Below are 56,224 nucleotides of genomic sequence, written 5' to 3'. Positions count from 1 at the left end.
CAGTTCTTCGCCAACGATCCGCGCATGCGGCTCAACGTCGGCATCCGTCGCCGCCTGGCGCCGCTGCTGGAGAACAGCCGCGACCGCATCGAACTGATGTCCTTCCTGCTGTTCACGCTGCCCGGCTCGCCCATCGTCTATTACGGCGACGAGCTGGGCATGGGGGACAACGTCTATCTGGGCGACCGCAATGGCGTGCGCACGCCGATGCAATGGACCTCAGACCGCAACGCCGGCTTTTCGCGCGCCGACCCGCAGCAGCTCTATCTGCCGCCCATCATGGACCCGGTCTATGGCTATCCCGCGATCAACGTCGAGGCGCAGGCGCGCAACCCGCATTCGCTGCTCAACTTCACCCGCCGGCTGATCGCGATGCGGCGCAGCCTGCGCGCTTTCGGCCGCGGTTCGCTGGTGTTCCTCGAACCGGGCAACCGCAAGGTGCTGGCCTATCTGCGCGAGTACGTCGATGACGACGGCAACGAACAGCGCGTGCTGTGCGTGGCCAACCTCGCGCGCACGCCGCAGGCGGTCGAACTCGATCTGGCGCGTCACGAGGGCAGGGTGCCGATGGAGATCAGCGGACGCGCGGCCTTTCCGCCGGTCGGCCGTCTGCCCTACCTGCTCACCTTGCCCGGTCACGGCTTCTACGCCTTCGAACTGTCGGCCCAGGCGCCGCCGCCCGAATGGCACGAGGACCGCATGCCGCAGCCCGATCTGCCCATCCTGGTGCTGACCCATGGCTGGGAAACCTTTGTCGGCGGCGACGGCGGCAGTCCGGTGCGCAGCGTCATCGCGCGGCGCAACCGCGAACGCCTGCTCGACGAAGCCATGCTGCCCTTCCTGCGCACGCGCCGCTGGTTCGCGGCAAAGTCCGCGACGCCGACACGGGTAAGTCTGGACGAGGTGCGCGAGTGGCGCGCCAATGGCGGCTCGTGGCTGTTGTCGGTACTGCGTGTCGAATTCGCGGACGGCGCGCCCCAGTACTACTTCCTGCCGCTGGCGACGGCGTGGGAGGACGAGGCTGATTACCCGGTGGACCGCGTCGGCGGCGCGGCGCTGGCCCGCGTGCGCGAGCAGGCGCGCATGGGTCTGCTGTACGACGCCTTCGCCGACGTGCTGTTCTGCCGGGCCTTCGCCGACGCGCTCGAACGCGCGGACACGCTGCCGCTGGCGGCTGGCAAGCTGGTTTTCAGTCGCCAGGCGGGCTGGGCCGAACTGCGGCCGGCGCCCGACGACGAGGTCCGGCCGGCGGCGGCTGACCAGACCAACACCGGCGTGTTCATGGGCCCGCGTCTTTACCTGAAGGCCTACCGGCTGTTGCAGCCCGGTCTGAATCCGGAGATCGAGATCGGCCGTTTCCTTGCCGCACGCGGTTTTCCAGGCACCCCGCAGCTGGCCGGTGCGGTTGAATACGAGGCCGCCGATTGCCGGCGCTGCGCGCTGGCAATCGCCCAGCAGCGCGTCGACAACCAGGGTACGGCGTGGGACTACGCGCTCGAACACTTCGCGCGCATGTTTTCCAGCGATGCATGGCCGGGCAGCGTCGAACCGATGGACGAGTACCCGGGGCTGAACCGGATATTCATGCTGCAGATGAGCGCGCTGGGCAAGGCTGTCGCCGATCTGCACGCCGCCCTGGCCGATGCCGGAAGCGATCCGGCCTTCGCGCCGCTGCCACTGGCCGCCGCCGAGGCGGAGACGATGCGCGAGCGCGTGCTGCTGGAGCTGGAGCGCAGCTTCGCGCAGCTGGAGGGCGCGCGCGACCGCCTCGATCGCCAGACCGCCGACGACATCGCGCTGCTGCTCGCCCAGCGCGAGGTGCTGCGCCAGCAGCTGATGGCACTGCCGCTCGACGCGAGCGCGATGCGCTGCATCCGCATCCATGGCGATCTGCATCTCGGGCAGGTGCTGCGCGCGCAGGAGGCATTCATCATCGTCGACTTCGAGGGCGAGCCCGCGCGCCCGGTGGACGCTCGCCGCGGCAAGCAGCTGGCATTGCGTGACGTCGCCTGCATGATCCGCTCGATCGATTACGCGATCAGGACGGCCGCGCAGCGGGTGCTGCACACCCAGCCCGAGCGCGCGGGCGAACTGGCGACGATGGCGAGCGCGGCCTGTGCCGACTCGGTCGCCGCCTTCCTGAGCGGCTACTCGGGTGGCGATTCGCTGCCGGCGGCGGCCGGCGACTTCCTTGAACTGTTCTCGCTCGAACGTCTGCTCTACGAACTGCGCTACGAACTGGACAACCGGCCTGACATGGTCGGTCTGCCGCTGGGCGCGCTGATCGAAGCGAGCGGAGCGGAAAAAACGTTTCCCGCGCTGTAATTCCTACCGGAGACGGCACGCCGTCTCCGCACCCGCTGCCGGCCGCGGCGGGAACACCCCTTGCAGGCATCCGGACAGGCAGCGCTTCGCCGCTGCATTCCGACATGTGTTTCGTCGCAAGAAGTGGAGACCCCAGATGAATCTTCTCGACCACAAGGGCGTGCCGCTCGACAAGCAGGGACTGACCTGGAAGGAGATGGCCGGCCAGCCCATCAGCAAGCTTGACGACGAGGCCTTCACGCGCGTCCGCATCATCCTGATGAACGGCATCGAACTGGATGCCCTGCGCCTGTCGCATATCGGGGCGCGGATGAACGCCGATCTGCGATTGCCGCTGGCGCGCGTGCGGCGCATCGAACAGCATCAGGCGACCGCGGTGAACTGGCTGATCGGCGCCGACCATTCGCCGCTCGAAACAACCATCGCCTACGAGCAGGTGGCCATCGAGGTGACGGCGGCGGTGGCGCAGCAGGAGCCCGATCCCTACCTTGCTCAGGTGTACCGCTTCGGCCTGCTGGAGGACTTCGATCACCTCTACCGCTATTCGGCGCTGCTCGACCGGATGGAGGGCAAGGACGCCAACAACATCCTGCAGGGCAATACCGACATCGTGCCCGGGCGTCCGACGGTGGATGAACACCGCGCGCCGGAGGACGACCTGCGTCACCCCTATGGCGCGAAAGCCGATCTGCTGTCGAAGCTGCACGCGACCATGATCACCGCGGCCGAGTACCAGACGCACGACTACTACATGACGATAGGCCCGACCTTCGCCGACCCGGTGGCGCGTCAGCTCTACGCCGAAATCGCGTCGATCGAGGAACAGCACGTGACCCAGTACGGTTCGCTGCTGAATCCGCGGCAGAGCTTCCTCGAGCTGTGGCTGCTGCACGAGGCGGCCGAGGTCTATGGCTACTACAGCTGCGCGCAGTCGGAGAGCAATCCGCGCCTGCGTGCGATGTGGGAGCGCTTCTGCGACTACGAACTGGGTCACCTCCACCTCGTCTGCGAGCTGATGAAGGAGCACGAGCGGCGCGATCCGGCCGAGGTGCTATCGCGCGAACTGCCGGCGCCCTTGCCCTTCCACAGCCAGCGCGAGTTCGTGCGCGAAGTGCTGGCGACCGAGGTGGACCTGCGCGCCAGCGGCCCGGACTTCGTACCGGTCGAGCAGGAGAATCCCGCGTCCATCGCCTATCGCGAGCGCATCAACGCCGACGGTTCGCCGTCGACCGAAGTGGCGGCCGCCTATCGCTGGACGGCCGGTACCGAGCTGAACCGTCCGCTCGCCCGCGCCGCGTGACCCCTCGCCGACAAGGAGTACGACAAATGGAGAACGTGACCCGCAGCGGTTTCAACCGCACCGGCGCGCAGACCTCGCTGCACACGGTGCAGAACATGCAGACCTTCGCCGACGAACAGTCCCCTTCCGGACCGGCGCACATCGACGGTGTGCTCGAAGGGCGTTCGATCGCGTCGGTGCGCGCCGAATTCGTCCACGAGGCCGAGCGTATCGGCTCGGTCCCGATACCGACCACGCTGACCGGCGTGCTGGCGACCGGGCTGTCCAAGCTGACCGGCCGCCGGCCCGAGGTGCTGGTCGACAAGCTGGGCGAGCGGCTGGCTTTCGAGCGCACCGGCGTGCGCCTCTACCAGGCCCTGATCGACAAGGCCGAGGCGGTGCAGGCAGACGTCGCGCTGCCGTTCGCGATCGGCGAACTGAAGCACATCCGCGACGAGGAGCTGGAGCACATGCACATCGTCACCTCGGCGCTCGAAGGACTGGGCGCCGACCCGACCGCGCAGACCCCGTGTGCCGACGTGGCCGGTGTCGCCAGCAGCGGCGCCATGCAGGTGCTCAGCGATCCGCGCACGACGATCGCCCAGTGCCTCGAAACCATCCTGTCGGTCGAGCTGACGGACGGTGCCGGCTGGGATCTGCTGATCCGCCTGTCCGGTTCCGCCGGGCAGGACGAGCTGATCAAGCCCTTCCGCGAGGCGCTCGCCCGCGAGCAGGAACACGCCCAGCAGGTGAAGGGCTGGCTGGAACACGCCGTCGTCGACGATCTGGATTGACGGCACCCGCGGCCTACGGGCCGCCTTTTCTCAGGAGGACGAACAGATGACCACATCGAGCACCAGTGCAACCGAAGCCAGGCCCCACGCCACCGACGAAGTGAAGGTCTATTCGGGCGACACCGGCCACCCCATTGTTGACGACTACGGTGGCGACGCCGGCGAGGAACTGATGGGCAGCGAGTCGACCCGGCTGCAGCGTTGCCGCGAACAGCTTTCACACATGAGCGAGCACTGCCGCGAACGGGTGCAGGCGCGTCCGTTCACCGCGCTCGCGCTGGCGTCCTTCGTCAGCGCAGCGGTCGGCGTCTGCCTCGGCATGAAGATGCACCGCAGCTCGCGCTGGCACTGGCACTGAAGCGCGGCAAGCGGAACCGGACGAGGAGAGACCCGTGATCAATGGCAACAACCTGGCAGGTGGTGTGCCCCCGCAGGAGCAGGACGTTCAGCCGGGGCAGGAACGGCCGATGCAGCCGCCGCCGCGCGACATGATGGAGGACTATCGCGGGGCGGCGAAGCTGCGTGACCGCGTGGCCATCGTCACCGGCGGCGACAGCGGCATCGGTCGAGCGGTATCGGTCGCGTTTGCGAAGGAGGGGGCGCACGTGGTGATCGCCTACCTGGACGAACACGAGGACGCACAGGCCACGCTGGCCGAGGTCGAGGAGCAGGGGGTGCGGGGTCTTCTTCGCGCCGGCGACATCGGCGACGAGGGCTTCTGCCGCAAGCTGGTGGACGACACGCTGGAGCACTTCGGCCGGCTGGACATCGTGGTGAACAACGCCGGCGAGCAGCACCCGCAGCCCAGCCTGACCGACATCACGACGGACCAGCTGGAGCGCACCTTCCGCACCAACATCTTCGGCATGTTCCATCTGACGCGTTTCGCGCTGCCCCATTTGAAGGAAGGCGCCTGCGTCATCAACACGACTTCGGTCACCGCCTACCGCGGCAGTCCGCACCTGATCGACTACGCGGCGACCAAGGGCGCCATCGTGTCGTTCACCCGCTCGCTGTCGGCCGCGCTGGCGAAGCAGGGCATACGCGTCAACGCGGTCGCACCGGGGCCGATCTGGACGCCGCTGATCCCGGCGACCTTCGACAAGGACGAAGTCGCGTCCTTCGGAACCGACGAGCCACTGGGCCGGCCCGGCCAGCCGGAGGAGGTGGCACCGAGCTACGTCTTCCTCGCCAGTGCCGACTCCAGCTACATGACCGGGCAGGTGCTGCATCCGAACGGCGGCGCCATCGTCAATGGCTGATCCGGAGCCGCGCACGCCGCGGCCGCGGGGAAACGGGCACTGCCGTTTTCGCATGTCGGCGCTGCGCCGGCGATCAACGTGAAGGGAAATCCATGGAAACGAATGACGCGACGGCATCGAGCGCAGGCGCGCCGCTGGCGACTGAAATGCAGCGCTGCATCGACACCTGCTACGAATGCGAGCGCATCTGCCTGCACATGGCGACCGGCCATTGCCTGGCGCTTGGCGGACGGCACGCCTTGCCCGAGCACCTGAGCACCATGCTCGTGTGTGCGCGGATGTGCGGGACGGCTGCCGAGGTGATGGCGATGAATTCCACCCTTCACCGGGAGGTGTGCGCCGTCTGCGCCGACCTGTGCGATGCCTGCATCACCAGTTGCCGCGACCTCGACGACATGGACGCCTGCATCGAGGTGTGCGAGCGCTGCAAGACCGAGTGCGAGGCGATGGTCGACGCCTGATCGGGCACAGGTCGGCGCCACCGCACCGCTTTTCGGTCGCGCGCGGAACGCCGATTGCATGAATGGACTGCCCCTTTCGGGGCATCCCATCCCAATCGCAAGGAGCGAGCCATGGAAACGAGAACCGTTGAATCGATTCAATTCGGAGCCGAGGCGATGCCGCCGCACAGCGGCATACACTGGAGCGCCGTCTTCGCCGGACTGGCGGTCGGTCTGTCGGCCCACCTGCTGATGATGCTGATCGGCATCGCCGCCGGTTTTGCCGTGTATGGCACCGGCGAGCGCCCGGACGGCGGCAGTATTTCGATGGTCGCCGCCAGCTGGAACACCTTCAACATGCTGGTTTCCGCCTTTGTCGGCGGCTATGTGGCGGCGCGCTGCTGTGCGCTCAAGCGCGGCTCGGACGGCCTGCTGCACGGCATCGTGTCGTGGGGGGCGACCATGCTGTTCTTCGCCATCCTGACCGGTTCGCTGACCGGCAACGCGGTCACCGGCGCCTTCGGTGTCGCCTCGGTCCGTTCGGCAGCGGTGGCCGAGGGGGCGGCACCGTCGTCGATCGGCCAGCTCATCGACCGCGTCAATGCCGGCGACCGTGAGGGCGCGGTGGCGCTGATGCGCGATCGCTTCGGCCTCACCGACGAACAGGCGCAACAGGCAGTGGATGAAGCGATGGCCATGCTCGGCCCGGACGGCACGCGTACCGCCGAGGGTCTGAACGACGCCGCGAAGACTGCGTCCATCGTCAGCACCTGGCTCAGTGTGGCGATCCTGCTGTCGCTGCTGTCTGCCGCAGCCGGTGGCGCGCTGGGTGCGCGCAGCACGCGCAAGCGTTCGCTTCCGCGCGTGCAGACGACGCGCGCTACCGTGTACAGCGACGGGCATCCGTCGCCGATGCGAGGCTGAGCATGGCGCAGCCCGGACCTCTGGAGGGTGGTCCCGCCGGACACGGGCCAGCGCAGCCGCTTGAGCCCGGCGAAACGACGTCGATCGGCAGCGACCCGCCCGGCGCAGCGGGTGATGCGCTGCCGGGCAGTGCGACGACCGTCGGTCGCGACGCCGGCGGCAGCGGAGAGCGCTCCGCGTCGGCGTCGTCCCCGGCGTCGTCACGTCTGCTCGATCTGACGGCGCTCGTCGGCGCCACCGTGCACGGACCGGCGGACGCGACGCTGGGCCACGTCAGCGCCGTGCTGGCCGACCCGCATTCGGGACGACTTGCCTACCTCGTGCTGACACCGCTGCCCGGCCTGATCGACGGGCCTCGTGCCATTCCGTGGTCGGTGGTCGTCGCCCATCTGGCCGACGGAGCGCTGCATCTGCCCTACACCGCAGACACACTGGGCATGGCGCCGGCCCTCGTCAACGGGCGCGTTCCGGACGACGATGGCGACTGGGTACAGCGGCTGCACGAGTTCTTCGGATGTCGCCCTTACTGGGTCGCCTGAACCTTGCAGCGGGGCGGCGGCCGGCGCCTCAGCTGCCGCCGTGTCTCGACAGCAGCGTATAGAAGCTGTACTCGCGCACGCGTCCCTGTTCGCCGCCGCGTTCGTCGCCATCGTCCCCGCAGGGCGCGTGCAGCGCACCGCGGCGGGGACCCGCTGCGGTCCGGCCGCTGCGCTGCTGGCGCAGCAGAACGCGTGCGGCATAGCGGTCGGAGGCGTGGGGCAGCATGAAGCTGCCGGTGGCCAGCAATCGCGCCGGCGCGCCGACGTAGATGTCGCGGCGCGGGTGCGCAGCCGCGTACAGCAGCGCTTCGGCGACCACGTCGGGTGAGTACACCGGCCCGGGCAGTTGCGGCTCGACGTCCATGAAGTTCGCCGCGTGACGCGGCAGCGGCGTATCGACCGACGCCGGCTTCACCAGGGTGAGCGACACCGGTGTGCCATCGGCTTCGAGTTCGGCGCGCAGCGAGTCGGTGTAGCCCCGCACCGCGTGCTTCGATGCCGCATAGGCCGCCTGCAGCGGCAGGCCGGCGTCACTCGCTTCGCTGCCGACATTGATCAGCGCACCGCCGCGGGTCTTCAGCGTTTCGAGCGCAACCACGCAGCCATGCACGGCACCCCAGAAGTTCGTTTCGAACAGGCGGCGCATGTCCGCCAGCGGGACGTCGGCGTAGGGGCCGAATATCGATACGCCGGCGTTGTTGATCCAGGTGTCGAAACCCCCATAGGCATCGATCGCCGCGCGCGCGATCCGGCGCACTTCGTCCAGATGTCCGACGTCGGCGATGACCGGTGTGACCGCGAGGCCGACGTCGCGGAACCTGCCCGCGATCGCGTCGAGCGCGGCGCCATCGCGCGCGGCGATCACCACCCGGGCGCCGCGCTGTGCAGCCATCCGCGCGGTCGCCAGGCCGATGCCGCTGGAGCCGCCGGTCACCACGATCACCTGCTCGGCGACCGGCTTCAGCACGAGGCGGCGCGTCATGTAGAGCCCGCCGCCGGCAGGTCGGCAGGCAGCGGCCGCAGGAAGAGCGGGCCGCGAGCGATGACGACGACACGCTCCGGTTCGGGCGTCGGCAGCGGTTCGCGTACCGGACTGTTGCCGGGTTCGGGATCGATTACCGGATTCGGGTCTGGCACCGGTTGTGGCGGTTGCGGCGGTTGCCCGGGCGGGGGGTCTCCCGGCACGGGGGGTGTCGGATCGGGCTGGTGTGCGTAGCGGCCGATGCCGACGTCGTGGGGCGCTGGCTTTCTCATGGTTGTGTCCTCCGTGGAATGGACCGACCTATGCGCAAGCGGCGTGCCCCGGTGGCACCGGGCATCGTGCTTGCAGGTCGGGGAGCGTGCAGGCGAGGAACTGCGTCAACCCATTCACTGAAGGAGACAGGACATGCAAGTGCGTGAAGCGATGACGAGCGACGTGAAGCTGGTGGATTCGCACCAGAGCATCCAGGACGCGGCGCGAATGATGTCGGAGTGCAATGTCGGCTCGCTTCCGGTCGGCGACAACGGACGGCTGGTCGGCATGATCACCGATCGCGACATCGCGATCCGGGCGGTGGCCGCCGGCAAGTCGGCGACCACCGAGGTCGGTCAGGTGATGAGCAAGGAGGTGAAGTACTGCTTCGAGGACGAGGACGTGTCGCACGTCGCGCAGAACATGGGCGACATCCAGCTGCACCGGCTGGTGGTCCTGAATCGCGACAAGCGGCTGGTCGGCATCGTCGCGCTGGCCGACATCGCGAACTGCGAAGGCGCGGGTACGGCCGGCGAAATGGTGTGCGGCATCTCGACGCCGGAACAGTCCGGCAGCCGTCGGGCGTCCTCCCATCACTGAGCCCGGGGCGCCGGTAAGGCTTACACCGGCGCGCAAATTTTTCACCGCGGTTCCGCCCCGGGTGACAGCGTTCGCCCGGACGCGGTCCGCGTGACAGGTATGCGGATTGCTCGGCGGAGGAACCGGGCGCGTGCCGACAGCGGAGCGGAGTGATCATGCTTTATTACGCAGCCATCTTTCTGGTTATTGCCATCGTCGCCGGCCTGTTCGGCTTCGGCGGCATTGCCTCAGGTGCGGCGGGGATCGCCCGTCTGCTGGTCTACATATTCCTGATCCTCTTCGTCGTTTCGCTGGTGTTCGGCGTCCTGCAGTAGAGGAGATTACGAATGAAGGTCCATTCCATTCTTGCCCCGGCTCTCGCGGCGCTGGTGTTTGCCGGCTGCGGCGAGCGACCGGATGCACCGCCGGCGGACAGCGCCACCGTGCTCGAACCTTCGCGGCCGTCCACCGCCGAGGCGGTGCCGGCGCCCGCCGACGGCGTGCTGAAGACGCGCGTCGTCGAGGCGCTGCGCCAGGACAGCAGCCTGAACACCGACTCGATGATCGTCGCCGTGCGCGAAGGTGAGGTGAAGCTCAATGGCGTCGTGCCGGCGGAACAGATCACGCGCGCCGACACCGTGGTGCGCAAGGTCGACGGCGTGCGCGTCGTGATCAACGCATTGCGGCCGACCACGCCGTCTTCATGACCTGGCAGTTTTCCCAACCTGAGGATTATCACGATGAAGAAGAACGGACAAACCTTGCTCGCCCTCGCTGCACTGCTGGTCGCCCTGGGTGGCTGCGCAGCTTCCGGAACCGGAAAGTCGACCGGTGAGTACATCGACGACGCGACCATCAGTACGCGGGTGAAGGCGCGACTGATCGAGGACGACCAGGTCAAGGCGCGGGAAGTGTCGGTCGAGACCTATCGCGGCGTGGTCCAGCTGAGCGGCTTCGTGTCGTCCGAGGCGGAAGCGGCGCGCGCAGTCGAACGTGCGCGCAGCGTGCCCGGCGTGACCGGCGTGAAGAATGACATCCGTATCAAGCCTGCTCCCTGACCGGACGCCGGATCGCTGATCGGCCGGCAACCGCGGTGGCCGGCTGACAAGGAGAAGGCGCGTGCTGCTGCTGAAGGCTGTCCATCTGGGTGCATTGATCTGCTGGACCGGCGTGCTGCTCTACCTCCCGGCACTGCTGCATGGACTGGCGGGGCGGGACGGTGCGCTGCTGCATCTGCGTTTTGCGCGCCTGGTGTTCGTCGCCGGCGCGACGCCGGCGGCGCTGCTCGCCATCATGAGCGGCACTGCGCTCTTCGTCGCCGATACGATCGTCGCACCGTGGCTGGTGCTCAAGCTGTGCCTGGTGGCGGGCGTCGTGCTCTGCCACCTGGTGTCCGGCCTGATGATCCTGCGCGCCGAGCAGGTATCCCCGCCTACCGGGCGGTATGCGTCTACGCTCGGCGTGCTCACCGGACTGCTGGTCGGCGCCACCTTCTGGCTGGCGCTCGCCAAGCCCGTCTGAGATCCGGAGATGACCGTTGCCGCTGCCGCTCTTTCAACCGTCCCCGGACTGCGCGATCGGGTGCACGACGCCGACCGCGTGCTCGTATACCAGTCGTCCACCGAGCCAGGCGGCAAGACCGGTTGCGACCGCGGTGCCCAGCGACAGCGCAAGTGCTGTCCCGGGCTGCCGCGCATGTTCGCCGGCGAAGCGCAGAAGCCAGTTGTAGGTGGCGAGCGACAGCAGCATGACCGCGGCAAGGGCATGCGCCCAGGCGCTGATCTTGTCGCGGATGCGCCGGACCGCCAGCAGGTCGAACAGCCCAACCGCACTGGCAATCCAGCCGCCGCCGGCGCCGACGCCGGCAAGCCAGACGCCGGCGCGCATCCAGAACGGATCGCGGGTGTACAGCCAGGCGAGGTCGGTGGCCACCAGGGCGAGCAGGGCGGCCACCGGGAGGTGGATGAGCATCGGATGCAGCGGGTGTTTGCCGAGGGCGGCGCGGCTGTGTATCGGCTCCTGCGATTCGGGCGGAAGGCGGTCCGGCGTGCCGTCCGGCAGTGTCGCGTCCGGCGCGTGGTGGCGCGTGTCTATCGGTGGTGCGGGTGGAAGCGGTCTGCTCATCCGGTCGTCCTCGTGCTGGGGCGGAAATCGCTGGTCTGCGCAGGCGCGCTGCCCGCGGTCGCCGCTGCGGTCGAGGGACCGCTGTCGGTCCTCGATCCGGCGGGGCCGGCGGCGCGCGAAGCGGCCCTGCTGTGGTGGTGGATGCTGCTCGTCGCGGTGCTGGTGTGGGCGCTGGTGTGCGGGCTGTGGCTCCGCGCCAGTCGCCGTCGGCCGACGGCCGCCCGCTCGGCACAGCAATCCTCGGGCCTGCGCTGGCTGCTGTTCGGTGGCGTGCTGCTGCCCGGTGCGAGCATCGCGGCGCTGCTTGCCTGGGGCATTCCCGCTGGCCAGCGCATGGCCTACGCCGACACTGACCCGCCGGCCCTGACGATAGAAGTGAGCGCGCGGCAATGGCAGTGGGACGTGCATTACCCCGACCGCGGCGTCCGCCTGGTCGACACGCTCTATCTCCCGGCGGGTGAGGTGGTCGACATCCGGCTCGGCAGTGCAGACGTGATCCACTCGTTCTGGATTCCCCGCCTCGGCGGCAAGATGGACGCAGTGCCCGGCCGCATCCACCGGCTGCGTCTGCGCGCCGACGAGCCGGGCGAGTACCACGGGCAGTGTGCCGAGTACTGCGGCATCGATCATGCGTTCATGAGGTTGCGCGTACAGGTGCTGTCGCCGCAGGCGTTCGCCGCATGGATGGAGGCCGCGGCGCGGTGAGCGGGGATTCGACCGAAAGCCTGCACGCGGAACTGCACGCCGCCTGGGCGAACGGACGCGGCTGGCGCGCGCCGGTGACGGTCAGCCACGGCGCGCTCGGCCTGCGTTTCATCTACACCGGAATGGGTTTCTTCCTGTTCGGCGGCCTGCTGGCCATGCTGATGCGCGCCCAGCTGGCGCTGCCCGGCCGCGTGTTCATGCCGCCCGACGTGTACGCGCAGATGTTCACGCTGCACGGCAGCGTCATGATGTTCCTGTTCGCCACGCCGGTGATGGAAGGGCTGGCGGTCTATCTGCTGCCCAAGATGCTGGGCGCGCGCGACCTCGTGTTTCCCCGCCTGTCCGCCTTCGGCTACTGGTGCTACCTGTTCGGCGGCCTGATCCTGATTTCCAGCCTGTTTCTCGGCGTCGCGCCCGACGGTGGCTGGTTCATGTACCCGCCGCTGACCGGGGCGCACTACAGTCCCGGGCCAAATACCGATGTGTGGCTGATCGGCATCACCTTCGTCGAGATATCGGCGGTATCGGCCGGCGTCGAGCTGGCGGTGTCCATCCTGTACGCCCGGGCGCCCGGCATGAGCCTCGACCGCATGCCGCTGTTCGCCTGGTACATCCTGGTCATGGCGCTGATGATCGTTGCCGGCTTTCCGCCGCTCATCCTCGGCTCGATACTGCTGGAGCTGGAGCGCGCAGTCGGCCTGCCATTCTTCGATCCGACGCGCGGCGGCGACCCGGTGCTGTGGCAGCACCTGTTCTGGCTGTTCGGCCACCCCGAGGTCTACATCATCTTCCTGCCTGCGGCCGGCATCGTATCGACGCTGGTGCCGGTGTTCGCACGCCATCCGCCGGTCGGCTACCGCGCCGTCGTGATCGCCGTCATCAGCACCGGCTTCATCAGTTTCGGGCTGTGGGTGCACCACATGTTCGCGGTCGGCATGCCGCTGCTGTCGCAGGCCTTCTTCTCGGCGTCCAGCATGCTGGTGGCGATCCCCACCGGCGTGCAGGTGTTTTCGTGGCTGGCCACGCTGTGGCGCGGGCGACCGGTCGCCCACGTGCCGATGCTGTGGCTGGGCGGCTTCCTGTTCATCTTCGTCGCCGGCGGCCTGACCGGCGTCATGCTGGCGCTGGTGCCCTTCGACCTGCAGGTGCACGACACCCATTTCGTGGTCGCCCACCTGCACTACGTGCTGGTCGGCGGCATGCTGTTCCCGCTGATCGCCGGCCTCTATTACTGGCTGCCTCACTTCTCCGGCCGCATGCCCTCGCTCGCGCTCGGCCGCTGGGGCTTCTGGCTGGTGTTCGTCGGCTTCAACCTCGGCTTCCTCTTGATGCACTGGACCGGCCTGCTGGGCATGCCCCGCCGCGTGCACACCTACGCGCCCGAACTGGGGTGGGACCTGCCCAACCTGCTGTCTTCCATCGGTGCTTTCGTGATGGCCGGCGGTGTGGCCTGCGTGCTCGCCGACCTGCTGCTGCACGCGCGCTACGGCGCGCCCGCGCCGCCTGATCCGTGGGGTGCGGATACGCTCGAATGGGCGATGCAGACGCCGGCGCCGGCGTACAACTTCGTCAGCCTGCCGACGGTGAGCAGCCGTCATCCCCTGTGGGACCAGCCGGATCTGGCGAGCCGCCTGCAGCGCGGCGACGGTCTGCTGGCAGGAGCGCCCGGGGGGCGGCGCGAAACGCTGGGGTGCGATCCGGTCAGCGGCGAGGCGCGCAGCGTCATCGTACTGCCCGGCAATACATGGTTGCCGTTCGCCGCTGCCGCGGTCATCGCCGTCGTCTGCATTGCGCTGCTGACGAAGGCCTACATCGCCGCCGCCATCGCCGCGGTGGCTGCGCTCTGCATACTGCTGTGCTGGTCCTGGCAGAACGGCGTGCACCCCTTGCCGGACGACAGCCTGGCGGCCGGGCTCCCCCTGCATCCGGTTGCCGCCGATGGACCCGGGCTGCGCGGCATGGGGCTGACGCTGGTCGCCGACGGCGCGCTCTACCTGTCGCTGCTGTTCGGCTGGTTCTACCTGTGGGTGGTGCCGCCGTCGGCGGTCGCGCTGCTGTGCCGCAGCAGCGGGTTATGGGCGAGCGGCTCCCCGGCATCGCTGCTGCTGCTCGTGGCCGCAGCGTGCGCGACCGGCGCTGCGCTGGCGTTGCGCTGGTTGGCGCGCCGCCTGTGCCGGGGCGAAGGCCGGCGCCTGTTTGCCGGCGTGCTGGCGGCGGCGTTGCTGAGCCTGCTGGCGGCGGGAGCACTGGCTGTCGGCTGGCGCCAGGCCGGACTGGCGCCGACCCTCGATGCGCGCGACGCGGCGGCGGCGGTTGTGCTCGGCTGCAATCTGGTCCACCTGCTGCTCGCGGCCATCGTGCTCGCGCTGCAGGTCGCACGGGTGCGCTGTGGACGGGTCGGCGTGCATGCGCCGTACGAGCCGCGCGTGGCCGGACTGCTGTGCGGCTACAACGCGCTGGCCCTGTGGGCGGCATGGGTGGCGCTGGTGCCGTTTCCGCAGGCCTGGGGCGGCACGTGATGGCGGGCCGCGTGGCGTATCAGGTGGCGCTCGGACCGTTGCTCTGGGGCGGCTGGTTCGTCGCGCTGTATGCCTTGCACGGTCTGCTGTGCGAGCACCAGGTCGACGAGGGCGACGTGCGCCTGAGCCTGTTCGGACTGACCGCATCCGCGGTGCTGGCGTCGGCCGTGCTGGCCGCGCTGTGCCGGCGGCATGCGCGCGACGCGGCGCTGGTGCCGGCGTTGCGCTTCACGGCGGCGCTGGCCGGCGGCCTGCATGCGGTGTCGGCCGTTACCATGCTGGTGATCGCCGCACCGCTGTTCGGGGTGGCGCCGTGTACCTGATGCGGGTGCTGCTCGTCGCGGCCTGGTCGCCAGCCGTACTGGCGCATGCCGAGGCCGCCCGCGGCGCAGAAGGTGGGGCGACCGAAGTCGTCGGTGCGCTGGTGCTGGCCGCCGTCTGGCTCGCCTATCTGGCCGGTGCGCGGCGCCGGCGTGCGCCGCGGCGCGCCGTCGCCTGTTTCCACGCGGGACAGCTCACCGTGCTGCTGACCGCCTTCGGGCCGCTCGATGTTCTCGCCGCTGACAGCGCAGCGCTGCACATGACGCAGCACATGTGCTTCATGCTGGTCGCGGCGCCGCTGTGGGTGCTGGCCAATCCTCTGCCGCAGTTCCGCGCGCTGGCGCGCGGCCGCCCCGCCGGCCTGTGGCGACTGCTCGCGCGCACCGGTCACGCGCCGGCGGTCTGGGCAGTGGTGCACGGCGCCACCCTCTGGTTCTGGCACGCGCCCGGGCCTTACCGGCTGGCGCTGGCCGATCCGTGGTGGCATCTGGTCGAGCACGCGAGCTTCCTCATCACCGCGGCGCTCTTCTGGGCGTCGTCCTTGCATGCCTATCCGCAGGCGCGCGGCGCCGCGGTCGTCGCGGTGGCGGCGACGCTGATGCACACCGGGCTGCTCGGCGCGCTGCTGACGCTGGCGCCCTTCCCGCTGTATGGACGCGGCAGCATCGAGGACCAGCAGCTGGCCGGACTGCTGATGTGGGGACCGGGCGGGCTGTTCTATCTTGCGGGCGGCGCCTGGATTGCACAGCGCTGGTTCGCCTTGCGGCACGGGCCGCTGCGTGGGTGAATGCCGGTCACGGCGCCGGCCTTGCGTCGATACCCTGCAGTTCGACGGCGACGCCGGGGTGCGTGCCGCTCGTCTCGGCCGGCGCGGAGATGTCGACGCGCGCGGCGTCCAGTCCGTGCATGTCCAGTTGCCGGCGCACGGCCTCGGCGCGCTGCTGCGCCAGTGCGGCGACCGCGTCGGGCGGCGCCTGCTGCCGGTCGGCCAGTTGCACGAACAGCGCGCGGTACCATGCCGCCGCGCCGTCGCCCTTGTCTGCGGAGGTAGCCTGCGGCATGCGCGCGGCGTGCAGGCGGACCACCACCCGTTGCACTGCCGGGTCACCGAAGTCGAGCAGTCCGCCGTCGTCGGGCACGCCGGCGAGCTGCGCCACTTCGCTGCGCAGCGCGGCTTCGCGCAAGGCCTGTCCGTCGAGTTTCTCGTCGTAGGCCGGGCGCAGGCGCACACCGAGGCCGGGGCGCTGCACCAGCGCGTCGGCCAGGCGGCCGAGCTTCTCTGTCTCGCCGGTCGTCAGACGGCTGCTGCCGGGGTCGAACTCGATCGCGCCGGACAGTTCGTCTTCGCCGCCGAGCAGCCGGCCGAGCATGCGGAATGGTGCGCCGACGATGCGTTTGACCGTGTTGTCGATGGCGTCCGCAACGACGCCGCGGTAAAGGATGCGCGCGTCGTCGACCTTGCCGCGCACCGGCACCTCGACCCGCGCCCGGCCGTCGCGGTCTTTCAGCAGCGCCAGGGCCAGTTCGAGGCCGCTGTCCTTGAGCCCGCCGGCACGCACGCGGTCGCCCAGCTTCACGTTCTGCAGCGTCACGACGTTCAGACCGTCCAGTTCGCGATCGCGGATGCGGTAACGAAGGTCGAGCCAGAGCTTGCCGGCGGCGATCTTGCGTCCGGCGAAAGTGGCGCTGTAGGGCGACAGCAGCGGCATGTCGATGTTGTCGAAGCGCACGTGCAGGTCGGTCATGTCGGCCAGTGCCGAGGGTCGCAGGCGCCCCTGGGCGCGGGCCTCGCCGTTCGGCCGGATGCGGCCGTGCGCCTCGATCGTGGCTTCACCGTCGGGCCGGTTGTCGACGCCGAGCAGCCGCGCGTTCACGTCGGTCACCCCGGCGGAGAAGGGCAGCACAAGGCTGTCGTCGGAAAAGTCGAGCGTGCCGCGAACGATGTCGAGGCGCTCGATGCGCATCGGCACCCGCGCCGGTGACGCGCCCGCCGGCCCGCCGCCGGCGGATGCCTTGGTGAGGCGCACCTGGCTCAGGTTCAGCTGGCGCGATTCGTCGATGGCTATCCGTCCTTGCGCGTCTTCGAGCGTGAGACGGGCGAGGTGCAGGGCGCCCGGCTGCCGCTCCAGGCGGCCGTGGGTCCGCACGCCGGCGGCTTTCAGCAGTGTTTCGCCGCTGTCCGGATCCTTCAGGTGCAGATCGGAGAGCGCGGCCCGGCCATCGACGCGCAGCGCGGGTCGACCGCCGTGCCGCAGTCGCAGGTCAGCGTCGAGTCGCCGCGCCGACAGGTCGAGCGGAGAGATGCCGCGCAGCAGCGGTGTCATGCGGTCCAGCGGTAGCGCATCGATGCGCAGCCGCGCGTTGGCGCCGCTGCCGTCCTGCCGGGCATTGCCGTCGACGCGCAGGCGGCCGTCGCCGGCACGCAGATCGGCGCTGTAGGACACCGGTGTGTCGGCGCCGCGCGCCAGACCACTCACCGTTGCCTGGCCTTTCAGCGTGATCAGCGTCGTCTTACGCTGCGCTTCGGCCAGCTGCAGCGTGAGCGCGTTCAGCGCCAGTTCGTCGATGCGGTAGTCCCAGCCGGCGCTGCGGCCGGTGGCGGGCGACCGACGGCCGCCGGCGCCGGGTGGGGCCATCAGAAGAGGCCGTCCGCGGGCATCGAGCTCGACCTGCAGCAGCAGGCCGTCGATGTCGACGCGGCGGACGGACAGGCGGCGTGCCGCGCTGTCGAGGTGGGCCCCCTGCAGCGCCAGTGCCGACGCGCCAATCGGCGCTGCGTCGGCCGCCCGCAGGCGGGCGCCGGCGAGCACCGCGTCGATTGCGCTGGCCGATATCGCGGCCGGCGACGTGGCAATGTTCAGTTGCAGCCGGCCGGTCACGTGATCGGCACCGACGCGCAGCGGCACCCTGAGGTCCTCGTAGCGCAGCGCCAGCTGTTCGGCCGACGTATCCGCCAGTTCGATCCGCCACGATGGCGCGTCTGGCGACGCTGGGGCGGGGCCGGTCAGACCGCTCCAGTTGAGCCGCCCGGCGGCGTCGCGGAGTACGTTCAGCTGGCCGGACTGCAGGCGCACGCCATCAAGGTGCAGGCGACGCGCGCCCGCAAGGCATCGCCCGCCGGCGACCGACAGGCGTTCGACCGCGAGCAGCGGCGCGCCGCCATCGACCGGCGTCAGTTCGAACGCGCGTGCCTCCATCTGCAGCGCTTCGAGCACCAGGGTCTGTCGCAGCGGGGCGCTGAAATCGATGCTGTAGTGGGCGCGGGCGTCGAGGCGCCCGCCGGTGACGCGTGCCGTCGAGGCGGGTAGCAGACGTTGCCACCAGAAGCCGGTGCGCACGCCGCTCAGCCACAGCCTGCCCTGACTGGCCAGCGCAGCCGGCCCGAACTCACCGTCAAGTTCGAGCAGGCCGTCGTCCGGCAGCGGCGCATGCACGCGGAAGCGCGCCGGGGCGGCGCCGACCGCCGTGGACAGGTCCGTCATGTCGGCACGCGCGTCGCGCAGCACCAGCGCTTCGGTGAGCGGGCCGGCGCGTACGCTGAGCGACTGGAACGTCAATGTCGTGCGCGCGATGTCCACCGGCGGCAGACGCGGGGTGACGCCTGTCTGCCGCGACTTCGTCGCCGGGCTGCCCGGCTCGGCAGCGGGTGCGCGCTGGACGCGGATGTCGACGCCATCCAGAGTCAGTTGCGACAGCTGCCAGCGGCGCGCGAGCACGCTGTGCCAGGCGATGTCGGCGTGGAGCCGGCCGACGTCGGCCGCGACGCCGGCTGCCGCCGACGACAGCGCGACGTCGCGTGCTTCGAGCGTGAGCCGGAACGGGTGGATGGACAGCTGGCCGATGCGTAGCTCGATGCCGTGGCGCTGCAGCATCTGCGGCAGGCGGCGCTCGACCTGCGCCGGCAGCCACAGTGCGAGCAGCGCGGCGTAGAGGGCAAGCAGCGACCCCAGCACTGTGACCAGCAGCAGCGCCGCGCGTCGGTAGCGGTGGCCGGCGCGCGCTCCGCTCATCTGCCGGCTCCGGCGGCGGCTTCGCTGCCACGCACGATGACGAGCAGGGAGGCGGCCAGCGGCGTGGCGAACAGCACCCCGAGCGCGCCGAACAGCGCGCCGAACAGGAGCTGCGCCGATATGGTCGCCACCGGCGGCAGGTGCACGCTGCGGAAGTCGATCAGCGGCGACAGCAGGTAGTTCTCCGCCGCCTGCACCGCAACGTAGAGCAGCGCCACCGACAGCGCAGTGGACGGGCTGACCGCGAGCGCGACGATCAGCGCCGGGCAGGCCGCCAGAGCGGGGCCGATGTAGGGGACAAAGTCGAGTGCAAAGGCGATCAGACCGAGCGCCAGCGCCAGCGGCATGTCGAGCAGCCAGAGGCCGATGCTCACCGCCACGCCGACCAGCGACATTTTCAGGAAAGTGCCCAGCAGCCAGCTGCGCAGTGCATCGACCAGCAGGTCGATGCGCTCGGCGGCCTGACGGCGGCGTGCGGCCGGCAGCAGTTGCAGCAGGCCGCGGCGATATACCTGCGGCGTGGCCGCGCCGTAAAGTCCCATGAACAGTACGACGAGGAAGCCGGCGACGATGCCTATCGTGTTCGAGAACAGGCCGCGCAGACCGGGCAGCCACAGTTCGCGATCGGGCACCAGCGTGCGCAGGTTCTTCTCGGACAGCAGTACGCGCGTCCAGTCATAGAGCTTGAAGCGGGCGCGCATCTGTTCCCAAGCCTGCTGCAGCCGCGGCCCGAGCTGGTCGATCTGGGTTGCCGCTTCGGCGCCGAGCAGGGCGAAGCCGAGGCCGAGCAGCGTCAGCATGGACAGCAGCACCACGGTCAGCGCAACCGGGTAGGGCAGTCCGGTGTGCCGGCCGAGCAGCGCCGACAGACCATGCAGGAAGATGCCGAACAGCACACCGGCGAAGATGAGCAGCAGCACGTTCGCGAGGTTCTCGATCAGCAGCGCCGCGGCGAGCAGCGCGACGCCCAACAGCACCGGCCGCGTCAGAAGAGGGGCCGGCGCGTGCCGCTCCGCCGGGTACGCTGCGCGGGACGGCAGCTGGCGCCGCCCGGGCAGCCGCTTCGCCCTCATGCGTTCAGCCGCCTAACGCGGTCGGTCACGATGCGACGGTCGGCACCGACCGGCATGGCAGGCCGCAACTCGCTGCAGACGCCGATCATCCGCAATGCATGAACCGACTGCGGCGCGTGAGCCGGCGCCTCGCGAGAGCGCGCTTCGTCGACACCACCGCCGGCGTCGGACGGCGACACGCCGTCGGCACTGATGATGGAGCCCGCGGTGGCGCCCACCGCGCCTTCGCGCAGGCAGGGCAAGTCGCGCGCAGCGGACGCGTCGCTGGTGATGGCTGTCGGCGGCAGCGCGGACTGCGGCGCGTCACCGAACACCATCGCAGCGCACAGAAGGAAGAGTGTGCAGAGACCGGATCGCGTGGCAGGCATTGGACACTCCGTCGAGTCAGGTGAACGGGGGTCAGCAAGCGGTGTGCCCCCGGTTGCGGCGTCAGTGCAGCTTGACCCGAGGTCGGGCGCGTCGGGTCAGGCACTCGCCGAGCGTGAGCGCCGCAGTGCGCAGCGGTCCGAGCAGAACGGCGAGGTGGCGGCGATGCAGCAGCCAGTAGCCGAAGCGGGCAGCGGCGCCGCCGAATATCGTGCTGCCGCCGCCGGCGTTCAGCGCGCCCACCGCGTGATCGCGTCCGAGCGTCACCAGATTGCCGCGTTCGCGGTAATGAAAGTCGGGCAGCGACTCGCCGCGCAGCCGTCGCTGCAGCGACTCGGCGAGCAGCGCAGCCTGCTGGTGGGCCGCCTGCGCTTTCGGCGGCACCGGCGGCGCGTCCGGATCGGGGCGGCAGCTGGCGCAGTCACCGAGCGCGAACACGTCGCCGTCGCGCAGGGTCTGCAGGGTGGGGCCGACCCGCAGCTGCCGCTGCGGCGTGAGGTCCAGTCCATCGGTCTGCGCCAGCACCTCGGCGCCCTGCACGCCGGCAGCCCAGACCACCAGGTCGGCGTCGATCTGCGAACCGTCGCGCAGCAGCAACGCGTCGCGGCGCACCTCGGCCACCTGTTGACCGAGGTGCAGCGTGACACCGCGTTGCTCGAGGTCCTGCTGTGCCCGCTCGGCCACCGCCTCCGGCAAGGCCGCGAGCAGGCGCGTACCCGCTTCGACCAGCGTCAGCTGCAGGGGCTGGGCGAGTTTCTGCAGGCGCAGACCGTAGGCGGCGATGTCCGGGGCCGCGGTGCACAGTTCGGCCGCCAGTTCGACGCCGGTGGCGCCGCCACCGACGATGGCGACCTGCACCGGCCGGCCGGTGCCGAGATCGGCGCGCGCGCACAGCGCCATCAGGCGACGGTGGAAATGTTCCGCGTCGTCCGGGGTATTCAGCGACAGCGCGTGCCGCCGCGCGCCGGGCGTGCCGAAATCGTTGTCGGTGCCGCCTACGGCCAGCACCAGCGTGTCATAGGCGACCGACCGGCGCGGCGCGATCTCCATGCCCTCGTCGTCGCACAGTGCGGCCAGCCAGATGCGGTGCGGGCCGCGCTCGACCGACTGCAGCCGCCCCTGGTGAAACCTGAAGCCGTGCAGCCGCGCCTGCTGCCGGTAGTCCAGCTCGTGCTGCTGGCGGTAGCGGGTACCGGCCGCGATCTCGTGCAGCAGCGGCTTCCACAGATGAGTGGCCGCCGCGTCCACCAGCACGATTTCCGCTTCGCCGCGATGGCCTGCCGTGCGCCCTAGACGCGCCGCCAGTTCCAGTCCGCCGGCACCGCCGCCGACGATGAGGATGCGGTGGCGCTGCTGTGCCTGCCGACGCGAGGCGAGCAGGGAGGTCGGCGGCAGTGTTTCGTGCGGCAGGCGGTTCATCCGCGATCCTTCGGCAGTGTCGGGAAGGACCTTCCCTGCAACGGCCGTGCCTGCCACAGCGTGCAGCCGCCGACGCCCGGCGTTGAAAAATGTGCAGGCCGCTTGCAAGAACCTCCGCCCGGCGAGCCGCCGCGCCCCGTTCCGGCGAAGGCATCGCGCTTGCTGCGAGCTCCGCGGCCCGGACGGGTCACCCCTTCAATTTCCACGAGGACGCGGACATGACCCCATTGAGACCGGAACAGGTGGCTGCTCTCGCCGAAATGCTCGACGAGGGCGAACGCGCGCTGAAGTCGGACGTCCATGCGCACGTCGCCAACCTGCGCGACACCAGCCCGCCCGGTCTTGAAGCCCCTGCGGGCGACGCGGCGGACGTGGCCGAGGCCGGGCAGATGCGCGAGAACGACAGCGTGGCGGTGTTGCGCGACGTGCGCGCACTGCGCGACATCGAGCTTGCGCGCGAGCGCATCGACGCCGGGCTGGCCGGCGTCTGCGTCGATTGCGAGCTGCCGATTCCGTTCGCGCGTCTGCGCCTGCAGCCGGCGGCGGTGCGCTGCGTCGAATGCCAGGAGGTGCTCGAACGGCGCGGGTCGCGCCAGCCCGACGGGTCGCCGATGCTGCAGATCTGACGCGACGTGCCGGCGTCAGCGCTGGCGGGTCGCGATGGCGCGCGCCAGTTCGGCCTTGGTCATCGCCGAGCGGCCGCGCACGTCCAGTTCGCGGGCGCGTTCATACAGTTCCTGCCGGGTGTGCCCGTACAGGTCCACGCCACCGAAGCTCTCGCCGCTGCCGTGTGCTGCGCGCGGGTCGGACGGGCCGGCGTGGTCCTTCGGTTCCCAGTGGTCGCCGACCTTCTCGAAGCGGTGCTTGAGCGAGGCAAAGGCGGTGCGGCGAGCACGCTCGCCGGGGCCGTAGGTGCGTTCGGCGCTGGCCAGCGTGTGCGCCCAGGTGCGCTGCGCCTCGGGTGGCGAGCGGCGCAGCGTGGCCGGCAGTTCGGGTGTGTTTCTCTTGGGCATCGCAGTCTCCTTCGTGCGGGTGTGTGGCGGGACGGGCAGCGCGAGCGGCATCAGCCTTCGTGCACTACGCTGGCGGGCGGCGCGGTGGCGGCGACGATGGCCTTCACCGGAAGATGATCGGACGCCACCCGCGCCAGTGGCGAGCGGTGCGTGGAAAAGGCCAGCAGCGTGTGGCGTGGCCGCACCCACACGCGGTCCAGCGCGAACACCGGCAGGCCGGACGGAAACGAGCGCTCGGCCGGCGAGTGGCCGAGCATGCCGTGCAGCCAGCGCAGCGGCCGGCCGAGCGGCAGCCACTCGTTGATGTCGCCGAGCACGATCACCTTGCGGTCGGCCGGCAGGTCGTGCAGCAGCTGCAGCATGCGCCGGACCTGGTAGCGGCGTTCGGCCGGGCGCAGCCCGAGGTGGGTGACGATGACGCGCACGCATTCGTCCTCGACCTGCAGGTCGACGGCCAGCGCACCGCGCGCCTCGCGCCGGCCGTAGCTGAGGTCGTAGCGCTGCACTGCCAGCACCGGCCGGCGTGTCAGCAGCGCGTTTCCGAAGCTGCCTTCGTGGCGGATGATGGTGTGGCCGGCATGTGCCTCCATGCCGGTCGCCCGCGCCAGATAGTCGAGCTGCATCGATTCGTGGTGGCCGTCGGCGAGGTTATCGACCTCCTGCAGCCCTACCGCGTCGCAACCCAGTTCGAGAATGACCTGGGCGACGCGCCAGGGGTCGGCGCGGCCGTCGCGGCCGACGCAACGGTGAATGTTGTAGGAGGCGATGCGCAGGCAGTCCTGCCCGAGCGTGTTGTCCAGATTGCGCCAGTCGACGAGGCCCGGGGTGCGCGTCGCCATCAGCTCCTCTCCGCCGCCTGTCCGGCCCCGTCGCGGTGTTCCTTGACCAGCCAGCGGCGCACGAACAGCGACAGCAGCACGATGCCGAGCGCAGCGGTCAGCAGCAGGCCATAGTCGAGGCGGCCGGGGTCGTCGAGCGCGGCTTCCAGCTGGTCGCCGAACACGGTGGTGGCCAGCGTTCCCGGCAACATGCCGAACAGGGTGCCGAGCAGGAAGGGCGCCAGCCGTATGCCGATGGCGGCCGCCACCACCCCTTCGATGGCGAACGGGGCGATCGGCAACAGCCGCAGCGCCGTGATGGCCAGCAGGCCGCGCCGGCGCAGCGTTTCGGCGATGCGTGGCAGGCGAGGGCCGGCAATGCGGTGCACCGTTGCCTCGGGCAGCAGCAGGCCGACCGCATAGGTCGCGAAGGCGGCGATCAGGATGCCGGACAGCGCGAACACGAAGCCCTTTTCCGGGCCGAAGGCGATCACCGCCGCCAGCGTGATCAGCGGTCGCGGAAACATCAGCAGACAGGCTGGCGTGTAGGCCAGCAGGATGAGCATGGGCGCCCAGCTGCTGTCGGCCATCGCGCGCGCCCAGCCGGTCACCCGTTCGGCATCGGCGACCTCGGTCAGCGGCGTGTAGCGCCACACCAGTGCCAGACCGAGCAACAGCAGCATGACGGCGCCAGGCAGCGCCACCCGCGCGATGGCCGCGCGCGACCAGCGACGCCGTCCGCTGGCGGGCGGCCGCGAAGGCGTGGCCTCGCCCTCATCGTCCGATGTGACCGGCGTGCCCAGCTGCAGCTCGGGACTGAAGGCTTCTACCAGCCCGTCGAACGTGATCGGCTGCTGCGGGTCGCCGACGCGAGCCAGTTCGATCACGGCCTCCGGCCAGTCGGGCTGGCGGTTCAGCGGCAGCAGCGTGCGCGTCCCACCCGACAGCGCCTCGATGGCCGGGCCGAGCGCGCCGTGCGTTTCGAACGCGGCGACGACCGCCGCGACCTCGACGTCGAGGTGTTCGGCCAGCAGGCGATGGCGTACGTCGCGGATGTAGGCCTGTACCCGCGCGTCGCCGCGCGCCTCGATCACCGCGTCGCATTCGCTGTCCATGCCCATCGAACGGTTGCTCAGATTGGCGGAGCCGACACGCAGCATGTCGTCGTCGACGATCATCAGCTTGGAGTGCAGGTCTATGCATACCTTGTCCGCCAGCCCGTCGATGTGCGGATAGAGGATGCGGAAGCGGCCGTGCCGGTCGGCGGCGCTCAGGCGCTCGACCAGACGGGTGCGCAACACGTGCATCGTGTGTTCCTCCAGCCAGCCGTGGCTGAACAGGCGGACCACGACGATCACCTCCGGCCCGTCCGGCTCGGCCAGCCGCGCCGCCAGTGCCTCGCCGACACTGCCTGCGGTGAAGTACTGGCTCTCGATGTAGATGCGTTCGCGCGCGCTGGCGATCATGTCGAGGAAGAGCTGCTCGACCTCGTTGACCGGCGGCGCGTCCGCCTGCGGCGGCAGGGTGCGCGCCAGCGCCACGTCGATGCCGGTCAGTTCGGGCTGAATGGCATCCGGCCACGGATCGCCGACGTCCTTCGCTTCCGGGATGCGGTGGCCGGTGGCGGCGAGCCAGCGCTCGCGTGCCACCTCGCCGATCGCGCGCGCGGCGTCACCGTCGAACATCAGCATCAGGTCGTGAAATGGCGGATAGGCCTTGTCGGCGCATTCGCGGCGCCTGTCGTCCGGACGGTGGGCGGACGTGTCCCAGCGGCGTACGGTCAGATCGAAGCCGCCGACGAAGGCGAGCGCGTCATCGATGACGACGATCTTCTGGTGGTGCGAGGCGCTGACCGGATGCGTGTTGTCGTAGCAGAAGTGCACGCGCCGGTGCGGCTTCCAGCCGAGCCCGAGACGGGGCGGCAGCTCGCGGTCGGTGCCGAACACCATCGGATAGTCCCAGTCGAGGATGCGCACCATCAGGCGGTGTCGCCGTCGTGCCAGCCAGTTCAGGAATTCGCCCAGCCGCGCTGGCGGCGCGCCCGGCACCGGCGGGTCGAAATGCAGCCGCGTGCGGCTGTCGAAGTCCCAGGCGAGGATGGTGATCGAACGCTGCGCCCGCTCGGCCGCCTGCATGAAGGTGCGGAAATAGTCTTCGCCGTCTATCAGCAGCGCCAGGCGGTCGGCGCGGCCGCGCGCGAAGCAGTTGCGACCGGGCACGCAGACGCTGTCCGTGCCCGGGGGCGGCGACGAGGCGTCGTCCGACGGCGTGTCGTCGTGCGGGCGCAGCGGAGTGGTCAGGAAGGGGCGCTCGGAGTTCACGGCTGACGATGGAGTGGAGTCGCCCAGCCTCAGCAATCGACATGCCGGGCCGGCCGTACCGCCCGGCGGGCGCTCCGGGAGCGCCGATTGCAGGCGCCGAAGGTTCGCCTAACGTGTGCGGGGCCCCGCGATGAAGAAGAACCTGGATATCGTGATCGTCACCGATACCTATCCGCCGGAGGTCAATGGCGTCGCGCTGTCCATCGTCCGCGTCGTGCGGCACCTGCGCAGTGCCCGCCATCGGGTCCGCCTGGTCCGCCCGCGGCAGCAGGACGAGGCCGCCAACGAGGGCGACCTGCTGGTGCGCGGCCTGCCGCTGCCGCGCTATCCGGGCCTGCGCTTCGGACTGCCGGCCTGGCGCCGGCTGTTGCGCGCGTGGCGGGAGGAGCGGCCGGATGTCGTGCACATCGTGACCGAAGGCCCGCTCGGCTGGTCGGCCCTGCTGGCTGCCCGTCAGCTCGGCGTGCCGGTCACCAGCGATTACCGCACCCACTTTGACGCCTACAGCAGCCATTACGGTCTGGGCATGCTGTCGGCCGCGGTGCGGGCGGTGCTGCGCGCCTTCCACAATCGCACCGACCTGACCTTCGTACCGACCGCGGCGCTTGAAATGCAGATGAAGCGCCAGGGCTACCGGCGCCTGGTCCGCGTGGAACGGGGCGTCGATACGCGGCTGTTCAACCCGCAGAGGCGCAGCCTCGAACTGCGCACCAGCTGGGGCGTGAAGCCGCACGATCCGGTCTTTCTGTACGTCGGCCGGCTGGCCCCGGAAAAGAATCTGGAACTGGTGCGCGCCGCCTTCGACACCATCCGCAGTGAGCAACCGGATGCGCGCCTCCTGTGGGTGGGCGACGGTCCGGCGCGACGACGCATGGACGACGGGCGACCGGGTGAAATTTTTACCGGTGTGCTGCACGGAAGTGAACTTGCGGCGCACTACGCGTCGGCCGACATCTTCCTCTTCCCCAGCGTCAGCGAAACCTTCGGCAACGTGCTGCTGGAGGCGATGGCCAGCGGACTGGCCATCGTCGCCTTCGATCTGGCCGCCGCGCGCGAGCACATGACCGACGGCGTGGACGCCAGTCTGCTCGTGCCAGCCTGCGACGGCGATGAACTGCGCGCCGCCGCAAGCTTCATCCACGCCGCCCGCCGGCTGGCCCGGCAGCCCGATCGCCGCCGCCACCTTGGCCGCGCGGCGCGTGAAACAGCGGAGGGCCTGACCTGGCCGGTGGTGCTCAACCGTTTCGAGGCGCATCTGCATGCCTGCGCCGCGCAACCGAAAGCCGCGCTCGGTGTGGCGGCCGCCCACTGAAGGGCCGCATCCGGTTGCGGCCTTCGATGCCAGCTGCGTGCAGCGGCTCAATCGGCTGCTCGACCATCGACCCTGCCTGATCGCAGCGCGGGCGATCAGCCGGCTCGGCGATGGCGAGGCCTGGCTGCTGCTGATCGCTCTGCTCGCACTGCTGCCGGGCGATGCCGGGATGCGCTGCGCGCTGCACCTGCTTGCCGTCGGTGCAGCCGGTCTGCTGGTCTACGGCCTGGTCAAGCGGCGGACGGCGCGTCGCCGCCCCTGTGTGTCGCTGCACGGTCTGCACCTGTGCATGTCGCCGCTCGACGAGTTCAGTTTTCCGTCCGGGCATACGCTGCACGCGACGTCGTTCGCGCTCGTCGCGCTGCTCCACCTGCCGCCGCTCGGGCTCGGGCTGCTCGCCTTCGCTGTGCTGACCGCACTGGTGCGCGTCATGCTCGGGCTGCATTACCCGAGCGACGTCGTGGCAGGCGCGGTGATCGGTGCCGCGCTCGCCGTCATGTCGCTATGGCTGCTGCCCGGCTGATCAGCGCCGTCGCGTCGCCGTTCTGTTCTCCGCTGTCCGCAGCGCAGGTGCCGCGCGCGGGCGCGCCGCCTGCAGCGGTCCGAGCAGCTGTTCGAGCGTGCTCGCGTAGTCCTGCAGCGTCATCGCCAGCCGGGTGCGGAGCAGCGTGTCGAGCAGACGCTGCGCCTGGCCGAGCACCGCCGGGTACTGTGCGTCGGCCGGGTGCAGCGCGAGCTGCACGGGTTGCGCAGCCGGCAGCCGGCGCTGGCCCTGCCAGACCAGCGACGCAGTCCGGCGCAGCGCGCTGCGTGTGCTGTAGGTGATCACCGGCATGCGGATGGCAAGGTCGGGCTGCAACAGGTGGAAGTGCGTTGCGGTGGTCGTGTAGCGGAAGGGTGTCACGCGGAGCGCGCGCCAGGCGCCCGGCCCGAGCAGCCAGGCCGGAGCGACGAAGCCGTCCACCGGCCAGTTGCGCTGCTCGAACCACTGGCGGCCCGCCATCAGGCGGGCGTGCGCGGGCGCAGCGCTCAGCGTGGCGAATTCGCCTTCGTCGGCGGTGAGCACCCGCCTGCGCCACCACTCCAGCGGATTGCGCGGCGGCGGACCTTCGTCGAGATGCACGTGGCCGTGCAGCACCAGTTCGTGCCCGGCCGCGCGGCAGGACTCGATGGCCTCGCGATAGGCGGGCGGCGTGTCGTCGCCCTGGCCGTGGTAGTCGGGCACCAGCAGCAGGCTCACGTGCAGCGGAGCGACCTCGCCGACGGTTTCGAGCAGGCGCTTGCATTGCGGCCAGGTGGACGGCGCGACGTCGTGAATGGACACGCACAGTACCGGGGGCGACAGGTCGGGCAGCATGATGGCTGATTTGCTAACCATGGTGATCGGGTCCGTGGCAGGCGGCGTAGTAGGTGCGGCCGAGCGTCGGCAGCACGTAGCACCAGTCGTGGCGCTCTGCGCGCAGGCGTGCCGCGCTGCCCAGCGCCGTGCGATCGCGCGCGAGCACCGCCCGTACGCCGTCGGCCATCGCCGCGGCGAAGCGCTCGGTGCCACGCTGCGGACTGCCGGCATCGGTCCGTGCCCCCACTGCGGCGTCCACCAGTTCCGCCTGTCCGCCGGTGCCGGCGACCACCGCGGGCACGCCGCAGGCCATCGCCTCCAGCGTCGCCAGACCGAAGGTTTCCTGGTCGCCGGCATGGACGAAGACGTCGCAGGCGGCGACCAGCGCAGCGAGCTTGCGCGGGTCCGACTGGAAGGGCAGCGCGCGCACCGCCCGATGGTGTGGCGGCGTGCCGTCGCCGATCAGCAGCAGCACGTGGCCGTCGCCGAGCAGGTCGAGCATGCGGTAGAGCACCGGCAGGTTCTTTTCCGGGCCGAAGCGGCCGAAATAGACGAGCAGGCGGTCGCCGGCAGCGAGGCCCAGCGCACGGCGCAGGCCCTGGTGAGCGCGGCAGGGGTGGAAGGCGCGGCTGTCCACACCCAGCGGCTGGTGCTGCACATGCTGCACGCCCATGCCGCCGAGCCGCTCGGTCATGCAGCGGCTCGGCGCGAGTACCAGATCGAAGCGCGCATACAGCCGGCGCATATAGGCTTCGGCGGCACGTTCGACCCCGGCGCCGGCCAGCCGCCCGAGCATGCGCGGCAGGTCGGAATGACAGAAGCCGATCACCGGTACGCCCAGCGCCTGCCCGGCGTCGACGGCCGCCCACGCGAAGTGGTAGGGGTCGGCTGCTTCGATCAGATTCGGTCGCAGCGCCTTCAGTGCGCCGAGGGCGGCGCGCGTATTCAGCGGCACGCGGTAGCCGCGCGAGAACGGCAGCGGCAGGCTGGGCACCTCGATCAGCCCGTCCGCCTGCCGTGCCGCCGGCCCTTGCGCGTAGCGCGGCAGCACGAGCGTGTGGCGGAACTGCTGCTGCGTCCGCAGCCAGCGCCGCTTCTCGCCCAGATAGCGGCGCACGCCGCCGCTGTGACTGGCGTACAGCATGGTGAGGTCACAGACGTGCAGCGGAGCCGTTCCGGCGCACGCGCTGCTCACGTCTGTCCCGGCTGCACGTGCTCGATCGGCTCGCGCGGGTCGAAGTCCACCCACTCGCCGTCGGCCCAGCGGCCTTCGGTGCGGTGCACCTCGCGCGCGCCACCTTCGTGCAGCAGCGCGATCGCTTCGTCCGCCGCGCCAGGCCGGTCCACATTGAGCGCAATCATCGGCCCGCCCTGCGGTTCGGCCGGATGTTCAACCGAGGCTTCTTCCGGGTCCGGCGCCTGCATGCCGCGCAGCGCGCCGACCAGTGCGCCGAGGTAGGCACCGACACCGGCGCCCGCCAGCGCGCCGACCGGGCCGCCTACGCTGCCGATGGCAAAACCGGTGGCGCTGCCCGCCGCGACGCCGGCGCCGCCGCCGACCAGGGCGCCGACGGCGGCGGTGCGGCCGGCACCGGAAGCGCCCTCGTCGCTGACGGCGTCGCCGCCCAGCCAGTAGAGCCCGCGCTGACCGGGCGGGTTCAGGAAGTAGGTGGCGTAGTCGTCGGCGCCGAAGCCGCGCGCCGGCAGCGTATCGACGACGGCCTGCAGCTGTTCGACCGAGTTGAAGTGTGCAGCGATGATCTGTGTCATGGGTGTCTCTCCTGTGGCTGAGGTTGGAGGGCGGCGCCGCTCAGGCGGCCCGCGGATGCTCGGCCGCGTGGGCGGCGCGCCGCAGTTCCACGCTCGGAATGCGCATCAGCGAGCGGTACTTGGTCACCGTGCGCCGTGCAAGCTGCAGGCCCTGGCCCGACAGCAGATGGGCGAGGCGCGCGTCCGACAGCGGCGCGGCCGGGTCTTCGGCGGCGATCAGTTCCCTGATCAGCGCGCGGATGGCGGTCGGCGAATAGGCGCCGCCGTCGTCCGCCGACAGCTGGCGCGAGAAGAAGTGCTTGAACTCGAACAGCCCCTGCGGCGTCGCCATGTACTTGCCATTGGTGACCCGGCAGACGGTGGACTCGTGCAAGCCCAGTTCCACCGCGATGTCCTTCAGCGCCAGCGGCTTCATCGCCGCGTCGCCGTAGCTGAAGAACACCCGCTGATGCTCGACGATGGCCGACGCGACCCGCTGTATCGTCGAGAAGCGCTGTTCGACGTTGCGCATCAGCCAGCGCGCTTCCTGCAGCAGGCGCGAGAACGAGCGCTCTCCCGGTTCGCGCCCGCCGGCCAGTTCCGCGTAGGCGCGGTTGATGCGCAGCCGCGGCTGTACCGCCGGGTTCAGCGTCGCCTGCCAGCGCCCGCGACGGCAGGTGACGATGACGTCCGGCACGATGTAGCGGGTATCGTCCGGACCGAAGCTGCGCCCGGGGCGCGGGTCCAGCGTGCGGATCAGCATGCGGGCGCCGTGCAGCCGGCTTTCGTTCCAGTCCAGCTGCTGCTGGATGCGGGTGAATTCGCGCGCCGCCAGCAGATCGAAGTGGTCGCGCACGAGCAGCAGTGCGTCGGCGCGCCCCTGGGCCTCCTCGGGTAGTGCGTTGAGCTGCAGCAGCAGGCATTCGCGCAGCGATCGTGCGCCGATGCCCACCGGTTCGAGCTGCTGCACCAGGCGCAGTGCGGCCAGCAGTTCCTGCGGCGCGACCTCGTGCTCGGGCGCGATCAGCGCCGCCAGTTCGTCCAGCGGCGTTTCGAGATACCCGGCATCGGTCAGCTCGTCGATGATCAGATCGGCGAGCGCGCGGTCGCGATCGCTCATCGACGACAGCTGCAGCTGCGCCCGCAGATGATCGCGCAGCCCGGTCGGCGCTTCCGCCCATTCCGTCCAGTCGGTTTCGTCGTCGTCGCGCGAACCGGCCGTGGTGCTGCCGTACGCGCCGTCGAACTGGACCGCCGGCTCCTCGGCGTCGTCGCGCCGGTCGGCGGCAGGCGCGTTGTCCGGCCCGTCGTCCGGCGTGGCGGAGGCGTTCGGTACGGCGCCGGTCACGGTCGGTGCTGCGGTGTCCTCTTCGAGAAAGGGGTTGCTGCCAAGAGCCTGTTCGACTTCCTGCGTGAATTCCAGCGATGACAGCTGCAGCAGGCGAAGCGCTTGCTGCAGCTGCGGCGTGATGGCGATGTGCTGCCGGAGTCTGAGTTCCATGCCAAGGCTCATTCGGTGTCCTTTCGGTTTCGGGTGTCGTTGTGCTCGGTGGCGGGCCGTTGGATCAGGACACCTACCTGCAAGAGATATGCCATCGACAGAATTACGGCTGCATGGGCGATGCCCGTCGGACGGCGTGGGCGAGGCCGGAAGTATTTACATCCGGACAGTAAGAATTGCGTGCGTTTTGCATGCCGGGCGAGGCCGATGTGGCGTCCCGACGCCTTCGCAGCGCACCCCGCGGGCGGCGGCCGCGACCCGCGCTTCCGCGCTGCAGATAGGTCCGTACCACGGTGGCGATCGCTGTTCCGGCATCGGTTTGGGGACCCCCGGGCAAGGCGGGCACGGAAACTGCAGATAGGGGGCCGGCAGCCGTCATGCGCTACGCCGCCGCATCCATTCCCGTGGTCGGCCCGGGCCGCGCCGCCACCGTTCCGAAGGAGGTACCGATGAACACCCCTGCATCCACAACGAATGTCCGCACGACGACATTGATTGCCGCGATTGCACTCGCCGGCGTACTGACTGCGTGCGAACGCACGCCCGAGCCGCCGGCGTCGGCGCCGGCCGATACATCGCGCGCCGAGGGCAACGCTCCGCCGACCGGCCTCGGCCCGGGCAGCGACGCGTCGCCGCCGCCGTCGAGTGCGGCGCAGACCGCTGCGCCCAGTCCGGAGGACAACAGCTTCGTCACGGCAGCGGCGGCTGGCGGGCGTGCCGAGGCGGAAGCCGGACGGCTGATGGCGGGTCGGGCCGCCGATCCGCAGGTGCGCGCCTTCGCCGAGATGCTGGACAAGGAACACACGGCGGCCAATACCGAGCTCGAACGCATCGCCGGTGCCAACGGCATCCCGCTGCCGCAGGGCATGGCGCCGGCCTCGCGCGAGCACATCGAGGAACTGAAGACGCTGACCGGCGCCGAGGCCGACGCCGCCTTCCTGCGCCATTTCGGCACCGCCGCGCACGAGGACACGATCGCCCTGTTCGAACGCCAGGCGAAGTCGGGACAGGTTCCCGAACTGCGCAGCTTCGCCGCCGACACGGCGCCCAAGTTGCGCGAGCACCTGCGCCTGGCACGCCAGCTCGAAGAGCGGCTGGCGACCGATGGAGGTACCCGCTGAGTGGACGTCGCAAGCGACTTCCTGCTGCGTCACCCGTGGCTCGGCCTGCTTGTTCAGTGCGGGCTGGCGGTGCTGATCGGCCTCGCGCTGCATGCGGTGATCGACCGCATCGCGCGCCGGCTGGCCGCGCGCTATGACATCGCCGAACGCATTGTCGTGCGTACGCGCGGTCCGGCGCTGCTGCTGCTGCCGCTGCTGTTCGTCCACCTGTCGCTGGCGGACGCGACCATTCCGGTCGGGCTGCTGACCGGCCTGCGTCATCTGCTGTCGATTGCCATCGTGCTGGTGGTCACCCTGTTCGCGGTGCGTGTCATCAGTGCGATTGCCGACGTGATCGAAAGCCGGCATCCGGTGAGCGATGTCGACAATCTTCACGCACGCAGTGTGCAGACCCAGGTGCGGGTGCTCGCCCGCACGGCGATGTTCATCGTCGGCCTGCTCGGCGTCGGCTCCGTGCTGATGACCTTTCCGAACGTGCGCCAGATCGGCGCAAGCCTGCTGGCGTCGGCCGGTCTGGCCGGCATCATCGCCGGCCTGGCCGCCCGGCCGGTACTTGGCAATCTCATTGCCGGGTTGCAGATCGCGCTTACCCAGCCCATCCGTGTCGATGACGTTGTGATCGTCGAGAACGAGTGGGGGCGCATCGAGGAAATCACCGCCACCTATGTCGTGGTGCGCATCTGGGACCAGCGGCGCCTGGTGGTGCCGCTCGAACATTTCATCCTGAACCCCTTCCAGAACTGGACGCGCACCACCTCCGATCTGCTCGGCGCGGTCTATCTTTGGGTCGATTACCGCGTACCGGTCGAGCCGCTGCGCGAACGGCTGCGCGAAATCCTCGATGCCTCGAGCGAATGGGATCGCCGGGTCTGCGCGCTGCAGGTGACGGACATGACGGATCGCGCGATGCAGCTGCGCTGCCTGATGAGCACGCAGAACGCCGGCGCAGCGTGGGATCTGCGCTGCAAGGTGCGCGAGCAGATGGTGGCCTATCTGCAGAAGGTGTCGCCCGAATGGCTGCCGCAGATCCGCACGCGCCTGCTCGACGGCGCGCGCAACGACGACGATGCGTCGGCCGGTCCGTCGCGGCCGCGCATGGACGCTTACTCGGAGGCACCGGCGCCATGAGGACCTTTCTGTGCGGCCGATGCAGCAGTCCGGTGTTCTTCGAGAACACCGCCTGCGTGCGCTGCGGCGTGATGCTGGGCTTCGTGCCTGGGGAGCTGGACATGGCCGCCTTCGAGACGGGTCCCGACGGACGCTGGATGCGCCAGGGCGGCGGGGCGGGGGAGGGCAGCCGCTGGAAGCCCTGCCGCAACTACAGTGAGCGCCAGCGCTGCAACTGGATGATTCCGGCCGACGAAGACGCCGATTTCTGCCTCAGCTGCCGGCACAGCGAAGCCACCGAGGCGACCGCCGATCCGGCCTGCGACGAACTGGTGCGTCGGCTGGAGGCGGCCAAGCGTCGGCTGTTCCACTCGCTGCTGCGTCTGGGGCTGCCGGTACTCGATCAGCCGGGGCGGCGCGAGCCGCTGTTCCGCTTCCTGTCGCGCAAGCACATCGGCGGCGCGGTGACCACCGGCTATGCCGACGGCGTCATCACGGTGGACGTGATGGAAGCCAACGACGCCTGCCGTGAAGCGCGCCGGATCGGGCTGGGCGAGCCCTACCGCACGCTGCTCGGTCATTTCCGCCACGAGATCGGGCACTACTACTGGGACCGCATCCTGTCGGGCGGACCGCGCCTGAACGACTTCCGCGCGCTGTTCGGCGACGAGCGCCGCGACTATGCCGAGGCGCTGCGTGATCACTACGACGAAGGACCGGCGCCGGACTGGAGCGAGCGCTACATCAGCGCCTACGCGTCGGTGCACCCGTGGGAGGACTGGGCCGAATCGTTCGCCCATTACCTGCACGTGTCGGACGCGCTCGACACCGCGGCGCACTGGGGTTTTTCGCTGCGGCCCGGCGTGGTAACCGGCGGCTGCGTGGAGGCGGCCGCGTGCAGCGACGAGCGGCCCTTCCGCGACGTGCTGGTCGAGCACTGGCTGCCGCTGTCGCAGTTCCTGAACAGCATGGGGCGCAGCCTCGGACACGGCGACGCCTACCCCTTCATCGCGGCGTCGCCGGTGCTCGACAAGCTGTGTTTCGTGCACGACTTCGTCTGCGCGGCGGTGCAGCAGCCGGACGCGGTGCGGAGGTGCGCATGAGCCGCGCCGACCTTGTCCGCTTTCCGCTGCTCGAGGCCGGGCAGCCCTATCCGCTGGGTGCGACGGTGACCGAGGAGGGCATCAACTTCGCGGTTTTCTCGGCGCACGCGACGCGTGTCGACCTGTGCATCTTCGACGAGGCGGGCCGCATCGAGGTGGCCCGGCGCGAACTGCCCGAGTTCACCGACGAGGTGTGGCACGGCTTCCTGCCCGGCGCGAAGGCGGGCCTCGTCTATGGCTACCGCGTCCATGGTCCGTGGCAGCCGGAGGAGGGCCACCGCTTCAATCCGCACAAGCTTCTGCTCGATCCGTATGCGCGCGAGTGGGTCGGCCAGCTGCGCTGGTCGCCGGTGCTGTTCGCCGGCGACGCGGCGCCGAGCGGCGCGCTGCTCGGCGTGGACAAGCGCGACAGCGCGTCCTACATGCCGAAGGCGCGCGTGGTGGCCGACCTGCCGCCGCTGTCGCAGCCGAGACCGGCCGTTCCGTGGGACCGCAGCGTCATCTACGAATGCCACGTGCGCGGCATGACGCGCCAGCATCCGCAGGTGCCCGGCCGCCTGCGCGGCACCTTCGCCGGGCTGGCGCACGACGCGGTGATCGCTCACCTGGTGTCGCTCGGCGTGACGGTGGTCGAACTGCTGCCGGTGCATGCCTTCGTCGACGACGCGCAGCTGACCGACCGCGGCCTGCGCAACTACTGGGGCTACAACACGCTCGGCTTCTTCGCGCTGGAACAGCGCTACCTCGGTGCCGGCGGTATCGGCGAGTTCCGCGCGATGGCGGAGCGGCTGCACGAGGCGGGCATCGAACTGATTCTCGACGTCGTCTACAACCACACGGCCGAGGGCAACGAAATGGGCCCGACACTGAGTTTCAAGGGGTTGGACAACGCCTGCTGGTATCGCCTGAATCCGGAGAACCGGCGCCACTACATCAACGATACCGGTACCGGCAACACGCTCAATCTGAGCCATCCGCGCGTGCTGCAGATGGTGATGGACAGCCTGCGCTACTGGGTCGTGCAGATGGGCGTCGACGGCTTCCGCTTCGATCTGGCGACCATACTCGGGCGCGAGGCCAGCGGCTTCGACCAGGGCTGCGGCTTCTTCGACGCGATGGCGCAGGACCCGGTGCTGCAGCACATCAAGCTGATCGCGGAACCGTGGGACTGTGGCCCCGGCGGCTACCAGCCGGGCAACTTTCCGCCGCGCTGGGCGGAGTGGAACGACGCCTTCCGCGACACGGTTCGCTCGTTCTGGCGCGGCGACGAGATGCAGGCGGCCGCGCTCGCCACGCGGCTGACCGGCTCGGCCGATCGCTTCGACCAGCGCGGGCGGCGTCCGTGGGCCAGCGTCAACTTCGTCACCGCGCACGACGGCTTCACGCTGCACGACCTGGTGTCGTACAACCATAAGCGCAACGACGCCAACGGCGAGGACAACCGCGACGGCCACGACGACAACCGGTCGTGGAACTGCGGCGCCGAAGGACCGACCGACGACAGCCGCGTGCTGACGCTGCGCGAGCGGCAGAAGCGCAACATGCTGGCCACGCTGCTGCTGTCGCAGGGTACGCCGATGCTGCTTGCCGGCGACGAGTTCGGGCGCAGCCAGCAGGGCAACAACAACGCCTACTGTCAGGACAACGAACTGAGCTGGCTCAACTGGACCGGGCTGGACGATCCGGCGGGCGAGCAGCTCAGCGCCTTCGTGTGCCGCCTGCTGAAGCTGCGCGCCGCGCTGCCGGCGCTGCGCATGGCGCGCTTTGCCACCGGCGGCGATCCGGAGAGCACCTTCCGCGACGTCGTCTGGCTTCGCTCGGACGGCGAGGAAATGCAGGCAGGCGACTGGAACGACGCGCAGATGCGCTGCTTCGGCATGCGCGTCGACGGCCGTGCGCTACGTCTGCACGAACCCGACCCGGCGACCGAAACGCTGATCGAGCTGGTGGTCAATGCCTCGCCCGAGGTCGTCGGCTGGACGCTGGACGACGGCGACAGCGAATACCCCTGGCGGCGCCTCATCGACACGTCGAGCGGATACGTCGCCGCGGTCGAGCGTAACAACGGTCGCGTGCTCATCGCCGGGCGCTCGCTGCAGCTGTTCGCCACCGGCCTGACCGCCGGCGGCGAGGAAATGCTCGCGGCGCTGCAACGCGCGCTCGACGGGGTCGATGCCTCGGAGGCGGTGTCATGAACGCCGTCATCCGCACCGCAACGCTGCAGAACCGCTACCTGCGCCGGCTGCGCAGGGGCGACGGCTTTGTCTACGTGACGACGGCCGGACGCCCCTATGTCGACCGCGAAGGTCTGGCGCGCATCGCCGCGCTGGCGATTCCGCCCGCCTATACCGACGTCTATGTCAGTCCGGACCCGGACGCGGAACTGCAGGCTTTCGGGCGCGACGCGCGCGGGCGGCTGCAGTACCGCTATCACCCCGACTTCGTCCATCGCAACGCGCTGCGCAAGTGGCGCCGCCTGTCGCGCTTCGCCGACGCCCTGCCGCAGATGCTGGCGACGGCAGGTGCCGACCTTAGGCGCAGCGGTCTGCCGCGGCGCAAGGTGCTGGCGCTGATGACGCGGCTGCTGCACGCGGTGTACTTCAGGGTCGGTGACGAGAGCTATACGCGGGCGCACCGCAGCTACGGCCTGACCACGCTGTGCAAGCGCCACGTCGCCATCGAGGGCACGCAGGCGGTGTTCCGCTACCGCGGCAAGCATGGCGTGATGCAGGAACAGGTGGTACGCGACCGTGGCGCCGTGGCCGTGCTCGGCCGTCTGCTCGAACTGCCGGGCAAGACGCTGTTCCAGTACGAGGAAGGCGGCCTGCGCCGGCCGGTGCGGGCGGCGGAACTGAACGCCTACATCCACGAAACGATAGGGTCCTTCTCCAGCAAGGATTTCCGCACCTGGGGCGGCACGCTCAAGGCCGCCGAATTCCTGACGCGGCAGGGGCCGCTGGACGACGCCCAGGCGGCACCGCGCGTGCTGCTGCGCTGTGTGCGTTCGGTCGCCGCCAGCCTGGGCAACACCGCGCCGGTCACCCGGGCGAGCTACATCTGCCCAGTCATCTTCGATCTATATCTGTCCGGCATCGTGCTCGAGGACTACGCGTCCGACGAGCCTGAGGACGGACTGTCGCGCAGCGAGGCAGCGCTGCGCCGGATGCTGGCCAGCGCGCCGGCCCGCCGTGCGGTGCGCTCGTCGCCGCCCGGCGCCCGGCGCGAGCAGTCCGGCGAGGCACGCCATCTGGCGCGTGTTCCGTCGAAAAGTGCGCAATCCGATCGCCCGGTCGCGGATGCGAACTCACGTGGAGGTGAATCATGATTTCCGGGAAATCCATTCTTGCATTCGTGATGGCGGGCGGCGAAGGTGGCCGTCTCCATCCGCTGACGGCCGAGCGCTCCAAGCCCTCGGTCCCCTTCAACGGACGGCACCGCATCGTCGATTTCGTGCTGTCCAACCTGGTCAATTCCGGCATCAACTCGATCTACCTGCTGGTGCAGTACAAGTCGCAGTCGCTGATCGAGCACATCCGGCGAACCTGGGTCATGAGTCCGCTGTTCCCGAACCAGTTCATCACCGTCGTGCCACCGCAGATGCTGCACGGACCGGAGTGGTTCCAGGGAACGGCCGATTCGGTCTACCAGAACCTGCACCTGCTCGATCGCGTGCGGCCCGATCTGGTGCTGGTGTTCGGGGCCGACCACATCTACCGGATGGATATCCGCCAGATGGCGCGTCATCACCTCGAAACCGGCGCCGACGCGACCGTGGCGGCCTTGCCGGTACCGGTCGAGAACTCGGCCTCGTTCGGCATCATCCGCACCGATTCCACCGGCCGCATCCGCGACTTCCAGGAAAAGCCGGCGACGGCCGAGTCGATGCCGGGACGCAAGGGCTATGCCTTCGCGTCGATGGGCAACTACATCTTCAATACCGAGGCGCTGGTCGAGGCGCTGACGCGCGCCCACTCCAAGGGTGGGCACGACTTCGGCAAGAACCTGCTGCCGGCGATGGCAGAAACGCACCGGCTGATGGCCTACGACTTCTCGACCAATGTGGTGCCCGGGCTGCGCGACTGCGAGGAGGTCGGCTACTGGCGCGACGTCGGCACCATCGACGCCTACTACGACGCGCACTTCGACACGCTGGGCGAGGACCCGCGCTTCTGCATGTTCAATTCGCGCTGGCCCATCTTTGCCGCGCCCGATCAGACCGAGGCGGCGCAGGTGATCGACGGCCACCTGCGCACGGCGTCGATCGCCGCCGGTGTGCTGATACGGCGTGCCGTCATCCAGCGCTCGATGCTGCGCCGGGACGTCGTGGTGGAGGAGGACGCCGAGGTGTCCGACTCCATCGTGATGGACCGCACCGTGATCGGACGCGGCGCGAAGATCCGGCGCGCCATCATCGACCAGAACAACTTCGTGCCGCCCGGCATGCGCATCGGCTTCGACGAGGCGGAGGACCGCGCCCGTTTCCACGTCAGTGAACGCGGCATCGTCGTCGTCGGGAAAGGACAGCTGACGCCATGACGGAACTGCGCAGCGCCGGGCCCGGGGTCAGCAGCGTGGAGACGCTTTCGTTCATTCATCGCATGCCCTTCGGACCGTGTCCGGCGAACGGCATCGACGACAGCCAGGGTTACCTGTTCAGGCTGTACGCGCCGGCGGCCGGCCAGGTCGAGGTGCTGCTCGCCACCGCTGACGGACACGAGGACGCACATCCGTGCCGGCGTACCGACGACGGCTGGTGGACGCGCACCGTGCCGTACGCCCGCACCGGTGATCGCTACCGCTACCGGGTGGACGGCACCGAGGTGCCGGACCCGGCGTCGCGGGCCAATCCGGACGACGTCGGCGGACCCTGCCAGCTGGTGGACCCGGCGCGCTTCGAGTGGCGGCCTGCCGAAGCGCAGTGGCAGGGGCGACCGTGGTGCGAAGCGGTGATCTACGAACTTCACGTCGGCACGTTTACGCCGGAAGGCACATACGCCGCCGCCGAGGCGCGTCTCGAAGAACTGGCGGCGCTCGGCATCACGGCAGTCGAACTGATGCCGCTGGCCGAATTTCCGGGTGCACGCGGCTGGGGCTACGACGGCGTGCTGCCGTTCGCGCCCGAGTCGTCCTACGGCACGCCGGACGATCTGAAGCGCTTCGTGCAGAGCGCGCACCGGCTCGGGCTGATGGTGCTGCTCGATGTCGTCTACAACCATTTCGGCCCCGAAGGCAATTACCTGCATCTGTACGCGCCGTCCTTCTTCACCGCGCAGCACCAGACACCGTGGGGTGCCGCCATCGACTACGAGGGCGAGGCCCAGGTGCGCGAGTTCTTCATCCACAACGCGCTCTACTGGCTGCAGGAGTTCCGCTTCGACGGCCTGCGACTGGACGCCGTGCATGCCATCATCGACGGGTCGAGCACGCATTTCCTCGAAGAGCTGTCGCGACGGGTGCGCCGTGAACTTGCCGACCGGCGCATCCACCTCGTACTCGAAAATCCGCTCAACGGCGCGCAGCGGCTTGCCGGAGAAGCCGACCCGGGGCGCTACGAAGCGCAGTGGAACGACGATTTCCACCACGCGGCCCACGTCATCCTGACCGGCGAGACCGACGGCTACTACGGCGACTTCGCCAGCGCGCCGGTGCACCACCTCGCGCGCTGCCTGCTGCAGGGCTTCGCCTACCAGGGCGAACATTCCGCCTTCCACGGCGGGCCACGCGGCGAGCCCAGCTGCACGCTGCCGCCGACCGCCTTCGTCTGCTTCCTGCAGAACCACGACCAGATCGGCAACCGCGCGCTGGGCGAGCGGCTGGCCGCCATGGTGCCGACGCACCGGCTGCGCGTGCTGGTCGCGGTGCTGCTGCTGTCGCCGTCGCCGCCGCTCATCTTCATGGGCGAGGAGAGCGGCGCCACCAGCCCCTTCATGTATTTCTGCGACTTTGAAGGCGAGCTCGCGCGCAAGGTGAAGGAGGGCCGGCGCAACGAATTCGCCGCCTTCGCCTGGCCCGACGGGCCGCGTACCGTTCCCGATCCCTGCGATCCGGAAACCTTCTCCCTCAGCAGGCTGGACTGGCGCCAGCGGGAAGAGGCGGTCGGCCGGCAGTGGCTCGCCTTCTATCAGGCAATGCTGACGCTGCGCCGCGAACGGGTGGTGCCTTGCGTTCCGCTGCTGCAGACCGGACGCTGCAGCAGCATGCTGTTCGGCGACACCGCGTTCGAGATCCGCTGGTCGGGCGAAGGCGTTTCGCTCGTCATGCAGGCCAATCTGGGCGATGCGCCGGAGGCGGTACCCGACGTACCGGGGGCGCAGCCCTTCGCCGCCGTCGGCGGCGGTGGCGATGGCGAACCCGGTCTGCCGCCCTGGTCGATGCGGATGTTCGTGCTGCATAACGGGGCGACGCAATGAGCGGAGCTTTCGCTGCGCTGTGCAGCCGGCTCGGCATCGCGCCGGATTTCGAGGACGCCTGGGGACGCCGCTTCGAGGTGCCGGAGGAGAGCCGCCTGGCGCTGGCGGCAGCACTCGGACATCCGCTGGCCGGCGGTGACCCCGATCGCGCTGCCGTCGCCGCCCTGGCTGCGCTGGACGATGCCGACGCCGCCCGCGTGCTGCCGCCGGTCATCGTGCTGTCGCTGGGCGAAGGGCCGCTTACGCTGACGCTGCAATCGGAAGAGGCGGTGCGCGCCGGCGTGCTGCATTGGCGGCTGGTGCTCGAACAGGGCGGCGAACGGCGCGGGCGCACCGCGCTCGGGCGTACCGAGGACGGCCGCACCGCCACCGTGGCGCTGGACTCCTCGTTACCCGCCGGCTGGCACCGGCTGTCCCTCTATCTGCCGGGCGCGACGCCGCGCCTGCTGGTCGAAAGCACGCTGGCGCTGTGTCCGGCCGCCTGCATGCGTCTGCCGCGCGAAGGCGAGGGCGCGCGGCTGTGGGGGCCGGCGGTGCAGGTGTATGCGCTGCGTTCGCCGCACAGCTGGGGCATGGGCGACTTCGGCGATCTGCGCCGGCTGATCGACCTCGCCGCCGACGCCGGCGCCCACTTCGTCGGCGTCAATCCGCTGCACGCGCTGTTCCCGCACGACCCCGAGCGGGCGAGCCCGTACAGCCCGTCGAACCGCGAATGGCTCAATGTGCTGTACATCGACATCGAGGCGACGCGCGACTTCGGCGAGTGCGGCGCGGCGCAGGCGCGCGTCGCCGATCCGGCGTTCGCGGCACGGCTCGACGCGCTGCGCGCGACCGAGCTGATCGACTACCGCGGCGTGGCGGCCGCCAAGCTCGAGGTGCTCGAACTGCTGTACACGCACTTCCGGCACGAACATCTGGACCGTGGCACGCAGCGCGCCGGCCTGTTTCGCGACTTCCAGCGCGAGGGCGGACGCAGCCTGCGCCTGCATGCGCTGTTCGACGCGCTGCAGGCGCACTTTCACGCCGTCGATTCCGCGGTCTGGGGGTGGACGCTGTGGCCCGAGCCCTACCGCGATGTCGACGGCGAAGCGGTGCGCGCCTTCATGCTCGAGAACGAGGAGCGCATCGAGTACTTCGAGTACCTGCAATGGCAGGCCGAGGCACAGCTCGCGACGGTGGCGCGCCGGGCGCGTGCGCGCGGCATGCGCATGGGGCTGTATCGCGACCTCGCGGTGGGCGTCAATGAAGGCGGTTCGGAAACGTGGATACGGCCACATCTGCACGCGGCCGGCGCACACGCCGGCGCGCCGCCGGACGAACTGAATCCGGCCGGCCAGGACTGGGGGTTCCCGCCGCTCATTCCGCAGCGGCTGCAGCAGGACCCCTCGTCCTTCCGTGCCGTGCTGGCGGCCAATATGCGGCACGCCGGCGCACTGCGCATCGACCACGTGATGAGCCTGATGCGGCTGTTCTGGCTGCCTTCGGGCGGCACGGCACGCATCGGCGCCTACGTCGGCTATCCGATGGACGAGCTGTTCAGGCTGCTGTGCCTGGAAAGCGTGCGCAACGAGTGCATCGTCATCGGAGAGGATCTGGGCATCGTACCGCCGCAGGTGCGGGCAGCGATGGATCGCTACGGGCTGCTGTCCTACCGGCCGCTGTACTTCGAAAGCCGCGACGGCGTGTTCCAGCCGGCGCGCAACTGGCCGGCCGACGCATTGGCGGTGGTCGGCACGCACGACCTGCCGACGCTGAGCGGCTACTGGAGCGCGCTCGACCTGCAGCAACGCGATGCGCTCGGCCTGTATTCGGACCCGGCGCTGCGCGAACGCCAGGCGGCGCAGCGCGAAAGCGACCGCGGCGCATTGCTCGACGTACTCGAGGCGGAAGGCCTGCGCCTGCCGGAGGACGCGGCATCGGCGACGCATGCGGCCGACCCGGCGCTGATGCTCGCCATCTACCGCTACCTCGCACGCACGCCGGCGGCCATGGTGGCAGTGCAGCTGGAGGACGTGCTGGGGCAGGCCGAGTCGGTGAACCTGCCTGGCACCAGTGAGGAGCGCTGGCCGAACTGGCGGCGCAAGCTGGACTGCGATCTGGCCGACATCGGCGCCGATGAGCGCTGGTTCGCGCTGGCCGCGGTGATGAATGCCGAACGGCCGGCGTCGGCGCTGCCGCTGTCCGGCGGCCCGCCCGACTTCCAGCCGCGCGAGGCCGATGTGCCGCGGGCGACCTACCGTCTGCAGTTCCACGGCGGCTTCGGCTTCGCGCAGGCGGAAGCGGCCTTGTCCTATCTGTCCGACCTCGGCATCAGCCACATCTATGCCTCGCCCTATCTGAAGGCGCGGCCCGGCAGCAGTCACGGCTACGACATCGTCGACCACGGCAGCCTCAACCCCGAAATCGGCGACGAACAGCAGTTCGACCGCTACTGCGCGCGGCTGGCCGAGTACGGCCTGGGTCAGCTGGTCGACGTCGTGCCCAATCACGTCGGCGTGCTCGGCGGCAGCAACGACTGGTGGCTGGACGTGCTCGAGAACGGCGCCGCGTCGCCATTCGCCCGCCATTTCGACATCGACTGGAATCCGCCCCTGCCGGAACTGCAGGGCAAGGTGCTGCTGCCGGTGCTCGGCGACCAGTACGGCAGGATACTGGAGGCCGGCGAACTGCAGCTCGCGTTCGACGAGGCGAGCGGCGCCTTCTGCGTGCGCTACCACGAGCACGCCTTCCCGGTCGATCCGTCCGACTACCCGGCAATACTCGAGGCCGGCGTCGACGACGATGACGACGACTGCGGCGTCGAGCTCGAAACGCTGATTGTCGCGCTGGCCCATCTTCCGGCGCGCGACGTCGAGTCGAGCGGGCTGCGCGACGAACGCCTGCGCAACGCGGCGCTGTTCAAGCGCCATCTGGCGGCGCTGCACGCACGACTGCCGGCGGTCCGTGCGCGGGTTGAGAGCGGCGTCGCGGCGTTCAACGGCACCCCGGGCGAGCCGTCCAGCTTCGACCGGCTGGACGCGCTGCTGTCGCGCCAGGCCTACCGGCTGGCGTCATGGCGGGTGGCCGCCGACGACATCAACTACCGCCGCTTCTTCGACGTCAATGATCTGGCCGCGCTGCGCATGGAGGAGCCGGCCGTGTTCGACGCGACGCACGCGCAGGTCTTCCGCTGGGTGGCGCAGGGCAGGGTGACCGGCATGCGCATCGATCATCCCGACGGGCTGTCCGATCCGGCCGGCTACTTCGTCCGGCTGCAGAAGCAGTACGCCGAAGCGCGCCGCCGCGCCGACCCGGGCGCGAGCGAGCCGACGCTCTACCTCGTGGTCGAGAAGATACTGGCCGAATTTGAACCGCTGCCGGCCGACTGGCCGGTGCATGGCGGTACCGGTTACCGCTTCGCCTGCCTGTCGCACAGCCTGATGGTGGACGCCGCGCAGGAGGCGCGCTTCACCCGCGTCTATCGCGCGTTCACCGGCGAGGTACGCGACTTCAGCACGATGCTGCGCGACGCCAAGCATCTGATCATGACCCACTCGCTGTCGGGCGAACTGGGGCGTCTTGCCGCGCAGCTGCACGCGATCGCGCAGTGCGACCGGCGCACGCGCGACTTCACGCGCAGCCGGCTGCGCAGTGCGCTGAGCGAGATCATCGCCGCCTTTCCGGCCTATCGCAGCTATATCGGTCCGGCCGGTCATTCGCAGCACGATCGCCGCCTGGTCGAGCGCGCCGTGGCCGAGGCGGCGGCGCTCGGACTGGCCGGCGACGCCAGCGTGCTGCGCTTCGTGCGCGACGTGCTGCTCGGTGCGCCGACCGAACCCGACCCGTCGCTGCGCGCGCTCAAGCTCACCTTCGCCTGCCGCTTCCAGCAGTTCACCGCGCCGGTGATGGCCAAGGCGATGGAGGACACCGCCTTCTACCGCTATAACCGGCTGGTGTCGCTGAACGACGTCGGCGGCGACCCGCGCACCTTCGGCATCGGCATCGACGACTTCCACGGCGCCAACGAGCGCATCGCGTGCACGCATCCGTTCGGCCTGCTCGCCTCGTCGACGCACGACAGCAAGCGCTCGGAGGACGTGCGGGCGCGCATCGACGTGCTGTCCGAAATGCCCGGCCCGTGGCGTTTCGCGCTGCGGCGCTGGCGCGGCATCAACCAGCGGCGCAAGACCCGCCTGGGCGACGGACTGGCGCCGTCGGCCGACGACGAATACCTGCTCTACCAGACCCTGGTCGGCGTGTGGCCCTTCGACGCCCCCGGCGACGACGCGCCGCCGCTGCGCGAGCGCGTCGAGGCCTACATGATCAAGGCGGCGCGCGAAGCGAAGAGGCACACCAGCTGGATGAATCCGGACCCCGCCTACGAAACCGCGCTGGCCGACTTCGTGCGCCGTCTGCTGGCGGGCGACGCGGCGCGCAACGCCTTCCTCGCCGATTTCCTGCCGCTGCAGCGCGCGGTGGCATTGTTCGGCGGCTACAACAGCCTGTCGCTGCTGCTGCTCAAGCTGACCGCGCCCGGCGTGCCCGACACCTACCAGGGCTGCGACACCTGGTGCTTCACGCTGGTCGATCCGGACAACCGGCGGCCGGTGGACTTCGACCGCCGCAGCCGCATGCTGGCGGACCTCAGGGCGCGCTGGCCGGACGGCGCCGACGCCGAGGGCCTGCGCGAAATGGTGGCCAAGATGGCTGACGGCCGGATCAAGCTCTATCTGCTGTGGCGCGCGCTGCAGATCCGTCGCCGCTTCGAGCGCACGCTGCGCGAGGGGCGCTACATGCCGCTGGAGGTCGAAGGCCCGGTGGCTCATCACGTGATCGCGTACGCGCGCGTGCTCGGGCAGCGGGTGATCATCACGATAGCGTCGCGGCTGCTGTTCGGTCTCACCGGCGGCGACCCGCAGCGCGTCTGCGAACGCGAACTGTGGGCGAACACACGGGTGGTGCTGCCGGCCTGCAGTCCGCAACGCTGGCGGGAGGCCTTCGGCGGTACCGTCGTCGGCACCGACGGCCGGGCGGGGCGTATCGACGTCGGCCCGCTGTTCGCCGCCTTGCCGCTTGCGTTGCTAGTGCCGCAGGGCCTGGAAGAATGACCGCGGCGACGCCGCAGGCGGGCGCCGTCCTATCGCGGCGGCAGCAGCGCTTCGACCGAACGGGCGGCGCCGAGCAGCGGCAGCCGGCAGTCGGTCACCACCCACAGCGGCAGCTCGGCCATCAGGCCGCTGTGCCGCCCCTTGTCGTGGAAGGCCGCGAGAAAGCGTGCCGCCTGGGCCGGCAACAGCTGGGGGGCGATACCGCCAGTCAGGAAGACGCCGCCGGCGGCCAGCACGGTCAGTGCATGATCGCCAGCGACTGCGCCGTAGCAGTCGACGAATACATCGAGCGCCCGCATCGCATGCGGGTCGCCAGCCGCGGCGCGACGCCACACCGCTTCGCCGTTGTCGTCGGCGCGCACGGCGGTACCGCGCCGGTCGCACAGCCAGTCGTGGATGCGGACCAGACCGGGGCCGGACACGACCTGTTCGGCGATCACCCGTCCGCCCTGGTGGTGCAGGTAAGCCCACAGCTCGGCCTGTTCCTCGTTGGAAGGGGTGAAGCCGACGTGGCCGCCTTCGCCGGGGACGATCACGCAGTTCGCGCCGGCCGGCACGCGCAGCGCGACGCCCAGTCCGGAGCCGGCGCCGATCACCAGCTGCGGCGCACCCGGCCTGACCGCGCCGGTCTGCAGCGACAGCAGTCCGTCGCTGCCCAGCTCACCGATGCCGTGCGCGCTCGCCTCGAAGTCGTTGAGCAGCCGCACCGGTGCGCCGCCGAGCACGATGCGCAGCGCCGCCTCGTCGACCGACCACTCGAGATTGGTCATGTCCACACGCCCGTCGATCACCGGTCCGGCGACGCCGAAACCGGCGGCCTCGAGCTCGACCGCGTGGCGCAGCGTCTGCGCGGTCGCCGCGAAGAAGTGATCGAGCATGGTCGGAAGGTCAGGCCACTCGGCGTTGGTATAGCGCTGCGTGCGCACGAAGCTGAGCCGCGCTCCGTCGATCCGCTCGACCATTCCGAGCAGGCTCTTGGTGGCGCCGATATCGCCGCACAGGATCATTGCAGTCTCCTTTTTTCGATTTTCAGGGCGGCTCGCGCTGCGCCCGTCTGTACCCGGAGGTCCTCGTCATGAAAGCCGGAAAGCCGTTGCGCGTACTGTTCGCCACGTCGGAGTGCGCGCCGTGGGCCAAGGTCGGCGGACTGGGCGAAATCAGCGCCGCACTGCCGCCCGCATTGCGCGCGCTCGGCCTGGACGTACGCGTGCTGCTGCCGTGCTATCCGTCGGTCCGTGCCTGCGCGCGCGGTGCGCGCAGCATCGCCACCCTCGACGCCGAGTTCGGCCTGCCGGCGGCGCGGCTGCTGCGGGCTACGCTGCCGGGCGAGGTGCCGGCGCTGCTGCTCGATTGCCCGGCGCTCTATATGCGCGACGGCGGACCTTACGTCGACGCCAACGGTGCGGACTACGCCGACAACGCACTGCGTTTCGGCCTGCTGTCGCGCGTCGCGGCGCGCCTGGCTTCGGCGGGCAGCCCGCTGCGCTGGCGTGCCGACGTGCTTCACTGCAACGACTGGCCGACCGGGCTGGCGCCGCTTTACCTGAGCGGCCTGCCGGATCCGGCTGGCAGCGTGTTCTCCATCCACAATCTCGCGTTCCAGGGTCTGTTCCCGCTGTCCGAAGCAGGGTCGCTGGGCATACCGGCAGGCGCCTTGCACAGCGATGGCGTCGAGTTCTGGGGGCGGCTGTCCTTCATGAAGGCGGCCTTGCGTTACGCCGACCGGCTGTGTGCGGTCAGTCCGAGCTACGCGCGCGAAATCCTCGACGCCGAGCACGGATGCGGGCTGGAGGGCGTGCTGCGCGAGCGGAGTGCCGACCTCGTCGGCATCCTGAACGGCATCGACAGCGCGCTGTGGGACCCGGCCTCCGATGCGCACCTGGCGAGGTGTTACGACGCGCGCTCGCTGGCCGGCAAGCGCCTCAACAAGCGGGCGCTGCAGGCGGAAATGGGCTTGCAGCAGAACGACGACGTGCTGTTGTGCGGCATGGTGACGCGGCTGACCGACCAGAAAGGCGTCGACCTGGTGCTCGATGCGCTGCCCGCGCTGCTCGAACGGCCGCTGCAGCTCGCCCTGCTGGGCACCGGCGATGCGGCGCTCGAACGGGCGGTGGCCGACGCGGCCGCGGCCGCGCCGGGCCGCGTCGCAGCACGCATCGGTTTCGACGAGGGGCTGGCGCACCGCATCGAGGCGGGCGCCGACGTCTTCCTGATGCCGTCCCGTTTCGAACCCTGCGGCCTGAATCAGATGTACAGCCAGCGCTACGGCACGCCGCCCATCGTGCGCGCGACCGGGGGACTGCGCGACAGCGTGACCGATTTCAGCGAGGCGGCGGTGCGGGGCGGCGAGGCGACCGGTTTCGTGTTCGACGAGGCCAGCGCCGACGCGCTGCGCGGCGCGATCGAACGCGCGCTGGCTGTCTATGGCCGCCCGGCGGTGTGGCGAACGCTGTGCCGCAACGGCATGGCGCGCGCCTTCGGCTGGGATCGGCCGGCACTGGCCTACCGGACGCTGTACGCCTCGGTGCGCGCTCGCCGCTGAGCGCGCGGGCGCAGTCTGGCGGATCCACGGGGCGGACATCGGGTTCAGCGCACGACGTCGGCGAACACGCGCTGCCAGTCGGCGACGAAGCGTCCGATCGCGAATCGCTCGCGCGCGTCGTGCCGGGCGCACGCACCCATGGCGGCCGCTTCGGCCGGGTCGGCGAGAAGACGCCGGGTGGCGTCCACCAGCTTCTGCGGATCGGTGGCGAGGCAGCCTGAGCGACCGTCACGGACGACCGTCACCAGCTCGGTGGTGGCCAGACCGACCACCGGCAGCCCGACCATCATCGCTTCGATCGCCGACAGGCCGAGACTGGTCCAGCGCACCGGATGGAGGTAGAGCCGGTAGCGGGCGAGGAAATGAGGCAGTTCCGGGTTGGCGATCTCGCCCAGTCCCCCGCACTGTTCGGAGCCCATGCCAACCAGATCGATCTGCAGCGACGCGCGCACCTGCTGGAACACGTCCAGCCCCAGCCGGCGGCCGCGCCGCGCCAGGTTGTTCACGACGGCGATGGCGCGCGGCAGTTCGCCGGTGCAGCGCACCTCGTCCGGCACCATCACGCCGTGCTCGATCACGCAGGTCGGCGTGCGCCCGCTGTCCCACATCAGTGCGTTGAAGGCGGTCACATGGACCAGCAGCACCTGCGGATCGTCGACCGGATGACGCGTGTCGGTGGGATGCTGCTGCGGCGGATCGTGTTCGAGGTAGATGCGCGGCAGGCGCCGCTGGGCCTCTGTCAGGTAGCGGTGCTGGCCTTCGTTCCAGGCGGCTGCATCCTGGAACAGGATGCAGTCGAACTGCGTCGTCGCCAGCGCGTCGACCGGTACCTCGACCACGTTGTCTCCCCATGGCAGCGCGCCGGCCCGGCCGCTGTAGCCGGGACTGCGCGCGGCGTCGACCGGCAGCAGGAACACGTGCGGCACCTGGCTGAGGTAGTACATGTAATTTCCGTGCACGTGCCAGGTCAGTATGCGTAGCGGTCGCGCCATGTCAGTGTCCGTCCGCAGTCGGGGTGGCCGACGTGCGGGCGCTGTCGGCCCCCCCGTCGAGCAGCTCGCGTGCGGCGGCGGCGACGCGCGCCGGGTCGAGCAGACGCAGGCAGGCGTGATGGTGCTGCGGACAGACGCTGCGGTAGCACCAGCGGCACGGAACGTCCTCGTACAGCATGCGGTGCTCGACCTGCCACGGTGCGTGCTGCGGGTTGGTCAGCGCATACACGTCGACCACCGGTGTGCCGAGCGCCGACGCGATGTGCACCGGTCCGGTGTTGTTGGCGATCAGCAGCGCGGCGCCGTCGATGACCGCGGCCAGTCCGCCGAGATCGAGCACGCCGGCCAGCGTGGCGCTGCCGGTCGAGGTCTGCCGCCGTACGTCGCGTATCGTTTCGCTTTCGTCAGTGGAGCCGGTAAACACGATCTGCAGGCCGTCCTCGTCGGCCGGTTCCCCGAGGTGTTCGAGCACGGCCGCGTAAAGCTCCGGCGGGTAGCGCCGCGATGGCGCGCTGGCCCCCGGATGCACGACGATGTAGGGCTGCGTGGGGTCGATCCCGGCGGAACGCAGCAGCGTGTCGGCGCGCGTGCGGTCGTCTTCGCGGATGTGGAAGGACAGGTGAGTGTCGTCGGTGCGCGCGCCCACCGCCTCGACCAGATCGAGCTGGCGGCGCACTTCGTGACGCAGCACCTCGTGCGGCTCCGGGTCGATGATCCAGTCGCTGAGCAGGTGATAGGGGTTCTCGCGGCTGTAAGCCAGGCGCAGCGGAATGTGGGCGAGCCAGCAGAGCAGGGCGGCGGGCAGCGCGCTCTGGCTGTATACGGTGAAGATGACGGCCGCGTCGAAGTGTTCCTGCCGCAGCGTTTCCGCCAGCGCCAGCAGCTCGTCCGGCAGCAGCGTGCCGCCGGGCAGCCAGGGCGGGCGCGCCTGCAGTACCTCGTCCGCGTCTTCCAGGTGCGGCTGCAGCGCCTTGCCGGCGGAGCCGGCGAGCAGCGTGATGTGACGTCCTGGCGTCGACTGGCGCAGCGCGCGCAGGGCGGGGGTGGTCATCAGCACGTCGCCCATGTTGTCCAGCCGCACCGCGAGCACGCGACGTGCCGCCTGCCAGGCGTCCATATCGCACTGTCCGCGCAGCGTCTGGCCGTGCGACAGCTGTCCGCCGACGGGCGGTGGCGCCGGGTTCAGGCGGTCCATGACTGAGCTCCCTCCGGCGTCCGCGCGCGCGGTGCCGGGCGACGATGGGCCAGTATGTGGTCGGCGGCGTCGCGCAGCGTGTGCGCGATGTGATCGGGCCGGCGCAGCGGGCCGTCCACCCATTCGGTCTCCGAGCCGACGTCGAGCAGTATCGTCCGGCAGCCGGCACGCCGCCCCGCTTCGACGTCGTCGAGAATGTCGCCGATCATCCACGACGACGCGAGGTCGATGCCGTGCACCTGGGCGGCACGTTGCAGCAGACCGGGCAGCGGCTTGCGGCAGTCGCAGACGCGGGCGCCGTCACTGACCGACGGATGGTGCGGACAGTGATAGATGCCGTCCAGCACGACGCCGAAGGTCGCCAGCCGTTCGAGCAGTGCCGAGAACAGCGTCGCGATGGCCTGGTCGTCGAACAGGCCGAGCGCGATGCCGGGCTGGTTGGTCACCAGTATCAGGCGGTAGCCGGCGCGCTGCAGGCTGAACAGCGCCCCGCCGGCGTCTTCGCGTATGCGCAGGTGGGCGGGGTCGACGTTGTGCGGAACGTCCTCGACCAGTGTGCCGTCCTTGTCGATGAATACGGCGCGGCTCAGCGGACGGCCCGGGGTGGGGCGACTTAGGGCCATGACGTTTCTCCCATCGGCAGCACGGATATTTCGGCGACCACGCTCTCCGGCGGCAGCGTCAGCACGTTCACGACGGCCGCGGCGACCGCCTCCGGCGCCTGCAGAACCTTGGGATCAAGGTCGGGAAAGCGTTCCAGCAGGAAGGGCGTGCGCATGCCGCCGGCGATGACTGCGGTCACCTTGATGCCAAGCGGCCGCAATTCGGCGTGCAGCGCGTGCGAGAAACCGAGCAGCCCCCACTTGCTGGCGTGATAGGCCGAGGCGTTAGGCCAGGCGCGCTTGGCCGCAGTGGATGCGATATTGATGATGTGTCCGCCGCCGACCGCCTGCATGTGCGTCAGCGCCCGTTTGCAGAACAGGAAGGGACCGCGCAGATTGGTGGCCATCACGTGGTCCCACTGCGCGATCTCGAGCTCGGCCAGCGGCAGCGTGTAGTCCACGCCGGCGTTGTTGATCAGGATGTTGAGTGCGCCGAAGCGCTCGCGTGCGTGTTCGAGGCAGCGTTCGACCTGCTCGGCATCGCCGACGTCCACCGCGCAGTGGCCGGTCTCGAAGCCGCGCTCGTTCAGCTCGCGACTCGCCTGTTCGACCGCGTCGCCGCGCATGTCGATCAGCATGACCCGCGCGCCTGCCTGACACAGCGCCTCGCTGAGCGCCCGGCCCAGTCCGCGGGCGGCGCCGGTGATCACCGCGGTGCGGCCTTCGAGAGGACGTGCCGCCTTCATGATCCGGCCCTTTCCTCGAAGGCGGGCGCGTTACGCGTACACAGTTCCTCGTAGATGGCGTCGAGCGAGGTGCCGACCCGCTTCCAGGTAAAGGTGCTGCGGACCCGGCGCAGGCCGGCAGAGCCGAAGCTGCGCGCGCGCAACGGGTCGTCGTGCAGCCATTTCAGGCGTTCGGCCAGCGCCGGCGGGTCGTGCGGCGGCACCAGGTAGCCGGTCTCGCCGTCGACCACCGTGTGCCGGATGCCACCGACATCGGCGCCGATCACCGGGCGGCCACAAGCCATCGCTTCCAGCGGTGTGATGCCGAAGGGCTCGTACCAGGGCGTGGTGACGAACACGTTCGCGGCGCAGTAGTAGTCGCTCAGGGCCTCGCGCTCGCGACGGCCGGTAAACAGCGTCCGGTCGGCCACGCCTTCCTCTTCGGCGATCGCGCGCAGACGCGCGATTTCCGGCGTGTAGCGAGGGTCCGGGTGTTCGCCGCCGACGACGAGCAGCCGCGCGTCTATGCGGCGTTCCCGCTTCAGCACGCCGATGGCGCGGATCACGTTGTCGATACCCTTGCGCGGCACCAGCCGGCCAAGCTGAAGCACGACGAACTCGTCGGCCGGCAGACCGAGCCGTTCGCGCGCACGGCCGTCGCCCGGCCCCAGTTCGCGCGTATCGACGCCGCAGGGGACGATGGCGATGCGCTTGCCATCGGCGCCGTACAGGCCGGTCAGGTCCGCGAAGTCCTGCGGACACTCGGCGATGATGCAGTCGGCACGATCGACCAGCGCTTCCTCGATCGCGATCCGCTCGTCCGGAAATCCGTCGGCGCTGCCCTGATGCAGCCGGCGGACGCGACCGAGCGCGTGGAAGGTGACGACCAGCGGCACCTGCAGCCGGTCGCGCAGGAAGAGGCCCACCTGTCCGGACATGAAGAAGTTCGCGTGCACGATGTCGTAGCGCCACGACCGCTGTTCGCACCAGCGCTCGATCCACGACGCGAAGGCCGGCATATGGGGAAGCAGTGCCTCCTTCGGCAGCGGTTGCGGCGGACCGGCATCCACCTGGATGACGCGCGTGCCGGGTGCCAGCACCGTCACCGCAGGCGTGGATGGATCGTCGCGCCGGGTGAACACATCGACCCGGTGACCCAGTGCGGCCAGCTCGCGGGCGACGAAGGCGACATAGACGTTCTGTCCCCCGCTGTCGACACCGCCCTGCGAGGCAAGGGGTGAAGCGTGTTCGCTGATCATTGCGATGTGCATGGAAGCTCCCGGCCGACAAATGAGATGCGGGGGTGGGGCAATCCATGTGCCCGTGCGAAAAGGCCTCCAGGCAGACCGGGCAGCGCGGCGCCGCCCGATGGCTCATGTAAGTTGAGCCGGACAAGGGAAAGAATTACCCGCTGCGGGGGCAGGGGCGAACGCCGATGGCGGGCCGGGAAAACGACCCAGACCCAAGCTCGATGTCACTCAAGGCGTAACAGGATGATGAGCGGCGTATCGGCGGATCACAGGCGGTAACAATCCGCCGGAGTCGAGCGCCAAAGGGACATGACGGGCAGTTGCGGCGCCGTGCCGCTGCGCATCTGGACGTAATTTATTAACCTTATTTAACAATTACCGAGGCATGTGCATTTGGCGGTGCAGCATGCTGAGAGACCGCGCCGCCCCGGTGCAGCTTGCCGGACGGATGCCGATGTGATGGCCAAGATCGGCGCCGCGGGCCCCCTTTTCACCTGTCCGCCGGAGGCCGCATGCCCCGAGTCCTGCTCGTAGATGATGATCCCGAGGCGATCGAATGGCTGTCGGAGCTGATCCGCAGCGAGGGTTACACCGTCGCCGCGGTCGATTCGCTTAAGGCGGCACGCATACACCTCACCCGCTCGACCCCTGAGCTCATCCTGACCGACCTGATGCTGCCCGACGGGCAGGGCATCGAACTGCTCGCCGATTTCGGCTCCAGACCGGCGCCGGCCATCGTCGTCGTGACCGGCTACGCGAGCATAGAGAGCGCCATCGAGGCGATGCGCGCCGGCGCCACCGACTATCTCATCAAGCCGCTCGACCATGAGCGGCTGCGCGGCATCCTGAGCCGGATGCCGAAAACCGAAGTGCTGCGCGAGGAGATCGGGGAGCTGCGAAGCGAGCTGATACGCCTCGGACACTTCGGACACATGCTGGGAAATTCGCCGGCGATGCGCCGGATCTACAACCAGATCGACCGTGTGGCGCCGACGTCGGCGACCGTGCTGCTGATCGGCGAAAGCGGTACCGGCAAGGAAGTGGTTGCGCAGACGCTGCACGATCTCAGCCGGCGCAAACGCCAGCCTTTCCTGCCGCTGAACTGTGGCGCCGTATCGCCGCAGCTGATCGAGAGCGAACTGTTCGGCCACGAGAAGGGCAGCTTCACCGGCGCCGACCGGCAGCACCGCGGCTTTTTCGAACGGGCGCACGGCGGCACGCTGTTCCTCGACGAAGTGACCGAAATGCGCCCCGACCTGCAGGTCAAGTTGCTGCGCGTGCTGGAAACAGGCACCTTCATGCGCGTGGGCACCAACGATCCCATCGTCACCGACATCCGGCTCATCGCCGCGACCAACCGGGTACCGGAAGATGCGGTGGCGGAAGGACGTCTGCGCGAGGATCTTTACCACCGGCTGAACGTGTTCCCCATCGTCCTGCCGCCGCTGCGCGAACGCGGTACCGACATCGAACTGCTGGCCCAGCACTTCCTGGCAGAACTGAACGAGCGCGAGAACCGGAACAAGCGCTTCTCGCCGGAGGCGCTCGCGTCGCTGTACGCCCACTCGTGGCCGGGCAATGTGCGCGAGCTGAAGAACTACGTCCATCGCGTGTTCATCCTGGCCGACGAGGTGATCGAACCCGATCTGGCGCCGGACAACTTCACCAAGACGTCGGCCGGGCCGGTACTCACCATCCGCGTCGGTACGCCGCTGGAGGAGGTGAACCGGCGGGTGCTCGAAGCCACGCTTCAGGAATGCGGCAACGTGAAGCGCAAGGCGGCCGAGGTGCTCGGCATCAGCCTGAAAACCCTCTACAACCGTCTGTCGCTCTACAACTCGGTGCGTGTCGAGGAACTGGAAACCGAAGGCGATCTGGAGCACAGCGGGCAGGAGGAGTGAGGCGCTTTCCGGAACCGCCCGTCGGCAAAGCCAGCACAGGGGCGCCGAACAGGAGTCATCCGATGAAACGAAACCGAGCGCGCGCATGGCGCGGCAAGAAAACCCTGCACGGCAGTACCGACGTGGATCTGACCCGTCGCCGGCCGCACGACGAAGGACTTTCTCTTCCCTACGAGCGGGACGAGTCGCCGGACGAGCCTGCGGGCAGCGGACCGCGCGCCAT

At 69.8% G+C, this 56,224-nt stretch carries 50 protein-coding genes (2 of these 50 only partly in view); 31 read left to right on the top strand and 19 right to left on the bottom strand.

The features are described from left to right. From treS to WJU27_RS08680, 8 genes are all read left to right on the top strand, one after another. Positions 1-2,325, top strand: partial view of a maltose alpha-D-glucosyltransferase gene (treS, locus tag WJU27_RS08715; RefSeq protein WP_341421859.1) — the 3' portion only. 1,026 nt of this gene lie to the left of the window's left edge; 2,325 of the gene's 3,351 nt are visible here — the last part of the coding sequence; the start codon falls outside the window, past its left edge; its stop codon occupies positions 2,323-2,325. Between the two features lie 136 nt (positions 2,326-2,461). Then, positions 2,462-3,625, top strand: coding sequence for a hypothetical protein (locus WJU27_RS08710; protein ID WP_341421858.1), 1,164 nt, complete (start codon positions 2,462-2,464; stop codon positions 3,623-3,625). A 26-nt stretch (positions 3,626-3,651) separates the two neighbouring features. Continuing rightward, the gene (locus tag WJU27_RS08705; protein ID WP_341421857.1) at positions 3,652-4,398 is read left to right on the top strand and encodes a ferritin-like domain-containing protein; all 747 of its coding nucleotides are present in this window, start codon (positions 3,652-3,654) and stop codon (positions 4,396-4,398) included. Positions 4,399-4,444: 46 nt separating this feature from the next. Next, the gene (locus WJU27_RS08700) at positions 4,445-4,756 is read left to right on the top strand and encodes a hypothetical protein (protein WP_341421856.1); all 312 of its coding nucleotides are present in this window, start codon (positions 4,445-4,447) and stop codon (positions 4,754-4,756) included. A gap of 34 nt (positions 4,757-4,790) precedes the next feature. Further along, positions 4,791-5,660 carry an SDR family oxidoreductase gene (locus tag WJU27_RS08695; RefSeq protein ID WP_296810341.1) on the top strand — a complete coding sequence of 290 codons (870 nt, stop codon included), beginning with the start codon at positions 4,791-4,793 and terminating at the stop codon, positions 5,658-5,660. Positions 5,661-5,752: 92 nt separating this feature from the next. After that, positions 5,753-6,121 (top strand): four-helix bundle copper-binding protein, encoded by a 369-nt coding sequence (locus WJU27_RS08690; protein ID WP_341421855.1) that lies wholly within the window; start codon positions 5,753-5,755, stop codon positions 6,119-6,121. 111 nt (positions 6,122-6,232) lie between these two features. Then, complete coding sequence (locus WJU27_RS08685; RefSeq protein ID WP_341421854.1) at positions 6,233-7,024, top strand: hypothetical protein; 792 nt, start codon at positions 6,233-6,235, stop codon at positions 7,022-7,024. Positions 7,025-7,026: 2 nt separating this feature from the next. After that, positions 7,027-7,563 (top strand): PRC-barrel domain-containing protein, encoded by a 537-nt coding sequence (locus WJU27_RS08680; RefSeq protein WP_341421853.1) that lies wholly within the window; start codon positions 7,027-7,029, stop codon positions 7,561-7,563. A 28-nt stretch (positions 7,564-7,591) separates the two neighbouring features. Here the strand turns inward: WJU27_RS08680 and WJU27_RS08675 are convergent, their stop codons facing one another. Next, positions 7,592-8,545, bottom strand: coding sequence for an SDR family oxidoreductase (locus WJU27_RS08675; protein ID WP_341421852.1), 954 nt, complete (start codon positions 8,543-8,545; stop codon positions 7,592-7,594). 405 nt (positions 8,546-8,950) lie between these two features. Between WJU27_RS08675 and WJU27_RS08670 the strand changes: the two genes are divergently transcribed. The 5 genes from WJU27_RS08670 to WJU27_RS08650 all read left to right on the top strand — a co-directional run bounded on the left by WJU27_RS08670 (position 8,951) and on the right by WJU27_RS08650 (position 10,897). After that, positions 8,951-9,397, top strand: coding sequence for a CBS domain-containing protein (locus tag WJU27_RS08670; protein ID WP_296810357.1), 447 nt, complete (start codon positions 8,951-8,953; stop codon positions 9,395-9,397). A gap of 155 nt (positions 9,398-9,552) precedes the next feature. Then, positions 9,553-9,711, top strand: coding sequence for a DUF1328 domain-containing protein (locus WJU27_RS08665; RefSeq protein WP_304003062.1), 159 nt, complete (start codon positions 9,553-9,555; stop codon positions 9,709-9,711). 12 nt (positions 9,712-9,723) lie between these two features. Further along, the gene (locus WJU27_RS08660; RefSeq protein ID WP_341421851.1) at positions 9,724-10,083 is read left to right on the top strand and encodes a BON domain-containing protein; all 360 of its coding nucleotides are present in this window, start codon (positions 9,724-9,726) and stop codon (positions 10,081-10,083) included. A gap of 33 nt (positions 10,084-10,116) precedes the next feature. Further along, positions 10,117-10,434: a BON domain-containing protein gene (locus tag WJU27_RS08655; RefSeq protein WP_296810365.1), complete on the top strand. Its 318-nt coding sequence runs from the start codon at positions 10,117-10,119 to the stop codon at positions 10,432-10,434. A 61-nt stretch (positions 10,435-10,495) separates the two neighbouring features. Beyond that, positions 10,496-10,897 (top strand): CopD family protein, encoded by a 402-nt coding sequence (locus tag WJU27_RS08650; RefSeq protein WP_341421850.1) that lies wholly within the window; start codon positions 10,496-10,498, stop codon positions 10,895-10,897. Between the two features lie 33 nt (positions 10,898-10,930). On the opposite strand, the gene WJU27_RS08645 is transcribed toward WJU27_RS08650, so the two are convergent. Beyond that, entirely contained in the window at positions 10,931-11,500 is a 570-nt protein-coding gene (locus WJU27_RS08645) for a DUF2231 domain-containing protein (protein WP_341421849.1), read from the bottom strand. A 12-nt stretch (positions 11,501-11,512) separates the two neighbouring features. Between WJU27_RS08645 and coxB the strand changes: the two genes are divergently transcribed. Genes coxB through WJU27_RS08625 form a run of 4 tightly spaced genes read left to right on the top strand, consistent with a single transcriptional unit; the run spans position 11,513 to position 15,832 of the window. Further along, positions 11,513-12,205, top strand: a complete 693-nt coding sequence (gene coxB / locus WJU27_RS08640; RefSeq protein WP_296810371.1) for a cytochrome c oxidase subunit II — start codon at positions 11,513-11,515, stop codon at positions 12,203-12,205. Continuing rightward, positions 12,181-14,724 carry a cytochrome c oxidase subunit I gene (gene ctaD, locus WJU27_RS08635; protein ID WP_341421848.1) on the top strand — a complete coding sequence of 848 codons (2,544 nt, stop codon included), beginning with the start codon at positions 12,181-12,183 and terminating at the stop codon, positions 14,722-14,724. The genes coxB and ctaD overlap by 25 nt, the downstream gene beginning before the upstream one ends. A gap of 11 nt (positions 14,725-14,735) precedes the next feature. Further along, entirely contained in the window at positions 14,736-15,047 is a 312-nt protein-coding gene (locus WJU27_RS08630) for a hypothetical protein (protein WP_341421847.1), read from the top strand. Further along, positions 15,047-15,832, top strand: a complete 786-nt coding sequence (locus WJU27_RS08625) for a cytochrome c oxidase assembly protein (RefSeq protein WP_296810381.1) — start codon at positions 15,047-15,049, stop codon at positions 15,830-15,832. The genes WJU27_RS08630 and WJU27_RS08625 overlap by 1 nt, the downstream gene beginning before the upstream one ends. 7 nt (positions 15,833-15,839) lie before the next feature. Here the strand turns inward: WJU27_RS08625 and WJU27_RS08620 are convergent, their stop codons facing one another. The 4 genes from WJU27_RS08620 to WJU27_RS08605 all read right to left on the bottom strand — a co-directional run bounded on the left by WJU27_RS08620 (position 15,840) and on the right by WJU27_RS08605 (position 21,913). Next, the gene (locus WJU27_RS08620) at positions 15,840-19,055 is read right to left on the bottom strand and encodes a DUF748 domain-containing protein (protein WP_341421846.1); all 3,216 of its coding nucleotides are present in this window, start codon (positions 19,053-19,055) and stop codon (positions 15,840-15,842) included. Beyond that, positions 19,052-20,032 (bottom strand): AI-2E family transporter, encoded by a 981-nt coding sequence (locus WJU27_RS08615; protein WP_341421845.1) that lies wholly within the window; start codon positions 20,030-20,032, stop codon positions 19,052-19,054. The genes WJU27_RS08620 and WJU27_RS08615 overlap by 4 nt, the downstream gene beginning before the upstream one ends. A gap of 92 nt (positions 20,033-20,124) precedes the next feature. Beyond that, on the bottom strand, positions 20,125-20,496 hold the full coding sequence (locus tag WJU27_RS08610) for a hypothetical protein (protein ID WP_341421844.1): 372 nt from the start codon (positions 20,494-20,496) through the stop codon (positions 20,125-20,127). A gap of 61 nt (positions 20,497-20,557) precedes the next feature. Continuing rightward, positions 20,558-21,913, bottom strand: coding sequence for an NAD(P)/FAD-dependent oxidoreductase (locus WJU27_RS08605; RefSeq protein ID WP_341421843.1), 1,356 nt, complete (start codon positions 21,911-21,913; stop codon positions 20,558-20,560). Positions 21,914-22,131: 218 nt separating this feature from the next. Here WJU27_RS08605 and WJU27_RS08600 point away from each other — a divergent pair, with 218 nt between their 5' ends. Continuing rightward, complete coding sequence (locus WJU27_RS08600) at positions 22,132-22,539, top strand: TraR/DksA family transcriptional regulator (RefSeq protein WP_341421842.1); 408 nt, start codon at positions 22,132-22,134, stop codon at positions 22,537-22,539. Between the two features lie 15 nt (positions 22,540-22,554). Here the strand turns inward: WJU27_RS08600 and WJU27_RS08595 are convergent, their stop codons facing one another. Genes WJU27_RS08595 through WJU27_RS08585 form a run of 3 tightly spaced genes read right to left on the bottom strand, consistent with a single transcriptional unit; the run spans position 22,555 to position 26,065 of the window. Further along, on the bottom strand, positions 22,555-22,926 hold the full coding sequence (locus WJU27_RS08595) for a ChaB family protein (RefSeq protein ID WP_341421841.1): 372 nt from the start codon (positions 22,924-22,926) through the stop codon (positions 22,555-22,557). Positions 22,927-22,976: 50 nt separating this feature from the next. Next, positions 22,977-23,765 carry an endonuclease/exonuclease/phosphatase family protein gene (locus WJU27_RS08590; protein ID WP_341421840.1) on the bottom strand — a complete coding sequence of 263 codons (789 nt, stop codon included), beginning with the start codon at positions 23,763-23,765 and terminating at the stop codon, positions 22,977-22,979. Next, positions 23,765-26,065, bottom strand: a complete 2,301-nt coding sequence (locus WJU27_RS08585; protein WP_341421839.1) for a VTT domain-containing protein — start codon at positions 26,063-26,065, stop codon at positions 23,765-23,767. The genes WJU27_RS08590 and WJU27_RS08585 overlap by 1 nt, the downstream gene beginning before the upstream one ends. Positions 26,066-26,195: 130 nt before the next feature. Between WJU27_RS08585 and WJU27_RS08580 the strand changes: the two genes are divergently transcribed. Both WJU27_RS08580 and WJU27_RS08575 read left to right on the top strand, forming a co-directional pair. Continuing rightward, positions 26,196-27,377, top strand: a complete 1,182-nt coding sequence (locus WJU27_RS08580) for a glycosyltransferase family 4 protein (protein WP_341421838.1) — start codon at positions 26,196-26,198, stop codon at positions 27,375-27,377. After that, on the top strand, positions 27,325-27,900 hold the full coding sequence (locus WJU27_RS08575) for a phosphatase PAP2 family protein (protein ID WP_341421837.1): 576 nt from the start codon (positions 27,325-27,327) through the stop codon (positions 27,898-27,900). Before WJU27_RS08580 ends, WJU27_RS08575 begins: the two co-directional genes overlap by 53 nt. Here WJU27_RS08575 and WJU27_RS08570 read toward each other — a convergent pair whose 3' ends face one another. From WJU27_RS08570 to WJU27_RS08555, 4 genes are read right to left on the bottom strand one after another with little or no spacing between them, the layout of a single operon-like run. Further along, positions 27,901-28,755 carry a polysaccharide deacetylase family protein gene (locus WJU27_RS08570; protein ID WP_341421836.1) on the bottom strand — a complete coding sequence of 285 codons (855 nt, stop codon included), beginning with the start codon at positions 28,753-28,755 and terminating at the stop codon, positions 27,901-27,903. After that, on the bottom strand, positions 28,748-29,860 hold the full coding sequence (locus WJU27_RS08565) for a glycosyltransferase (protein WP_341421835.1): 1,113 nt from the start codon (positions 29,858-29,860) through the stop codon (positions 28,748-28,750). The genes WJU27_RS08570 and WJU27_RS08565 overlap by 8 nt, the downstream gene beginning before the upstream one ends. A gap of 47 nt (positions 29,861-29,907) precedes the next feature. Continuing rightward, positions 29,908-30,486, bottom strand: coding sequence for a hypothetical protein (locus WJU27_RS08560; protein ID WP_304003040.1), 579 nt, complete (start codon positions 30,484-30,486; stop codon positions 29,908-29,910). 40 nt (positions 30,487-30,526) lie between these two features. After that, positions 30,527-31,966 (bottom strand): RNA polymerase factor sigma-54, encoded by a 1,440-nt coding sequence (locus tag WJU27_RS08555; protein ID WP_341421834.1) that lies wholly within the window; start codon positions 31,964-31,966, stop codon positions 30,527-30,529. Positions 31,967-32,415: 449 nt separating this feature from the next. On the opposite strand from WJU27_RS08555, the gene WJU27_RS08550 reads away from it, so the two are divergent. Genes WJU27_RS08550 through WJU27_RS08515 form a run of 8 tightly spaced genes read left to right on the top strand, consistent with a single transcriptional unit; the run spans position 32,416 to position 46,794 of the window. Next, positions 32,416-33,087: a DUF4142 domain-containing protein gene (locus WJU27_RS08550; RefSeq protein WP_341421833.1), complete on the top strand. Its 672-nt coding sequence runs from the start codon at positions 32,416-32,418 to the stop codon at positions 33,085-33,087. Then, on the top strand, positions 33,088-34,215 hold the full coding sequence (locus WJU27_RS08545) for a mechanosensitive ion channel family protein (protein ID WP_341421832.1): 1,128 nt from the start codon (positions 33,088-33,090) through the stop codon (positions 34,213-34,215). Continuing rightward, positions 34,212-35,297: a zinc-binding metallopeptidase family protein gene (locus tag WJU27_RS08540; protein WP_341421831.1), complete on the top strand. Its 1,086-nt coding sequence runs from the start codon at positions 34,212-34,214 to the stop codon at positions 35,295-35,297. Before WJU27_RS08545 ends, WJU27_RS08540 begins: the two co-directional genes overlap by 4 nt. Continuing rightward, complete coding sequence (gene glgX, locus WJU27_RS08535) at positions 35,294-37,492, top strand: glycogen debranching protein GlgX (protein ID WP_341421830.1); 2,199 nt, start codon at positions 35,294-35,296, stop codon at positions 37,490-37,492. The genes WJU27_RS08540 and glgX overlap by 4 nt, the downstream gene beginning before the upstream one ends. Further along, positions 37,489-38,622, top strand: a complete 1,134-nt coding sequence (locus tag WJU27_RS08530) for a DNA topoisomerase IB (protein WP_341421829.1) — start codon at positions 37,489-37,491, stop codon at positions 38,620-38,622. The genes glgX and WJU27_RS08530 overlap by 4 nt, the downstream gene beginning before the upstream one ends. Next, positions 38,619-39,833, top strand: coding sequence for a glucose-1-phosphate adenylyltransferase (locus WJU27_RS08525; RefSeq protein ID WP_341421828.1), 1,215 nt, complete (start codon positions 38,619-38,621; stop codon positions 39,831-39,833). Before WJU27_RS08530 ends, WJU27_RS08525 begins: the two co-directional genes overlap by 4 nt. Then, entirely contained in the window at positions 39,830-41,707 is a 1,878-nt protein-coding gene (gene treZ, locus WJU27_RS08520) for a malto-oligosyltrehalose trehalohydrolase (RefSeq protein ID WP_341421827.1), read from the top strand. The genes WJU27_RS08525 and treZ overlap by 4 nt, the downstream gene beginning before the upstream one ends. Continuing rightward, the gene (locus WJU27_RS08515; protein ID WP_341421826.1) at positions 41,704-46,794 is read left to right on the top strand and encodes a malto-oligosyltrehalose synthase; all 5,091 of its coding nucleotides are present in this window, start codon (positions 41,704-41,706) and stop codon (positions 46,792-46,794) included. Before treZ ends, WJU27_RS08515 begins: the two co-directional genes overlap by 4 nt. Positions 46,795-46,823: 29 nt before the next feature. Here the strand turns inward: WJU27_RS08515 and WJU27_RS08510 are convergent, their stop codons facing one another. Continuing rightward, on the bottom strand, positions 46,824-47,801 hold the full coding sequence (locus WJU27_RS08510; protein ID WP_341421825.1) for a glucokinase: 978 nt from the start codon (positions 47,799-47,801) through the stop codon (positions 46,824-46,826). A 68-nt stretch (positions 47,802-47,869) separates the two neighbouring features. Here WJU27_RS08510 and glgA point away from each other — a divergent pair, with 68 nt between their 5' ends. Continuing rightward, complete coding sequence (glgA, locus tag WJU27_RS08505) at positions 47,870-49,336, top strand: glycogen synthase GlgA (RefSeq protein WP_341421824.1); 1,467 nt, start codon at positions 47,870-47,872, stop codon at positions 49,334-49,336. Positions 49,337-49,380: 44 nt separating this feature from the next. On the opposite strand, the gene WJU27_RS08500 is transcribed toward glgA, so the two are convergent. Genes WJU27_RS08500 through WJU27_RS08480 form a run of 5 tightly spaced genes read right to left on the bottom strand, consistent with a single transcriptional unit; the run spans position 49,381 to position 54,121 of the window. Continuing rightward, positions 49,381-50,328 carry a glycosyltransferase gene (locus WJU27_RS08500; protein WP_341421823.1) on the bottom strand — a complete coding sequence of 316 codons (948 nt, stop codon included), beginning with the start codon at positions 50,326-50,328 and terminating at the stop codon, positions 49,381-49,383. Between the two features lies 1 nt (position 50,329). Beyond that, a complete protein-coding gene (locus WJU27_RS08495; RefSeq protein ID WP_341421822.1) occupies positions 50,330-51,523 on the bottom strand; it encodes a glycosyltransferase family 9 protein in 1,194 nt (397 codons plus the stop codon). Next, positions 51,511-52,146, bottom strand: coding sequence for a D-glycero-alpha-D-manno-heptose-1,7-bisphosphate 7-phosphatase (locus tag WJU27_RS08490; RefSeq protein ID WP_341421821.1), 636 nt, complete (start codon positions 52,144-52,146; stop codon positions 51,511-51,513). The genes WJU27_RS08495 and WJU27_RS08490 overlap by 13 nt, the downstream gene beginning before the upstream one ends. Next, positions 52,137-52,871, bottom strand: coding sequence for an SDR family oxidoreductase (locus tag WJU27_RS08485; protein WP_341421820.1), 735 nt, complete (start codon positions 52,869-52,871; stop codon positions 52,137-52,139). Before WJU27_RS08485 ends, WJU27_RS08490 begins: the two co-directional genes overlap by 10 nt. Next, complete coding sequence (locus WJU27_RS08480) at positions 52,868-54,121, bottom strand: glycosyltransferase family 4 protein (RefSeq protein WP_341421819.1); 1,254 nt, start codon at positions 54,119-54,121, stop codon at positions 52,868-52,870. Before WJU27_RS08480 ends, WJU27_RS08485 begins: the two co-directional genes overlap by 4 nt. 491 nt (positions 54,122-54,612) lie before the next feature. Here WJU27_RS08480 and WJU27_RS08475 point away from each other — a divergent pair, with 491 nt between their 5' ends. Beyond that, positions 54,613-56,001 (top strand): sigma-54-dependent transcriptional regulator, encoded by a 1,389-nt coding sequence (locus WJU27_RS08475; RefSeq protein WP_341421818.1) that lies wholly within the window; start codon positions 54,613-54,615, stop codon positions 55,999-56,001. Positions 56,002-56,063: 62 nt separating this feature from the next. After that, positions 56,064-56,224 carry the 5' portion of a hypothetical protein gene (locus WJU27_RS08470; RefSeq protein WP_341421817.1) on the top strand. Its footprint extends 175 nt past the window's final position, so 161 of the gene's 336 nt are visible here — the first part of the coding sequence; the start codon lies at positions 56,064-56,066; its stop codon lies beyond the right edge, outside the window.

Source organism: Methyloversatilis sp. NSM2, assembly GCF_038066675.1.
GTDB lineage: Bacteria > Pseudomonadota > Gammaproteobacteria > Burkholderiales > Rhodocyclaceae > Methyloversatilis > Methyloversatilis discipulorum_A.
This window is presented reverse-complemented; position numbering and strand designations above follow the sequence as displayed.

Excerpts from the sequence above, each read along its gene's own strand:
- WJU27_RS08710 (WP_341421858.1), top strand. The coding sequence starts at position 2,462 with ATGAATCTTCTCGACCACAAGGGCGTGCCGCTCGACAAGCAGGGACTG.
- WJU27_RS08705 (WP_341421857.1), top strand. The coding sequence starts at position 3,652 with ATGGAGAACGTGACCCGCAGCGGTTTCAACCGCACCGGCGCGCAGACC.
- WJU27_RS08700 (WP_341421856.1), top strand. The coding sequence starts at position 4,445 with ATGACCACATCGAGCACCAGTGCAACCGAAGCCAGGCCCCACGCCACC.
- WJU27_RS08690 (WP_341421855.1), top strand. The coding sequence starts at position 5,753 with ATGGAAACGAATGACGCGACGGCATCGAGCGCAGGCGCGCCGCTGGCG.
- WJU27_RS08685 (WP_341421854.1), top strand. The coding sequence starts at position 6,233 with ATGGAAACGAGAACCGTTGAATCGATTCAATTCGGAGCCGAGGCGATG.
- WJU27_RS08680 (WP_341421853.1), top strand. The coding sequence starts at position 7,027 with ATGGCGCAGCCCGGACCTCTGGAGGGTGGTCCCGCCGGACACGGGCCA.
- WJU27_RS08675 (WP_341421852.1), bottom strand. The coding sequence starts at position 8,545 with ATGACGCGCCGCCTCGTGCTGAAGCCGGTCGCCGAGCAGGTGATCGTG.
- WJU27_RS08670 (WP_296810357.1), top strand. The coding sequence starts at position 8,951 with ATGCAAGTGCGTGAAGCGATGACGAGCGACGTGAAGCTGGTGGATTCG.
- WJU27_RS08665 (WP_304003062.1), top strand. The coding sequence starts at position 9,553 with ATGCTTTATTACGCAGCCATCTTTCTGGTTATTGCCATCGTCGCCGGC.
- WJU27_RS08660 (WP_341421851.1), top strand. The coding sequence starts at position 9,724 with ATGAAGGTCCATTCCATTCTTGCCCCGGCTCTCGCGGCGCTGGTGTTT.
- WJU27_RS08655 (WP_296810365.1), top strand. The coding sequence starts at position 10,117 with ATGAAGAAGAACGGACAAACCTTGCTCGCCCTCGCTGCACTGCTGGTC.
- WJU27_RS08645 (WP_341421849.1), bottom strand. The coding sequence starts at position 11,500 with ATGAGCAGACCGCTTCCACCCGCACCACCGATAGACACGCGCCACCAC.
- ctaD (WP_341421848.1), top strand. The coding sequence starts at position 12,181 with ATGGATGGAGGCCGCGGCGCGGTGAGCGGGGATTCGACCGAAAGCCTG.
- WJU27_RS08625 (WP_296810381.1), top strand. The coding sequence starts at position 15,047 with ATGCGGGTGCTGCTCGTCGCGGCCTGGTCGCCAGCCGTACTGGCGCAT.
- WJU27_RS08620 (WP_341421846.1), bottom strand. The coding sequence starts at position 19,055 with ATGAGCGGAGCGCGCGCCGGCCACCGCTACCGACGCGCGGCGCTGCTG.
- WJU27_RS08610 (WP_341421844.1), bottom strand. The coding sequence starts at position 20,496 with ATGCCTGCCACGCGATCCGGTCTCTGCACACTCTTCCTTCTGTGCGCT.
- WJU27_RS08605 (WP_341421843.1), bottom strand. The coding sequence starts at position 21,913 with ATGAACCGCCTGCCGCACGAAACACTGCCGCCGACCTCCCTGCTCGCC.
- WJU27_RS08600 (WP_341421842.1), top strand. The coding sequence starts at position 22,132 with ATGACCCCATTGAGACCGGAACAGGTGGCTGCTCTCGCCGAAATGCTC.
- WJU27_RS08595 (WP_341421841.1), bottom strand. The coding sequence starts at position 22,926 with ATGCCCAAGAGAAACACACCCGAACTGCCGGCCACGCTGCGCCGCTCG.
- WJU27_RS08590 (WP_341421840.1), bottom strand. The coding sequence starts at position 23,765 with ATGGCGACGCGCACCCCGGGCCTCGTCGACTGGCGCAATCTGGACAAC.
- WJU27_RS08580 (WP_341421838.1), top strand. The coding sequence starts at position 26,196 with ATGAAGAAGAACCTGGATATCGTGATCGTCACCGATACCTATCCGCCG.
- WJU27_RS08575 (WP_341421837.1), top strand. The coding sequence starts at position 27,325 with ATGCCTGCGCCGCGCAACCGAAAGCCGCGCTCGGTGTGGCGGCCGCCC.
- WJU27_RS08570 (WP_341421836.1), bottom strand. The coding sequence starts at position 28,755 with ATGGTTAGCAAATCAGCCATCATGCTGCCCGACCTGTCGCCCCCGGTA.
- WJU27_RS08565 (WP_341421835.1), bottom strand. The coding sequence starts at position 29,860 with ATGCTGTACGCCAGTCACAGCGGCGGCGTGCGCCGCTATCTGGGCGAG.
- WJU27_RS08560 (WP_304003040.1), bottom strand. The coding sequence starts at position 30,486 with ATGACACAGATCATCGCTGCACACTTCAACTCGGTCGAACAGCTGCAG.
- WJU27_RS08555 (WP_341421834.1), bottom strand. The coding sequence starts at position 31,966 with ATGGAACTCAGACTCCGGCAGCACATCGCCATCACGCCGCAGCTGCAG.
- WJU27_RS08550 (WP_341421833.1), top strand. The coding sequence starts at position 32,416 with ATGAACACCCCTGCATCCACAACGAATGTCCGCACGACGACATTGATT.
- WJU27_RS08540 (WP_341421831.1), top strand. The coding sequence starts at position 34,212 with ATGAGGACCTTTCTGTGCGGCCGATGCAGCAGTCCGGTGTTCTTCGAG.
- glgX (WP_341421830.1), top strand. The coding sequence starts at position 35,294 with ATGAGCCGCGCCGACCTTGTCCGCTTTCCGCTGCTCGAGGCCGGGCAG.
- WJU27_RS08530 (WP_341421829.1), top strand. The coding sequence starts at position 37,489 with ATGAACGCCGTCATCCGCACCGCAACGCTGCAGAACCGCTACCTGCGC.
- WJU27_RS08525 (WP_341421828.1), top strand. The coding sequence starts at position 38,619 with ATGATTTCCGGGAAATCCATTCTTGCATTCGTGATGGCGGGCGGCGAA.
- treZ (WP_341421827.1), top strand. The coding sequence starts at position 39,830 with ATGACGGAACTGCGCAGCGCCGGGCCCGGGGTCAGCAGCGTGGAGACG.
- WJU27_RS08515 (WP_341421826.1), top strand. The coding sequence starts at position 41,704 with ATGAGCGGAGCTTTCGCTGCGCTGTGCAGCCGGCTCGGCATCGCGCCG.
- WJU27_RS08510 (WP_341421825.1), bottom strand. The coding sequence starts at position 47,801 with ATGATCCTGTGCGGCGATATCGGCGCCACCAAGAGCCTGCTCGGAATG.
- glgA (WP_341421824.1), top strand. The coding sequence starts at position 47,870 with ATGAAAGCCGGAAAGCCGTTGCGCGTACTGTTCGCCACGTCGGAGTGC.
- WJU27_RS08500 (WP_341421823.1), bottom strand. The coding sequence starts at position 50,328 with ATGGCGCGACCGCTACGCATACTGACCTGGCACGTGCACGGAAATTAC.
- WJU27_RS08495 (WP_341421822.1), bottom strand. The coding sequence starts at position 51,523 with ATGGACCGCCTGAACCCGGCGCCACCGCCCGTCGGCGGACAGCTGTCG.
- WJU27_RS08490 (WP_341421821.1), bottom strand. The coding sequence starts at position 52,146 with ATGGCCCTAAGTCGCCCCACCCCGGGCCGTCCGCTGAGCCGCGCCGTA.
- WJU27_RS08485 (WP_341421820.1), bottom strand. The coding sequence starts at position 52,871 with ATGAAGGCGGCACGTCCTCTCGAAGGCCGCACCGCGGTGATCACCGGC.
- WJU27_RS08480 (WP_341421819.1), bottom strand. The coding sequence starts at position 54,121 with ATGCACATCGCAATGATCAGCGAACACGCTTCACCCCTTGCCTCGCAG.
- WJU27_RS08475 (WP_341421818.1), top strand. The coding sequence starts at position 54,613 with ATGCCCCGAGTCCTGCTCGTAGATGATGATCCCGAGGCGATCGAATGG.